This window comes from Pseudomonas sp. P4_B3 (genome assembly GCF_056402295.1).
Genome location: NZ_JBFUHR010000027.1, coordinates 1 through 55,162, shown reverse-complemented (window position 1 = coordinate 55,162; position 55,162 = coordinate 1). Strand labels below are relative to the sequence as shown.

At 58.6% G+C, this 55,162-nt stretch carries 55 protein-coding genes, 2 tRNA genes, 2 pseudogenes and 1 riboswitch (1 of these 60 cut by a window edge); of the genes and pseudogenes, 29 read left to right on the top strand and 30 right to left on the bottom strand.

Features of this window, described 5'->3' with window-relative positions; translation table 11 throughout:
* A protein-coding gene (locus AC1DWG_RS26455; RefSeq protein WP_150727562.1) for a CopG family ribbon-helix-helix protein crosses the window boundary here: on the bottom strand, window positions 1–196 show its 5' portion. Its footprint begins 44 nt before the window's first position; the window shows 196 of its 240 coding nt (coding positions 1–196); its start codon is at window positions 194–196; its stop codon lies beyond the left edge, outside the window.
* Window positions 197–349: 153 nt separating this feature from the next.
* On the opposite strand from AC1DWG_RS26455, the gene AC1DWG_RS26450 reads away from it, so the two are divergent.
* The 5 genes from AC1DWG_RS26450 to tam all read left to right on the top strand — a co-directional run bounded on the left by AC1DWG_RS26450 (window position 350) and on the right by tam (window position 4,257).
* Window positions 350–988 carry a LysE family translocator gene (locus AC1DWG_RS26450; RefSeq protein WP_477765098.1) on the top strand — a complete coding sequence of 213 codons (639 nt, stop codon included), beginning with the start codon at window positions 350–352 and terminating at the stop codon, window positions 986–988.
* A 79-nt stretch (window positions 989–1,067) separates the two neighbouring features.
* On the top strand, window positions 1,068–2,414 hold the full coding sequence (locus AC1DWG_RS26445) for a sensor domain-containing protein (RefSeq protein WP_477755357.1): 1,347 nt from the start codon (window positions 1,068–1,070) through the stop codon (window positions 2,412–2,414).
* A gap of 117 nt (window positions 2,415–2,531) precedes the next feature.
* Entirely contained in the window at window positions 2,532–2,690 is a 159-nt protein-coding gene (locus AC1DWG_RS26440) for a KGG domain-containing protein (RefSeq protein ID WP_477755358.1), read from the top strand.
* A gap of 72 nt (window positions 2,691–2,762) precedes the next feature.
* Window positions 2,763–3,266 carry a DUF4142 domain-containing protein gene (locus AC1DWG_RS26435; RefSeq protein WP_477755359.1) on the top strand — a complete coding sequence of 168 codons (504 nt, stop codon included), beginning with the start codon at window positions 2,763–2,765 and terminating at the stop codon, window positions 3,264–3,266.
* A 220-nt stretch (window positions 3,267–3,486) separates the two neighbouring features.
* The gene (tam, locus tag AC1DWG_RS26430; protein ID WP_477765099.1) at window positions 3,487–4,257 is read left to right on the top strand and encodes a trans-aconitate 2-methyltransferase; all 771 of its coding nucleotides are present in this window, start codon (window positions 3,487–3,489) and stop codon (window positions 4,255–4,257) included.
* A gap of 40 nt (window positions 4,258–4,297) precedes the next feature.
* Here the strand turns inward: tam and AC1DWG_RS26425 are convergent, their stop codons facing one another.
* The 4 genes from AC1DWG_RS26425 to AC1DWG_RS26410 all read right to left on the bottom strand — a co-directional run bounded on the left by AC1DWG_RS26425 (window position 4,298) and on the right by AC1DWG_RS26410 (window position 6,541).
* Window positions 4,298–5,026 carry a class I SAM-dependent methyltransferase gene (locus AC1DWG_RS26425; protein WP_477765100.1) on the bottom strand — a complete coding sequence of 243 codons (729 nt, stop codon included), beginning with the start codon at window positions 5,024–5,026 and terminating at the stop codon, window positions 4,298–4,300.
* 208 nt (window positions 5,027–5,234) lie between these two features.
* Window positions 5,235–5,504, bottom strand: a complete 270-nt coding sequence (locus tag AC1DWG_RS26420; RefSeq protein WP_477788555.1) for a short-chain dehydrogenase — start codon at window positions 5,502–5,504, stop codon at window positions 5,235–5,237.
* Between the two features lie 412 nt (window positions 5,505–5,916).
* Entirely contained in the window at window positions 5,917–6,324 is a 408-nt protein-coding gene (locus AC1DWG_RS26415) for a type II toxin-antitoxin system HicB family antitoxin (RefSeq protein WP_392886121.1), read from the bottom strand.
* 37 nt (window positions 6,325–6,361) lie between these two features.
* On the bottom strand, window positions 6,362–6,541 hold the full coding sequence (locus tag AC1DWG_RS26410) for a type II toxin-antitoxin system HicA family toxin (protein ID WP_034150107.1): 180 nt from the start codon (window positions 6,539–6,541) through the stop codon (window positions 6,362–6,364).
* An 875-nt stretch (window positions 6,542–7,416) separates the two neighbouring features.
* Between AC1DWG_RS26410 and AC1DWG_RS26405 the strand changes: the two genes are divergently transcribed.
* Window positions 7,417–9,063: a phosphoethanolamine transferase gene (locus AC1DWG_RS26405; RefSeq protein WP_477788554.1), complete on the top strand. Its 1,647-nt coding sequence runs from the start codon at window positions 7,417–7,419 to the stop codon at window positions 9,061–9,063.
* Between the two features lie 161 nt (window positions 9,064–9,224).
* Here the strand turns inward: AC1DWG_RS26405 and AC1DWG_RS26400 are convergent.
* From AC1DWG_RS26400 to AC1DWG_RS26345, 12 genes and pseudogenes are all read right to left on the bottom strand, one after another.
* Window positions 9,225–9,298: transfer RNA gene (locus tag AC1DWG_RS26400), tRNA-Gly, on the bottom strand.
* A 180-nt stretch (window positions 9,299–9,478) separates the two neighbouring features.
* Complete coding sequence (locus tag AC1DWG_RS26395) at window positions 9,479–10,363, bottom strand: alpha/beta fold hydrolase (protein ID WP_477755880.1); 885 nt, start codon at window positions 10,361–10,363, stop codon at window positions 9,479–9,481.
* 313 nt (window positions 10,364–10,676) lie between these two features.
* Window positions 10,677–11,369, bottom strand: a complete 693-nt coding sequence (locus AC1DWG_RS26390) for a pseudouridine synthase (protein WP_477765103.1) — start codon at window positions 11,367–11,369, stop codon at window positions 10,677–10,679.
* A gap of 36 nt (window positions 11,370–11,405) precedes the next feature.
* The gene (locus AC1DWG_RS26385) at window positions 11,406–11,621 is read right to left on the bottom strand and encodes a cysteine-rich CWC family protein (RefSeq protein WP_477755882.1); all 216 of its coding nucleotides are present in this window, start codon (window positions 11,619–11,621) and stop codon (window positions 11,406–11,408) included.
* Window positions 11,608–11,730: pseudogene (locus AC1DWG_RS26380) on the bottom strand (hypothetical protein); the annotation flags it as partial. The gene AC1DWG_RS26385 and the pseudogene AC1DWG_RS26380, both read right to left, overlap by 14 nt.
* Window positions 11,731–11,873: 143 nt before the next feature.
* Window positions 11,874–13,652, bottom strand: coding sequence for an allophanate hydrolase (atzF, locus tag AC1DWG_RS26375; protein WP_477765104.1), 1,779 nt, complete (start codon window positions 13,650–13,652; stop codon window positions 11,874–11,876).
* A gap of 25 nt (window positions 13,653–13,677) precedes the next feature.
* Complete coding sequence (gene uca, locus AC1DWG_RS26370; RefSeq protein WP_477765105.1) at window positions 13,678–17,322, bottom strand: urea carboxylase; 3,645 nt, start codon at window positions 17,320–17,322, stop codon at window positions 13,678–13,680.
* 304 nt (window positions 17,323–17,626) lie between these two features.
* Window positions 17,627–18,268 carry an urea amidolyase associated protein UAAP2 gene (locus AC1DWG_RS26365; protein ID WP_477765106.1) on the bottom strand — a complete coding sequence of 214 codons (642 nt, stop codon included), beginning with the start codon at window positions 18,266–18,268 and terminating at the stop codon, window positions 17,627–17,629.
* Between the two features lie 11 nt (window positions 18,269–18,279).
* Window positions 18,280–19,005: an urea amidolyase associated protein UAAP1 gene (locus tag AC1DWG_RS26360; protein ID WP_477765107.1), complete on the bottom strand. Its 726-nt coding sequence runs from the start codon at window positions 19,003–19,005 to the stop codon at window positions 18,280–18,282.
* Window positions 19,006–19,018: 13 nt separating this feature from the next.
* Window positions 19,019–19,807, bottom strand: a complete 789-nt coding sequence (locus tag AC1DWG_RS26355; RefSeq protein ID WP_477756186.1) for an ABC transporter ATP-binding protein — start codon at window positions 19,805–19,807, stop codon at window positions 19,019–19,021.
* Window positions 19,804–20,619 carry an ABC transporter permease gene (locus AC1DWG_RS26350; RefSeq protein WP_477765108.1) on the bottom strand — a complete coding sequence of 272 codons (816 nt, stop codon included), beginning with the start codon at window positions 20,617–20,619 and terminating at the stop codon, window positions 19,804–19,806. Before AC1DWG_RS26350 ends, AC1DWG_RS26355 begins: the two co-directional genes overlap by 4 nt.
* Window positions 20,620–20,634: 15 nt before the next feature.
* Window positions 20,635–21,702, bottom strand: a complete 1,068-nt coding sequence (locus tag AC1DWG_RS26345; protein WP_477765109.1) for a putative urea ABC transporter substrate-binding protein — start codon at window positions 21,700–21,702, stop codon at window positions 20,635–20,637.
* Window positions 21,703–21,762: 60 nt separating this feature from the next.
* A riboswitch (guanidine-I (ykkC/yxkD leader) is annotated at window positions 21,763–21,863 on the bottom strand.
* A gap of 295 nt (window positions 21,864–22,158) precedes the next feature.
* Between AC1DWG_RS26345 and AC1DWG_RS26340 the strand changes: the two genes are divergently transcribed.
* A complete protein-coding gene (locus AC1DWG_RS26340; RefSeq protein ID WP_223458309.1) occupies window positions 22,159–22,431 on the top strand; it encodes a hypothetical protein in 273 nt (90 codons plus the stop codon).
* Between the two features lie 167 nt (window positions 22,432–22,598).
* Window positions 22,599–23,012, top strand: coding sequence for a hypothetical protein (locus AC1DWG_RS26335; RefSeq protein WP_477765110.1), 414 nt, complete (start codon window positions 22,599–22,601; stop codon window positions 23,010–23,012).
* 99 nt (window positions 23,013–23,111) lie between these two features.
* On the opposite strand, the gene AC1DWG_RS26330 is transcribed toward AC1DWG_RS26335, so the two are convergent.
* Window positions 23,112–24,224, bottom strand: coding sequence for an enoyl-CoA hydratase/isomerase family protein (locus AC1DWG_RS26330; RefSeq protein WP_477765111.1), 1,113 nt, complete (start codon window positions 24,222–24,224; stop codon window positions 23,112–23,114).
* A 132-nt stretch (window positions 24,225–24,356) separates the two neighbouring features.
* Between AC1DWG_RS26330 and ung the strand changes: the two genes are divergently transcribed.
* Window positions 24,357–25,049 (top strand): uracil-DNA glycosylase, encoded by a 693-nt coding sequence (gene ung, locus AC1DWG_RS26325; RefSeq protein WP_477765112.1) that lies wholly within the window; start codon window positions 24,357–24,359, stop codon window positions 25,047–25,049.
* A gap of 99 nt (window positions 25,050–25,148) precedes the next feature.
* Here the strand turns inward: ung and AC1DWG_RS26320 are convergent, their stop codons facing one another.
* From AC1DWG_RS26320 to AC1DWG_RS26300, 5 genes are read right to left on the bottom strand one after another with little or no spacing between them, the layout of a single operon-like run.
* Window positions 25,149–26,183, bottom strand: a complete 1,035-nt coding sequence (locus AC1DWG_RS26320) for an AbrB family transcriptional regulator (RefSeq protein WP_477765113.1) — start codon at window positions 26,181–26,183, stop codon at window positions 25,149–25,151.
* Window positions 26,176–27,690, bottom strand: a complete 1,515-nt coding sequence (locus AC1DWG_RS26315) for a tripartite tricarboxylate transporter permease (protein WP_477765114.1) — start codon at window positions 27,688–27,690, stop codon at window positions 26,176–26,178. Before AC1DWG_RS26315 ends, AC1DWG_RS26320 begins: the two co-directional genes overlap by 8 nt.
* 1 nt (window position 27,691) lies before the next feature.
* Window positions 27,692–28,150, bottom strand: a complete 459-nt coding sequence (locus tag AC1DWG_RS26310; RefSeq protein WP_046041541.1) for a tripartite tricarboxylate transporter TctB family protein — start codon at window positions 28,148–28,150, stop codon at window positions 27,692–27,694.
* Window positions 28,151–28,208: 58 nt separating this feature from the next.
* Window positions 28,209–29,186, bottom strand: coding sequence for a Bug family tripartite tricarboxylate transporter substrate binding protein (locus AC1DWG_RS26305; protein ID WP_477788553.1), 978 nt, complete (start codon window positions 29,184–29,186; stop codon window positions 28,209–28,211).
* A 39-nt stretch (window positions 29,187–29,225) separates the two neighbouring features.
* Entirely contained in the window at window positions 29,226–30,515 is a 1,290-nt protein-coding gene (locus AC1DWG_RS26300; RefSeq protein ID WP_477765116.1) for an OprD family porin, read from the bottom strand.
* 237 nt (window positions 30,516–30,752) lie between these two features.
* Between AC1DWG_RS26300 and AC1DWG_RS26295 the strand changes: the two genes are divergently transcribed.
* Complete coding sequence (locus AC1DWG_RS26295; protein WP_007979804.1) at window positions 30,753–31,424, top strand: response regulator; 672 nt, start codon at window positions 30,753–30,755, stop codon at window positions 31,422–31,424.
* A complete protein-coding gene (locus AC1DWG_RS26290) occupies window positions 31,417–32,805 on the top strand; it encodes a sensor histidine kinase N-terminal domain-containing protein (protein ID WP_477755588.1) in 1,389 nt (462 codons plus the stop codon). Before AC1DWG_RS26295 ends, AC1DWG_RS26290 begins: the two co-directional genes overlap by 8 nt.
* A 128-nt stretch (window positions 32,806–32,933) precedes the next feature.
* On the opposite strand, the gene AC1DWG_RS26285 is transcribed toward AC1DWG_RS26290, so the two are convergent.
* Both AC1DWG_RS26285 and ygfZ read right to left on the bottom strand, forming a co-directional pair.
* On the bottom strand, window positions 32,934–33,755 hold the full coding sequence (locus tag AC1DWG_RS26285) for an HDOD domain-containing protein (protein ID WP_477755589.1): 822 nt from the start codon (window positions 33,753–33,755) through the stop codon (window positions 32,934–32,936).
* A 34-nt stretch (window positions 33,756–33,789) separates the two neighbouring features.
* Entirely contained in the window at window positions 33,790–34,731 is a 942-nt protein-coding gene (ygfZ, locus tag AC1DWG_RS26280; protein WP_477755590.1) for a CAF17-like 4Fe-4S cluster assembly/insertion protein YgfZ, read from the bottom strand.
* A 149-nt stretch (window positions 34,732–34,880) separates the two neighbouring features.
* On the opposite strand from ygfZ, the gene AC1DWG_RS26275 reads away from it, so the two are divergent.
* Both AC1DWG_RS26275 and AC1DWG_RS26270 read left to right on the top strand, forming a co-directional pair.
* Window positions 34,881–35,135: an FAD assembly factor SdhE gene (locus AC1DWG_RS26275; protein WP_477755591.1), complete on the top strand. Its 255-nt coding sequence runs from the start codon at window positions 34,881–34,883 to the stop codon at window positions 35,133–35,135.
* Entirely contained in the window at window positions 35,119–35,571 is a 453-nt protein-coding gene (locus AC1DWG_RS26270) for a protein YgfX (RefSeq protein ID WP_477765117.1), read from the top strand. The genes AC1DWG_RS26275 and AC1DWG_RS26270 overlap by 17 nt, the downstream gene beginning before the upstream one ends.
* Here AC1DWG_RS26270 and nadB read toward each other — a convergent pair.
* A complete protein-coding gene (gene nadB / locus AC1DWG_RS26265) occupies window positions 35,540–37,156 on the bottom strand; it encodes an L-aspartate oxidase (RefSeq protein WP_477765118.1) in 1,617 nt (538 codons plus the stop codon). The genes AC1DWG_RS26270 and nadB overlap by 32 nt on opposite strands.
* A 552-nt stretch (window positions 37,157–37,708) precedes the next feature.
* Between nadB and rpoE the strand changes: the two genes are divergently transcribed.
* From rpoE to AC1DWG_RS26245, 4 genes are all read left to right on the top strand, one after another.
* On the top strand, window positions 37,709–38,290 hold the full coding sequence (rpoE, locus tag AC1DWG_RS26260) for an RNA polymerase sigma factor RpoE/AlgU (protein ID WP_003172477.1): 582 nt from the start codon (window positions 37,709–37,711) through the stop codon (window positions 38,288–38,290).
* A gap of 31 nt (window positions 38,291–38,321) precedes the next feature.
* Complete coding sequence (locus AC1DWG_RS26255) at window positions 38,322–38,909, top strand: sigma-E factor negative regulatory protein (protein ID WP_477765119.1); 588 nt, start codon at window positions 38,322–38,324, stop codon at window positions 38,907–38,909.
* A gap of 8 nt (window positions 38,910–38,917) precedes the next feature.
* A complete protein-coding gene (locus AC1DWG_RS26250; RefSeq protein WP_477765120.1) occupies window positions 38,918–39,877 on the top strand; it encodes a MucB/RseB C-terminal domain-containing protein in 960 nt (319 codons plus the stop codon).
* Window positions 39,878–40,055: 178 nt separating this feature from the next.
* The gene (locus AC1DWG_RS26245; RefSeq protein WP_477760580.1) at window positions 40,056–41,480 is read left to right on the top strand and encodes a DegQ family serine endoprotease; all 1,425 of its coding nucleotides are present in this window, start codon (window positions 40,056–40,058) and stop codon (window positions 41,478–41,480) included.
* Window positions 41,481–41,556: 76 nt separating this feature from the next.
* On the opposite strand, the gene AC1DWG_RS26240 is transcribed toward AC1DWG_RS26245, so the two are convergent.
* A complete protein-coding gene (locus AC1DWG_RS26240) occupies window positions 41,557–42,990 on the bottom strand; it encodes a M48 family metalloprotease (protein ID WP_477765121.1) in 1,434 nt (477 codons plus the stop codon).
* Between the two features lie 98 nt (window positions 42,991–43,088).
* Here AC1DWG_RS26240 and AC1DWG_RS26235 point away from each other — a divergent pair, with 98 nt between their 5' ends.
* Entirely contained in the window at window positions 43,089–43,328 is a 240-nt protein-coding gene (locus AC1DWG_RS26235; protein WP_007996208.1) for a sulfurtransferase TusA family protein, read from the top strand.
* 31 nt (window positions 43,329–43,359) lie between these two features.
* Window positions 43,360–44,430: an AI-2E family transporter gene (locus AC1DWG_RS26230; protein WP_150756240.1), complete on the top strand. Its 1,071-nt coding sequence runs from the start codon at window positions 43,360–43,362 to the stop codon at window positions 44,428–44,430.
* 87 nt (window positions 44,431–44,517) lie between these two features.
* Here the strand turns inward: AC1DWG_RS26230 and AC1DWG_RS26225 are convergent, their stop codons facing one another.
* Window positions 44,518–44,991 (bottom strand): peroxiredoxin, encoded by a 474-nt coding sequence (locus tag AC1DWG_RS26225; protein ID WP_477765122.1) that lies wholly within the window; start codon window positions 44,989–44,991, stop codon window positions 44,518–44,520.
* Between the two features lie 10 nt (window positions 44,992–45,001).
* On the bottom strand, window positions 45,002–45,562 hold the full coding sequence (locus AC1DWG_RS26220) for a glycine cleavage system transcriptional repressor (protein ID WP_007979776.1): 561 nt from the start codon (window positions 45,560–45,562) through the stop codon (window positions 45,002–45,004).
* A 328-nt stretch (window positions 45,563–45,890) separates the two neighbouring features.
* On the opposite strand from AC1DWG_RS26220, the gene dapA reads away from it, so the two are divergent.
* From dapA to AC1DWG_RS26190, 6 genes are all read left to right on the top strand, one after another.
* Window positions 45,891–46,769, top strand: coding sequence for a 4-hydroxy-tetrahydrodipicolinate synthase (gene dapA, locus AC1DWG_RS26215; RefSeq protein WP_477765123.1), 879 nt, complete (start codon window positions 45,891–45,893; stop codon window positions 46,767–46,769).
* 17 nt (window positions 46,770–46,786) lie between these two features.
* The gene (gene bamC / locus AC1DWG_RS26210) at window positions 46,787–47,902 is read left to right on the top strand and encodes an outer membrane protein assembly factor BamC (RefSeq protein ID WP_477765124.1); all 1,116 of its coding nucleotides are present in this window, start codon (window positions 46,787–46,789) and stop codon (window positions 47,900–47,902) included.
* 4 nt (window positions 47,903–47,906) lie between these two features.
* Window positions 47,907–48,665 carry an MBL fold metallo-hydrolase gene (locus AC1DWG_RS26205; protein ID WP_477765125.1) on the top strand — a complete coding sequence of 253 codons (759 nt, stop codon included), beginning with the start codon at window positions 47,907–47,909 and terminating at the stop codon, window positions 48,663–48,665.
* A gap of 28 nt (window positions 48,666–48,693) precedes the next feature.
* Entirely contained in the window at window positions 48,694–49,407 is a 714-nt protein-coding gene (gene purC / locus AC1DWG_RS26200) for a phosphoribosylaminoimidazolesuccinocarboxamide synthase (RefSeq protein WP_477788552.1), read from the top strand.
* 83 nt (window positions 49,408–49,490) lie between these two features.
* Window positions 49,491–49,580: transfer RNA gene (locus AC1DWG_RS26195), tRNA-Ser, on the top strand.
* A 247-nt stretch (window positions 49,581–49,827) separates the two neighbouring features.
* Window positions 49,828–50,376 (top strand): YfbU family protein, encoded by a 549-nt coding sequence (locus AC1DWG_RS26190; protein ID WP_477788551.1) that lies wholly within the window; start codon window positions 49,828–49,830, stop codon window positions 50,374–50,376.
* A gap of 40 nt (window positions 50,377–50,416) precedes the next feature.
* Here AC1DWG_RS26190 and AC1DWG_RS26185 read toward each other — a convergent pair whose 3' ends face one another.
* On the bottom strand, window positions 50,417–51,634 hold the full coding sequence (locus tag AC1DWG_RS26185; protein WP_477788550.1) for an Arm DNA-binding domain-containing protein: 1,218 nt from the start codon (window positions 51,632–51,634) through the stop codon (window positions 50,417–50,419).
* Between the two features lie 98 nt (window positions 51,635–51,732).
* On the opposite strand from AC1DWG_RS26185, the gene AC1DWG_RS26180 reads away from it, so the two are divergent.
* The 4 genes and pseudogenes from AC1DWG_RS26180 to AC1DWG_RS26165 all read left to right on the top strand — a co-directional run bounded on the left by AC1DWG_RS26180 (window position 51,733) and on the right by AC1DWG_RS26165 (window position 54,444).
* Complete coding sequence (locus tag AC1DWG_RS26180) at window positions 51,733–51,936, top strand: DUF7940 domain-containing protein (RefSeq protein ID WP_477788549.1); 204 nt, start codon at window positions 51,733–51,735, stop codon at window positions 51,934–51,936.
* A gap of 10 nt (window positions 51,937–51,946) precedes the next feature.
* Window positions 51,947–52,051: pseudogene (locus AC1DWG_RS26175) on the top strand (lysis protein); the annotation flags it as partial.
* A 170-nt stretch (window positions 52,052–52,221) separates the two neighbouring features.
* Window positions 52,222–53,247, top strand: a complete 1,026-nt coding sequence (locus AC1DWG_RS26170) for a hypothetical protein (protein ID WP_477788548.1) — start codon at window positions 52,222–52,224, stop codon at window positions 53,245–53,247.
* A 240-nt stretch (window positions 53,248–53,487) separates the two neighbouring features.
* Complete coding sequence (locus AC1DWG_RS26165) at window positions 53,488–54,444, top strand: DUF2971 domain-containing protein (protein ID WP_477788547.1); 957 nt, start codon at window positions 53,488–53,490, stop codon at window positions 54,442–54,444.
* Window positions 54,445–55,162: the final 718 nt, after the last annotated feature.

Here is a 55,162-nt window from a genome sequence, read left to right as displayed (position 1 = left end):
CTTCTTGTGTCGCGAAGTCACCTTCATCGGCTTCTTTCAAGGCTTTCTGAATTTCCTCGATTTGCCACGCTTCACGGGCCAGGTATTCACGCAGCGCATCCACGGCCAGAAATGATTTGCTGCGGCCCGTTGCCTTGGAAAGACTCGCGAGGGTATCGGCGATTTCGTCTGGTATGCGCAGGGACATAACTGACATGGTGGTCTCGATGTAGTGGTTTGTAATACAACATACTACACCGTCATCAGTGAGGCGGGGCCAGCCCGTTCGTCTGTCGAGATGTTTCAATCGACAGGCAATGACCTGATATAGACTGGCGACCATTCACCAAGCCGTTCAAAAGGACTCCCCATGACCCCATCGTTGCTAATGGCCGTGCTTGCCTCGGGTTTTATCTACGGCATCACCCCCGGGCCGGGTGTGCTGGCGGTGTTCGGCATTGGCGCGGCCCATGGGCGACGGGCCGGGGCGGGGTTTCTGTGCGGGCATTTGCTCGGCGATGTGATCTGGTGCAGTACGGCGCTGATCGCGATTGTCGGTGCGCGGGAGATCGGCAGTACCGCGTTCGACGTGCTCGGTGTGCTCAGCGGCCTGTATCTGTTCTGGCTCGGCTGGCGTGCGGTGCGCGCCCGGCGCAGCAGCGCTGATGCGCCACGGGGGCCGGCACGGCAACCGTTCTGGCACGGCATTCTGTTCGGTTTGACCAATCCGAAGGCCTATCCGGTGGCCGTGGCGACGTTCACGGCACTGTTGTCGAGCCGCGCGGAACTGCTCAACTGGTCAATGCTGCCGGCGCTGATCGCCCTGAGTTTCGTCGGCGGGTTGCTCGCCTACGCTATTCTCATTGGCGTTGTCGGTGCGCGGCGAGTGCGCAGCTTGTACCAGCGTCATGAACTGGCAATCACCCGGTTGTGCGGGGTGATGTTCATCGGTTTCGCCATTAACGCGCTGGTCCATGCGTTGCCGGGGCTGATGCCGAACAAGGCTTGAATATGATCACAAGGATGCAAGGCCGACAGGGCAGGGATGATTGATAAGCGCTGCATTATCGGGACACCCACGCTGAACCATGGAAAACCGAAATTCCGCGCCGCTGGCGAGCTACATCGATCTGTTGCTGGACGCCGTCTGTGCGGTGGATAAACAGGGCCGCTTCGTCTTTGTCAGTGCGGCGTGCGAGCGCATATTCGGCTACAGCGCGGATGAGATGATCGGCCAGCCGATGATCGACATGGTGCACCCGGCCGATCGCCAGCGAACCCTCGATGCCGCCCGGGAAATCATGGGTGGCGAGCCCAAGCTCAACTTCGAAAACCGCTACCTGCGCAAGGATGGCCGCGTGGTGCACATCCTCTGGTCGGCGCGCTGGTCCGAGGACGATCAATTGCGCATCGCGGTGGCCCGCGACATAACCGAGCGCAAGCAGGCCGAATCCCGGCAGGCCGCGCTGTATGCGATTTCCGAGGCGGCCCATGCGGCAGAGGATCTGCTGGCGTTGTTCAAACGCATCCACATGATCATCGGCGAATGGTTGCCGGCACTGAATTTTTCCGTGGCACTGTACGACGAGCGCTGCGCACAGTTGAATTTCCCTTATCACGTCGATGACCACGAGCCACAGCCCGAACAGCCCGGAACAATGACCGGGCGCCTGTGCGCCGAAGTGATCCGCACGGGGCAGCCGATCCTGTTGACCCCGGACCAGTGCACACCGCCTGCCGGCTTCGAAGCGCTGGTAACCGAGCAGAACGCACCGTGTTGGCTGGGTGTGCCGCTGAACTCGCAAAACGGCACCATCGGTGCGTTGATCGTCAAAAGCATTCCGGGCGGCGAGCGCTACACCGAGCAAGACAAGGAACTGCTGCAATACGTCTGCGCCCAGGTCGCAACCGCCATCGAGCGCAAGCAACTGCATGCCCGCCTGCAATACATGGCCCAGTACGACCAACTGACCCAGTTACCCAACCGCGAACTGCTGCGCGACCGGCTCAAGGCATCACTGCAAGTGGCCCGGGAAGACCGCGGGCGCATGGCGCTGTTGTACGTCGACCTCGACCGCTTCAAGCACGTCAACGACACCCATGGCCACGCGGTCGGCGACATGCTGCTGCAAGCGGTGGCCAACCGGCTCAAGGGCTGCGTGCGGGAAACCGACACCGTGGCACGCATCGGCGGCGATGAGTTCGTGGTGTTGCTGCACAGCATTCGCGCTGCCGACGATACCGACATCGTGGTCGAGAAAATCCGTCAGGTCCTGGTCCAGCCCCTGCGTCTGGACGGGCACAGCCTGAACATCCAGCCAAGTATCGGCGTCGCCCGATACCCCGATCACGGCACCGAAGAGAAGCAATTGTTCAGGCATGCCGACGAAGCGATGTATTGCGCCAAACGCGAGCATCACCTGCGACTGGTCTGAAAACCAGGCACCGTTCGTCGTGGTATCCACATAATTTTCTAAACCTTTTGGGACGCGCAACTTCAGATTCTATGGGGGCTACAGCTCGCCGCGACTATCACCAAGAGGAAGAGAATCATGCCTAGCTCAAGAAACTCGAACTCGGGGAATTTCGCCAACGATCGAACGAAGGCTTCTGAAGCCGGTCGCAAGGGTGGGAAAACCACCACCACGACCGTCGAAAAAGACCCGGCGAAACCCGACATGGGCCGCAAGGGCGGTCAGAAATCCCGCTAAAGGATGCGGGTGGTTTTGATTGAGAAGCGGGGGCGAAAGCTCCCGTTTGAACTTTTCAAGGAGGGCGCGACCATGAACCGGATGGCCACCCGATTATGTAATGCCAGTTTTGCCACGTTATTGGGGCTGTTTGCCAGTAGCGTCTTTGCCCAGTCATCCGCCGAATTCATCGACGAAGCCTCGGCCAAAGGCATGGCCGACATCGAAGCCAGTCGTTTGGCGCACCAGAAATCCGAGTCCAAAGAGGTCAAGGACTACACCATCGTCGTCATCAACGACCGCACCACTGCGAACCAGCACCTGGCGAAAATCGCCAGGCAACTGGATTTGCCCGTCGCCCCGCGCGAAGAAATTGTCGAAAAGGCCAAAGCCCTGATGCCACAAGCCATGGATGGGACGACCTTTGATGAGGCCTATGCAGCCAGTCAGGTGAAGACCACCCAGGAAGCCATCGATCAGTTGCAGCAGGAAGCACAGACCACCGACGTGCCGGAAATCAAGGCGTTCGCCGAAGAAACCCTGCCCAAATTGCAAAATCATCTGCAAATGGCCAAGGCATTGCAGGCCAAAAGTTGAGCACAAGGATTGAACATAAACGGCGCGGGATTTCGGTCACGCGCCGTTTTTCTGTTCGGCACTGATCCAGATGCGGCTTGGGGTTTTGTGTTGGATTTTTCAGACAGTGGCGGTCGAATGAAAATTCGACGTGACCGAAAAGGTGATTTTCTGAAACCTTTAGCGGTGCTTGCCGCGGTATCGTAGCGGCCCGAGGACAACGCACCGACAGGAGAACGCAATGAGTTGGTCCGCCAAACAGTACGTCGCTTTTGAAGATGAACGCACCCGTCCCGCCCGTGACCTGCTGGCGGCCATTCCTGCCGGGGACGTGCGTACGGCCGTCGACATCGGTTGCGGGCCTGGTAACTCCACCGAGTTGCTGGTGGAGCGCTTTGCCGGCGCCTCGGTGCAGGGGCTGGACAGTTCGACCGACATGATCGAAGCCGCCCGCAAGCGTCTGCCGCAAGTACGTTTCGACATCGCGGACATTGATAGCTGGAGCGGCACTGGCCCGTTCGATGTGATATTTGCCAACGCGGTATTGCAGTGGCTGCCTGATCACGCGACATTGTTGCCTTCGCTGGTGAACAAGCTTGCACCGGGTGGCACCTTGGGCATTCAGATGCCGGACAACCTCAATGAGCCTTCACACCGTTTAATGCGCGAAGTAGCAGCTCATGGCCCTTGGGCCACCAAACTGGCCGGTGCTGCCGGGCAACGCACGGAAATGGCTGATGCCGGTGGCTATTACTCGATGTTGAAGCCCCACTGCGCCCGCGTCGATGTGTGGCGCACCACCTATCATCATCCGCTCGCGGACGGTGCGTCGGGTGTCGTCGAGTGGTTCAAGGGCAGCGGGTTGCGGCCGTTCCTCGACCCGCTGGACGAAGCGGAACGGGCGCAGTATCTGAAGCAGTATCAAGCGGCTATCGAACAGGCGTATCCGGCCTTGGCCGATGGTTCGGTACTGTTGCCGTTCCCACGACTGTTTATCGTCGCAACCCGCTGATGCGAAAAAGCGACAGACTTATCTGTCCCTTTTTTATCCATCAACGCTGAGCGCCGACCAACATCATCATGGGCCGCTCACGCTCCTCGGCAAGGGCCGGTTGCGCCGCCACCTCGGCATCGCTCGGCCCCCATTCGTCGACGTGCTGAATGCTGAATCCAGCGCCAATCAGCGTGTTGAGCAACGTGCCAATGGTGCGGTGCTGTTTGATCACACCGTCCGCCAGCCAATTGGTCACGCGCTCGCCTTCACTCTGATAACCGTCCACGGGCCAGCTCTTGTTGCCCTGGGCATCGATGATCCAGCCAGGATTGCGCGGTGCCATGAAGATCGGATGTTCGATGGAAAACACGAAATGCGAACCGGGTTTGAGGGCTGCGTGGACACTGGCGAACAGCCCCGGCAAGTCCTTGATGTAATGCAGCGCCAGGGAGCTGTAGGCCAGATCGAAACTGGCGGTGGGCAGATTGAGCTGCCCCAGATCGGCGCGCTCATAACGGATGTTCGAAGCGGATCTGGTTTTGCGCGCCTGCTCCAGCATCTTCTGCGAAACATCCAGGCCGAGCACGCTTTCGGCGCCTTGCTCACTGGCCCAGCGACAAAACCAACCGTAGCCGCAACCGAGATCCACTACCTTCAGACCCTGCATTGGCGGCAGTATGGCCTTCAGTGCAGGCCATTCCGGCGCGGCATCGAGACCGCCGATGGAGCGGGCCATCTGGCTGTAGCCCTGGAAGAATTTAGGGTCGTCGTAGATGTTTTGGGTCATGTTTGGGACCTCTCATGGGATTGTTCACATGACAGCACAATTTTCCCGCGAGTGATGGCAACCCGTGGCGAGGGAGCTTGCTCCCGTTGGACTGCGTAGCAGTCCCTTTCGGGGTCGCTTCGCCCGAACGCGGACCGACCCAGCGGGAGCAAGCTCCCTCGCCACAATGACTGTTCGTCCGTGCTATCTCTTAACTGGCCGCGATTGCTCAGGACGGCTCTGCATCCATGCGTCGAGCGATAACGTCCAGCACATCGCAACCGTCGCGCAATGGCACGGAGCACAGTAATGCGAAGTCACTGAGAACTACTGAGTCAGAGGTCAGGTCGCCGCGCATTGCGAGGTTTTCAAGAAGCTGCGTCACGGCGCGAATTCTGTAACTGACCGTGCTGAGCAGGGAGTGCAGGGGTTGGGTGGTGTTGACGTAGAGGGAGGGTAGATCGTCGACGTTGCTGGTTAAAGCCATATATTCGTTCATGAGTAACTACCGTTTGCAGGTGAAAGACCTACCACTCAATCGTCGCCAAACAATAGGGTGGTAGCTGTACGCGGGTTGGCGAACCGGGCAACGGCAAAACCGGCAGACCCGAAGGTCTCCCACGCACAGCTACCGAAAAAAGGCAGCCAAGTGCGATTAAAAACGCTCCGAGTTAAGCTCGGAGGTTCCTATGCCGCTGACATCGAGTCGCCAAACCCGATACGCCATTTGGGCGCGCTCGGACTATAGGGCTCATGACAAAGGCACAGCAATGCGCAAGTGTACGGACAATTCCTAGTGTCGTGTAGGACGCGGCTTTTTCTTGAAAGTTGCCTGCAGCGCTTCACTAAATTCCCGCTCATAAAAAAACCGGCCACTTGGGGCCGGTTGATATATCAATGTAATAGGGTCATCAGCCTTGCTGCAGCACCTTGAGAGCAGCCGACGCCAAAAAACCCGAACGGCTTTTCTCTTCCGGGTGGTGCAGCACGTACTCATCGATTCGGTTGAGCAGGTAGCCGGGTAGTGTGATGTTCAGCTTCTGGGCCTTGCCCAGGTATTTAGTGACGTCGATGTCCACCAGTGCCCACGCACAGCCCGCGTACTTCGGATTAGCTGCATGCAGGGTCACTTTGTTGGCAGACGGAATGGGTGAACCATCTTCGGCCAGAATCTCGAAATGGCCCTCAATGGCTTCTCGGGCCATGGCCATCGCGTCGTCCAGATCTTCCCCCGCGGAAAAGCAGCCCGGAATGTCGGGGACTTCCACGCCCCAGGCGTGCTCGTCGTCGCCCATTGAAATTGCAATTGGGTACAGCATGTTCATTGTCCTCCGAGGACTCAGCGCATCGGGCTCGTTAGAGCAGCGCCTGTTGCAAAATACTGATGGCCGTTTTCTTCAGCAGATCTTTTTTGGGATGAGGGACCGTCACCAAGCCCGGCTTGGTCGGATGCTTGAAGTGATGATGGCTGCCTCTGATACGTACCAGATACCAACCGTCCGCAATGATTTGGCTTATCAAAAATCGGCTATTCACATCACCTCCTTGTGGTGTGCTTGTGGTTACTATACCTACTGAAATATTTGAATCAATACTATAACCACCGAAATCGTCCTGGGGTCGATGGCATAGGGCGATAGGGATCGAGTCTAGGAGGGCTCTGCGGCCATGGCTTCAGGCATGGCCGAATTGAAGTGATATGTGTATTGCAAGGATTTGCCGCGCAGGCGTATGCGCGGGCAACAGGTGCGCCAATCGTCTGCCAGGAGACGAAATCCTTTACGGAGGCGAGAAAAACGCTAACAGGACAGCGACTTTATGGCGAAGCGCTAATTTTTTGGTGAAAAAGCCAAATTCAAGATAGCCGGTGTCGGACCGAAGCATTGCTCACCAGTAATCTGTGGCGAGGGAGCTTGCTCCCGCTGGGCCGGGCTGGCGCCCCAGCGTGAAGCGGTCCCCAAAAAATGGGACGGCTGCGCCGTCCAACGGGAGCAAGCTCCCTCGTCACAGGTTCAGAGTCGCGCTTAACGGATTGGCGTTGGCCATCGCGAGATGGTGAAAATCACTGCGGCTTACTTTTCTTTGAGCGCCTGGCACTCAAGTATTCAAAAATAAACGAAGCAAAGCCGAACAACCCGATCATTGAAACGATCATGATTCCCAACTCTGAACTGTCCATGGTGATATCGGGGCAAAGGGTAAGCCGGGAGGATAAGGTATCTCCCGTCCGGCTCAACGCAGCGCTATTGCTTCTTTACGAGCAGGGGCGGATCTATACGAAAACTATACGAGCGCTTGGCCCGGCGGGTCGATTCTGCGCTGTTGCGAATGCAGGGTGAGCCTCGTGGCGCTACACGCCAACTGAGCTAACCTTTGGGCAGCAGGTTGGATCCGACGAGAACAGCTCGACTATGAAAATATCAGCAAAGGCCATCGATTACCCAACAAGAGTATTTAAAGCGGAATGGCCAAATTTAGTATTGTGGGCTTTTTTGTTGTCGCCGCTGATAATTAGATTAATCATAAACTATCGATACTCGAAAATTGATTTATTGGCCATGTATACCATCTCTATTTCAGTGTTGTGGCTTCTGGCGATTCGATTTTCTTCGTTCAATCAATTCAAAACTCACGTCGTTCTGCTTCCGTTCTATTTGTTGGCGGTCGTCGATCTATTCCTTGTTCTGAATTTCAATTCGAGATTCACGGCGGCCTATGTGTTTATCGGTTTGAACAACTACAAGGAGGCAAGCGATTTTTTGCCGACTTATTGGCGGCCGCTTACCATCGTTTTGATAATATTCGTCGCTTGCTATGGGGCAGGGCTCATAGGCTTGCATAAGCGTGAATTACATAAAAACAAGGGTATTTTCGTTTTGGCAATTAGTGCCTTGCTTTTGGGGTATGGCGCGTATTTTTATAAAACGGTCAAAGTCAATTCTTTCGGGAAGCATGCGGTCCTGGATCTCGTTGCAAAAGATCAAAGCACGCCCGTCGGGTACTTATCGCAACTCGGCCTCACTGCTCACTTGTATTTGCAATCGGAGCAATTTATCAAGCGGCGCCAGAAATCGGAGGTGAAAATAATCAGTGTTTCGAATGAGTCAAATATAGAAACTGTTGTTTTTGTAATCGGTGAGTCATCGCGGCCGCAAAATTGGTCTCTCTACGGATATGACAAGCAGACCACTCCGAATCTCGACAAGCTGGCAGGGATTTACAAGTTCAATCGCATGTGTACGACAGCCCCATATACTTCGGTCGCCGTTCCCTCAATGCTCAGCCTTGAGCCCATATCGGATTGGAATGCCATTGCGTCAAAAAAATCCTTGGTGGGTATATTTCGCGCAGCCGGTTACATGACCTATTGGTTGTCAGTGCAGGAAGTCGATAGTTTCGGCGGAATAATTCCGCAAATAGCAGCAGAGGCACAAAATTGGCAATATTTTGAAAGGAGCTATGACGGAGCATTGATGCCGGAATATGAAAAAATTTTAAACAACGGCGGTACGCAAAAACAAGCCATATTTATCCACATCAAGGGCAGTCATTTCGATTACTCGCGCCGGTATCCAGATGATTTCAAAAAATTCAAGCCGTCAACCAATAGCGTAAAAGATAAAATCACCGCAGAATATGATAATTCCATCTTGTATACGGACTGGCTGTTAATCTCAATTATTGAGCAATTGAAATTGAGCAAAAAACCATCGATCTTGTTTTATTCATCGGATCATGGCGAAAATCTCATGGATGATAGTCGAGGGCTGTTGGGTCATGGAATTGGCAATAAGTATGATCTGCCGGTTTCGGCGTTTGTCTGGGCATCCGATAATATTTCAAGCCAGCAAGCGCTCAAGCTTTCAAAGTTGAAGGAAAGAGAGAATCAAAGAGCTAGCATATCGTCCTTGCCGCACACGCTTTTAAATATCACTGGCGTTCTCACGAGTGAATATAAGAGCTCGGATGATTTGTTAAGCAATGATTTTGTGACGTCGAAATGTCCATACCAGCTCGGTTCAGGATATGTTCCGACATTTGATTTTGATGCGCTTTAAACCGGCCAGATCGTTTTCCGACGGGGCAACATGAAGTGGCGTGGCGGGTATGGCGAGGTGAGGATTTGGTCTGAAGCGCGATGGTGAGACTAAACGTCCCCCAATGCGACCTCCAGCTCGTTGTCGATGCGTACAGACGCTGCTGGAAGCTTTGAAATTAGTGGAGCGGGTGAAGGGAATCGAACCCTCGTTATCAGCTTGGGAAGCTGGAGTAATGCCATTATACGACACCCGCTCAGAGCGGCTGACTTTGTACCAGATACGCGCGGGGATTTGAAGTTTTTCTTTGCACCAAATGGCTTTAGCGCAGGTGAAACGATGCATAGACCGCATGGCGGTCGTTCGCGGGCAAGCCTCGCTCCTACAGAAATGCGATTAACGCTGCGGGGCGAAGCTTGCTCGCGATGACTCTATTTCAGATTGCCAATGCATGGTGGTCCTGGACGTAGTGGTAACGCGGTCGGCTTTCGTGTTGTGAAGGTTTCAGGAAGCCCATCAGTGCGTTGCGGCTGTCTCGGCAGGCGGCTTTGTGCTCCATGTCGAGAAAGTGGCCGGTGGCCTGGAGGGTGCTGAATGTGCTGTGTTGCACGTGGCTGGCGAACAACCGGGCGTCGGCGGCGGCGGTGTATTCATCCCATTCGCCGTTGAGGAACAGCACTGGCACGTCGATTTTTTTCGCCGCGTGCAGGTAGCACTGGCGGTCGCTGTGCAGCACGTCGTTGATGTGGAAGTGCATCTGCCCGTACTCATGTTCGGCCAGGGAGCTGACGTGGCGATAGTTGAAGCGCTTGAACAACGACGGCAGGTGTTTGCCGATGGTGTCGTTCACCAGGTGTCCGACCCGGTCGCGGTCCAGGTTGCCGAGGTGTTCGACGCCGCGCTCGAGGTAGTCGAGCATGTGTGCGTTGATCACCGGGGAGAACGAGCTGATCACGGCTTTTTCGATGCGCCGTGGCCGTTGCGACAACGCCATCATGGTCGCGGCGCCACCCCAGGAAAACGACAGCACGTGCTCGGCGGCGAAGTGGTCGATCAGCTCAAGCAGGATCTGCCCTTCGATTTCCTTGGTGAGCATTTTCTCATGCAGGTTGTGGGCTTTTGACCGGCCCGCGTAGGGCTGGTCGTAGCAGACGACGTTGAACTGCGGATGGAGGTTTTTCACGGTCTGTGCAAACGACGCAGTCGTGGCCATCGAGCCGTTGACCAAGATAATGGTCTTCTCTGCGGCGTCTGCGCGATAGAACTCCGTGTAAACCCGATACTGACCCTGTATATCCAGCACAGCGATTTCTGGCCTCATGTCATAAGACTCCTGGCAAGCGGGTATGCGCGCAAATAGAGATTGCACGAGCTTTGTGACAGGTAGGCATACGCCTGGAATTTGAGAGGCCCATGTCGATCCATTGCAGTCCGGTCGACGGGTATTGTTATTGGCGGGCAGTCTGCCGGATGAGGCCGGAACCGAAGGGTTCCTACCGGCAAAAAGTTTCTTAGAAGTATGGGGTGACTCATCGGTCACATTTCGGCCGACGTCCTGATTCAAGCAGGGGTCACGTCATCGCGCAAGTGCCATTGGTAAATTGTTCGACAACTTCTGCTCGGCGGTCGCCTGCTTAGATCGATCCGATCTCTTCATCGGTCAGTGGGCGGTATTCGCCCGGTTTCAACGCGTCGTCGAGCACCAGCGGCCCCATGCGTTCGCGGTGCAGGCGCATCACCTTGTTATTGAAGTGGCCGAACATGCGCTTGACCTGGTGATAACGGCCCTCGACGATGCTCAGGCGTGCGCATTTTGCCCCGAGCAGCTCTAGCCCGGCCGGTTGCGTGGTGAGGTCTTCGAAGGCGAAGTACAGCCCTTCGCTGAACTTGATCGCGTATTCGGGGCCGATGTCCTGTTCGGTTTCGACGTAATAGACCTTGGGCAGTTTGGTCTGTGGTTGGGTCAAGCGTCGCGACCAGCTGCCGTCGTTGGTGATCAGCATCAGACCGGTAGTATTGAAATCCAGGCGTCCGGCGATGTGCAGTTCTTCCTTGTCCGGTTCATGAATCAGGTCGAGCACGGTCGGGTGCTGCGGGTCCTTGGTAGCGCTGACGCAACCGGCAGGTTTGTGCAGCATGAAGTGGCGCAGGGGTTTACCGACTTGCAGCACGTCGTTGTCGACTTCGACGCGGCTGAATTCGCGGACTTCGCTGTGCGGGTCGCTGACGACTTTTCCGTCAACCCTGACGCGTTTTTCCACCAGCAACAGGCGTACCTGCTTACGGTTGAAGCACGGCAGATTGCTGAGGAAACGGTCGACGCGCATGACTAAGGATCAGTGAGGAAAGGGGCGCGCATCTTACTAGAACGATTCGGGCGCTGCTTGCAACTGCGTCTCGACTTCGGCGCAACGCGGGCACAGGCACGAGGCGTTGCGTAGTTCCGTCGGCAGCGCCTGGAGCACCGCCGGGTCGATGCTGACGCCGTAGCACCAGCAGGCGCGGTCGGCGGTTCGCGGGTCAGCCAGAGTGCAGTCGTTGGGGGCGCCGCAGGCGGGGCAGAGATCAGGCTGGTTCATGGACGGAGTGAGACTTCTCTACGCAGGTTCGGTTGCGGCCACTTTGTTTGGCCCGATACATCGCATGATCCGCCCGTGACAGCAGGCTGTGCAAGGTGTCATCGGGCTGTGGGGAAATAACTGCTGGATTCATAGGGTAAATCGGCTGGGACCAGGTGCCGCGGTGCCTGGGCTGATGCCTTCGCTGGCAAGCCAGCTCCTACCAGTTCTGCGCTAACCCTGTAGGAGCTGGCTTGCCAGCGAATCGAAAGATCACAGCAGTGTTTTCAGATACATCCGCCAGCCGCCAAAGTGGCTGATGTTCACCGCACCCTCCAGCCCATACGCCTCACAGATAAATCCGCTCTCCCAGCGACCATCCGCCAGTTGCACCTTGCCCAGCCCCAGCGGTGCCGGAATCCCGGTCAGGAACGAGCCGAGTTCACGGCTTGGCAGCTCCCAGACCTCCACCGCAATCGCCACGCCGCCATCCTTCACGCGGACCATGCCCGGACGAAACGGCGGGCCGCCGGCCAGGGCATAGAGTTGATAGTCCGGCGAGCTGAATGTCGATTCCAGCAACCGGGCACCGCGCTGCTTGAGCTGCCAGTTCAACGCCAGCCCGTCCAGATGCGCGCCGCAGACCACCAGCCGCGCCCGATCATGGCGTGCAACCGGCGCCGGGGCAGGTGCGGCCAGGCCTTGCTGACGCTGCAGTGCATCCGCCACGCTCAATAGATACTGATCGGTAAAGGCGCGGCCAAACAGCGTCACGCCCCAGGGCATGCCGTTGTCCATGAAGGCGCTGGGCACGGCGACGGCGGCGTAGTCGAGCAGGTTCATGAAGTTGGTGTAGTAGCCCAGTTCCGAATTGCGCAGCACCGGTTCGGCCTCGAGTTCCGCCAGCGTCACCGGGCGGCCGATGGTCGGCGTGACGACACAATCGAGGCCCTCCAGCGCGTTGTCGCACAGGGCTTTGAGCGCTTGCAGGCGGTATTGGGCGCGGAAGGTTTGCACGCCGTCGACGGCGGGCGCCTTGGCCAATACGGCGCGAATCACTGGCAACACGGCCTCGGGGTTTTGCGCCATCAACTCACCGGCCACGCTGTAGCGCTCGGCCACCCACGGGCCTTCATAGAGCAAGCGGGCGGCCTCCAGAAATGGCGACAGGTCCAGTTCCACCGCTTCGCCACCCAAGGCCTTGAGGTGGTCGATGGCATCACCGAACAACAGCGGGCCTTCAGGGCAACCGAAAAATTGCAGGTCCTGCGCACGCGGCACACCGAAACGGAACGGCCGCGGTGTGCCGAACGCCGAGCCGTCGTTCCACAACGGGTTGCTGCGGCTGTATTCGTCCCGTGGATCGAGGCGCGCGGTGAGTGCTAGCAACTGACTGGCCTCCCGCGCGGTGGCAGTGAACGTGGTGACGCAATCCAGCGTACGACAAGCCGGTACGACGCCGGCCGTCGAGATCAGGCCCTTGGTGGCTTTCAGGCCGATCAGATTATTCAACGCCGCCGGCACACGCCCGGAGCCTGCTGTGTCGGTGCCCAGGGAAAAACTCGCGATCCCGAGCGCCACCACCAGCGACGAACCGGCGCTGGAACCGCCCGACGGGTATTCCGGCAACACGCTGTTGGGGCACGCGCCGTACGGTGAGCGGCTGCCGTTGAGCCCCGTGGCGAATTGGTCGAGGTTGGTCTTGCCCAACGGAATTGCACCGAGGGCCAGCAGTTGCTCGACGATGGTCGCCGAACGCTCCGGCACATAGGCAAATGCCGGGCACGCCGCCGTGGTCGGAATGCCCGCCAGGTCGATGTTGTCCTTGATCGCAAACGGCACGCCGTACAGCGGCAGGCTGTCGAGGTCGCGACCGTCGAGGGCGGCGAGGTAGGGCTCCAGTTCATCGACACTGAGCAAGTGGATGAACAGGTGATAGTCCGGGTTCAGCGCAGCGGCTTTGTCCCGCAGTTGCAGCAGTAATTGTCGTGGCGTGGTGCGGCCGTCGCGATAAGCGCCACGCACGGCGTCGAGTTGCAGATTGATGTTCATGGCATGAGTCCTTTTCAAAATGGGTTCAGTCGAGTTCCAGCACCACGACGCGCTGTCCGGCGCGCACCGCCGAACCCGGTTGCACGCGAATCTCGCGCACCACGCCGGCCATCGGCGCGAGCAGGGGGATTTCCATCTTCATCGACTCCAGGATCACCAGCACGTCACCGGCCTCGACGCGGCTGCCGACCTCGACCTGAACCTGCCAGAGGTTGCCGGCGATGTGGCTGTCGACGCTCTGTTGGCCGCCGGCCAGCGGCGTCTCTTCGGTCGTCTCCGGGGCCGGTTCTTCACTGTCGAAATGCGCCTGGCCGCTGGCGATCCAGCGTTCGCGCTCGGCATTGAATGCGCCTTTTTGCTGATCGCGAAACGCGTCGATGGTCTCGGCTTCCTGCGCCAGAAACGCCTGGTAATCCGCAAGGTTCAACTGACTGTGCTCGATGTTCAGGTCGAAGCGCCCGAGGGGGAAGTCCCGGCGAATGCGCAGCAGTTCATCGGCGCTGACCGGGTAGAAACGGATCTGGTCGAAAAACCGCAGCAACCACGGTTTGCCATCGAACGCGGCAACGTCGCGGTAGCGGTTCCACATCTGCAACGTACGCCCGACAAACTGATAACCGCCGGGGCCTTCCATACCGTAGACGCACATGTAGGCGCCACCGATGCCCACCGAGTTTTCCGCGGTCCAGGTGCGCGCCGGGTTGTACTTGGTGGTGACCAGGCGATGACGCGGGTCGAGCGGGGTGGCGACCGGTGCGCCGAGGTAGACGTCACCCAGACCCATCACCAGGTAGCTGGCGTCGAACACCGTGCGTTGCACTTCATCGAGGTTCGGCAGGTCGTTGATGCGGCGGATGAACTCCAGGTTGCTCGGGCACCAGGGGGCGTCCTTACGCACGGTGGTCATGTATTTCTCGATGGCCAGCTGGCACGCCGGGTCGTCCCAGGAAAGCGGCAGATGCACGATGCGCGACGGTACTTGCAGGTCTTTGGCGGCGCACACGGCGTCCCATTCGCCGGCAACGATGCCGAGCAGATCCGGTAGTGATAGTTGCTCGGGCTGATAATGGATTTGCAGTGAGCGGATGCCGGGGGTGAGGTCGATCACACCGTGCAGGTGTTTGCTTTCCAGCGCCTGCATGAGGGCGTGGGCGCGGAAGCGCAGGACGAGGTCCAGTTCGGGGGCGCCGATTTCCAGCAGCAGGTGGGTGTCGCCCGAGAGCCTCGCCACCAGACGCGTGTCGTCCCGCCCCAAATCCAATACCACAGGCGACACAACCCCTTGTAGGAGCTGGCTTGCCAGCGAAGGGGCCCTGTCAGTCAACATTGATGTCGCTGACACACCGTTTTCGCTGGCAAGCCAGCTCCTACAGTGATCCCATTTCAAGGCGAGGGCTCGGGCAGTTTTGATATCGACCGGCAGGAACTGCACCTTGTCCCCTGCCTTGAGCTGCCCCAACTGCCAAAGATCCGCCTCGATCACCGTCACCGGGCACACGAACCCGCCAAGGCTCGGGCCATCCGGTCCGAGGATCACCGGCATGTCACCGGTAAAATCCACCGCGCCGATCGCGTACGGATTGTCGTGGATGTTCGACGGATGCAAACCGGCTTCACCACCGTCGGCACGCACCCATTCCGGCTTCGGTCCGATCAGGCGAACGCCCGTGCGGCTGGAGTTGAAATGCACTTCCCACTGCGTGGCGAAGAAGGTGTCGATGTAGTTTTCGGTGAAGTATTCCGGAGCCCCGTGGGGGCCGTAAATCACTCGAATTCGCCGAACCGCAGGCAGTTCGGTGAGCTGATCTTCAGCCAGTTGCTGACCGGCGCTGTGGTCATTCAGGGCTGGCAGGTGCAATACATCACCGGCTCGCAAGGCGCGGCCACCGTGGCCGCCGAATTGGCCAAGGGTGAAGGTGCTTTTGCTGCCCAGATAATCCGGCACTTGCAGGCCGCCATGCAGGCACAGATAGCTGCGGGCACCGGCTCCGGCAATGGTGCCGAGGCTCATGGTAGCGCCTGCCGGAACCATCAACGCAGTGTTCATCGGTACGCTTTCGCCATTGAGCAGCAATGGAATCACCGCGCCGGTCACGGCTACTACCGTCTCGCAATTGAAGCGCAGCAACGGCCCGCTCATGGTGATTTCCAGTGCCGCCACGCCTTCGTCATTGCCCAGCAAGCGGTTGCCCAAACGCAGCGCGCGACTGTCCATCGGCCCCGACGGCGGTACACCCACCGCCCAGTAACCGAGGCGACCGGGATAGTCCTGCACGCTGGTCTGGGTGCCAGCGCTGAGCACTTCGAAAGTGTTGGCCTGGTACAGCAGACCCTCCAGGCAACGGGTCCATGGCTGGCCGCTGGCGAAAGGCGCGTCGAGCAGAATCTGCCGCAGGTAATCGCGGTTGGTTTCCACGCCATAGAGCAGGCTGTCGCCCAGCGCCTGATACAGGTCCGCAGTGGCTTCTTCGCGAGTCGGCGCCCAACTGATGAGCTTGGCGATCATCGGGTCGAAGTAGGGCGGGATCTCGCAGCCAGCCTCGACCCAGGTGTCGATGCGCAGTTGAATGCCATTGGCCGGCGGGAAATCCACGGCGGTGAGCAAGCCTGGGCTCGGTTGAAAATCACGACCCGGATCCTCCGCGTATAACCGTGCCTGAATCGCATGACCCTCCGGTTTCAAACCCTGTACCAGATCGCTCAGCGGCGGCAGGTCACCGGCCGCCAGTTGCACCATCCAGCGCACCAGATCGACACCCCATACCTGTTCGGTGACACCGTGTTCCACCTGCAAGCGGGTGTTCACTTCCAGGAAGTAGAAACGCTGGGCCTCGCTGTCGAACACAAACTCCACGGTGCCGGCGCTGCGGTAATTCACAGCCTTGGCCAGTTTGACCGCCGCTGCGCACAACTCATCGGCCATGCCGTCGGGCAGGTTCGGCGCCGGGGTTTCTTCGAGGACTTTCTGGTTGCGGCGCTGCACCGAGCAATCGCGCACACCGAGGGCGATCACCTCGCCGCGACCATCGCCGAACACCTGTACTTCCAGATGGCGGGCACGCTGGATGTACTTCTCGATGAACACCCCGGCGTCGCTGAAGTTGTTCTGGCCCAGGCGTTTGACCGCTTCGAAGGACTCGCTCAACTCGGCCGCGCTGCGGCACACGCGCATGCCGATGCCGCCACCGCCGGCGGTGCTTTTGAGCATCACCGGATAGCCGACCTGTTCGCCGGCGACCAATGCGGCGTCGAGGCTGTCGAGCAATTCGGTGCCGTCGAGCATGGGCACGCCGTGTTGTTTGGCCAGGGCGCGGGCGGTGTGCTTGAGGCCGAACGCGCGCAGTTGTTCGGGCGTCGGGCCGATGAAGGCGATGTTGGCGGCCTCGCAGGCTTCGGCGAACGCGGCGTTTTCCGAGAGAAAACCGTAGCCGGGATGGATCGCGGTGGCGCCGGTGGACTTGGCGATGGCGAGGATCTTGTCGACCGCAAGATAAGTTCCAGCCGCTGCACCCTCACCGAGGCTGTGGGCCTCGTCGGCTTGCAGGATGTGCAGGCTGGCGGCATCGGCTTCGGAATACACGGCGACACCCTGCACTTGCATCTCGCGCAAGGTCCGCAGGATGCGGCAGGCAATGGCGCCACGGTTGGCGATCAGGACTTTTTCGAACATGGCATAACCCCCGGAGGCGATAGCGCATCAGCCTCGACTGGGATGCGGGCCGTCCCGCAGTTTTTCTTGATGCACCAGGGCCGTCCCCGGTGAAAAATCAGTTCACTTCGCAACACCACCGATCCCCTGTAGGAGCGAGCCTGCTCGCGATAGCGGTGGGTCAGTCAACCTATGTGGTGAATGCGCTGACGCCATCGCGAGCAGGCTCGCTCCTACAGGGTTTATTGGTGTTCTGTAGATTTGATGCACTGCCCTGAACGGGCCTGGCACAAGGCAAACAACCAGCGGCGCAACCGCGAAAGTTTCAGTTCCATACCAGCAGCTCCGCAGGGGTGGGGTTGTAGGCGTTGCACGGGTTGTTCAGTTGCGGGCAGTTGGAGATCAGCACGATCACGTCCATCTCGGCCCGCAGGTCGACGTACTTGCCCGGTGCCGAGATGCCGTCTTCGAAGGTCAGGCCGCCGTCGGCGGTGACCGGCACGTTCATGAAGAAGTTGATGTTCGGCCCGATGTCGCCCTTGCCCAGGCGGCCATCGTGAGCACAGGCGCGCAGGTAGTTGTCGCGGCAGCTGTGCATGTAGCGTTTTTCCAGAGCGTAGCGCACGGTGTTGCTCTCTTGCGCACAGGCGCCACCCAGGGTGTCGTGACGCCCGCAAGTGTCGGCAACGATGGTCAGCATCGGCTTGCCGAGGTTGGAATACAGCACGCTGTCGGTGCTCAGGTACACGCTGTTCTGCCGGCGCAGGGTGCGCTGCACGTCGTAGCGTTCCTTCGGGTTGGCAACGCTGTAGAACAGGGTGTCGACAGCCTGGTTACCCTCCAGGTCGAGGATGCGCAAAGTCTGGCCGGCCTTGACCTCCATCAGCCAGGGCTCTCCGGCGGGGATGGTGGCGCGGTAGACGGCCGTTTCAGGCGACTGTGGAGCGGTGGCGATTGCGAGTGACATGGCAGCGATCCTCAGGCGAACAAACGGTCGGTGTTGATGAATCCACGCTCGTTTTCCGGGCGCGAGGTGCGGCAGTGTTCGGCGACGCTGGCGTCGGCGTTCATCCAGCTGAGCTTCAAGGGCTTCGGTGCGTATTGCGGCGACGGATCCATCGGGTGCTGCAGGGCGGTGAGTACCACCAGGGTGTCCATCGGCGCGTACAACTCGATGTAGTCGCCAGCCTTGGAATTGCCTTCGACGAAGTGGAAACGCCCGGCGTCATCGACGTTCACGCGGCTGAACAGGTTGAGGGTCATCAGCAGCTCGGACAGGCCCAGCCCCCACTTGCCCAGTTCCACCAACAGGTTGTCGGTGCCATTGCGGAAGAAGCCGTTGCGCAATTCCTGATAGCGGCCGGCGCCGTACTTTTCTGTCACTTCTTCAGCGCAGAGCACGCCGCCCAGGCTGTCGCTCCAGCCGCAGGTGTCGGCGGTGATGGCGGCCAGCACGCGGCCCATGTCCGAGTACAGGCAGTGGCCGGCGGTGAGCTTGGCGGTGTGTTGGCATTTGAGGCTGTCGGGCAGGTTCAAGCGCTCGGTTTTTTCATTGGCGTTAAGCAACGTCAGGCTGACGTTGGCGCCGCCGCGCAGGTCGGTCAGGCGCAGCAGTTGGCCGCGCTTGAGCACGAAGGAACGATGGCTGCCGCCGGGGAGCATTTCCTCGGCGAAGGGCGGGAACAGTCGGGTCGAATCAGTCATGGGCAAAACCCTCTCAAGCGGTTCGAAGTGAGCCCGCCAGTTGCACTGGCAGGGCGTCGACGGCGGCACGGTGGGTGCGGCGGTCGCTGTTCAAAGGGATGTCGTAGGTGATGCGTGCGCCATAGCGGCCGGGTGCATGCGGGTCGAGACGGACCTTGTCGAACACCAGCAAGCGGGTGCCGAGGCTGAAGCCTTCGGACAGGTCATGGGTGACCATGAACACTGTCAGTCGGGTCTCGCGCCACAACTCCAGGAGCAAGGCGTGCATGTCTTTGCGGATGCCCGGGTCGAGGGCGCCGAACGGTTCGTCGAGCAGCAACACCCGCGGCTTCATGATCAGCGCCTGGGCGATGGCCAGCCGTTGTTGCATGCCGCCGGAGAGCTGCGCCGGGTACTTGTCCAGCGAGTGGCCCAGGCCGACTTTGTGCAGCAGCACCGAAGCCTGTTCGCGGGCCTCTTTTTTCGCGCTGCCAAACAGGCGTCCAAGCAAACGCGAACGAGGCAGTTCAAGGCCGAGAGCGACGTTGTCCAGTACGCTCAGATGCGGGAACACCGAGTAGCGCTGGAATACCACGCCACGGCTGGCGTCCGGCTCTGCGGCCAAGGGCTGGCCGTCGAGCAGGATCTCGCCGCGACTGGCGCGTTCCTGGCCGAGCAGCAGGCGCAGGAAGGTCGATTTGCCGCAACCGGAGGCACCCACGAGGGTGCAGAACTCACCTTCGTTGACGTTCAGGTTCAGGCCTTCAAGCACCACTTGATCGGCGTATTGCTGCCAGACGTTTTTAACGGTGATGAAACTCATTTTGCGGCCCCTTCATACCAGGGAAAGGCACGGCGGGTGAGGTACTTGAGGCCCCAATCCATCAGCCAGGCGAGCAGGGTGATCCACACCACGTAGGGCAAAATCACGTCCATCGCCAGGTAGCGGCGCACCAGGAAAATCCGGTAGCCGAGGCCGTCGGTGGAGGCGATGGCTTCGGCGGCAATCAGGAACAGCCATGCCGAGCCGAGCATCAGTCGCAGCGAGATCAACAACCGTGGCAGCAGTTGCGGCAGCACCACCCGCAGCATCAGGGTCCAGGTAGACGCGCCGAGGGTCTGAGCCTTGATCAGCAGTTCCACGGGAATTTCCCGGGCGCGCTGTTCCAGGTCCCGGGCCAGCGCCGGAGTAATGCCGATCACGATCAGCATCACTTTCGACAACTCACCCAAACCGAAGACGATGAACAGGATTGGCAGGATCGCCAGCGGTGGCACCATCGACAGCACGGTCAGCAAGGGTGACAACGGCGCACCGAACAACGGCAGGGTACCGGCGGCGATGCCCAGGCACAGCCCGGCCAGGGCGCTGATGCCCAGGCCAATGGCCAGACGCTGCAGGCTGGACGCCGTGTCCTGCCAGAGCAGGTATTCGCCGGTGCGGCTGTCGGCCACGAACGCCAGGCGTTTCACCGCATCGGTCATCTGCACGGCACTGGGCAGCAGCTTGTCGTTGGGGTTGTCCGCCAGTCGCTCGGCCGAGCCCGTGAAGTAGGCGAACAGCACCAGGGCGAACGGCAGGATCACCAACAGCAGGCGACTCGGGCGGTCCGGGTGATGGTTGATCAGACGCATGGCCGGTTCTCCTGATTACAGCTTGGCGTCGGCGGCCATCTGCACGTAACTCGGGTCGAAGCGCAGCTTGAGGTTGCCCTTGTCGCCGCTGGTCACGCCGTTGGCGAAGGCCATGCCGACCGCGCTGGTGTCTTTGGCGCCTTCACCGAGCAAGCCGTGCTGGAACGAGAACTCGGCGACCTTGCGCATGGTTTCCGGCAGTTGCTTGCTGGTGCTGAACGCCAGGGCTTCCTTGGGCGTGGCGAACAGCCTGGTGGTGTCCAGTTGTGCCTGGAAACCCGCCAGGTCAGTGCCCGAGGCTTTGGCCATGTGTTCCAGCGCGGCTTTGCTGGCGGCGTTTTTCGCGCTCATCAACTCGACCACTTCGAACCAGGCGCCAGTCAATGCCTTGCCCAGGGCCGGGTTGTCTTTGAGGGTGGCGCTGTTGACCACCATCATGTCCATGATTTCGCCGGGGATCTGGCTGGAGTTGAACACCTCGGTCACGGCAGGCTTGGCCTTGATGTCCGAGAGCATCGGGTTCCAGGTGGTAACGGCGTTGACCTGATCGGTGTTGAAGGCGGCCGAGATATCGGCGTCGGAGGTGTTGACCACTTTCAGGTCTTTCTCGGTGAGGTCCACCGAATCCAGAGCCCGGGCCAGCAGGTAATGGGACACCGACAGCTCCACCAGGTTGACGTCCATGCCCTTGAGGTCGGCGACTTTTTTGCCTTCGCCCTTGAGCACGATGCCGTCGTTGCCGTTGGAGAAATCGCTGACGATCAGCGCAGTGCTGTCGACGCCGCCGGCGGCCGGAATGGTCAGCGCGTCCATGTTGGTCATGGTGCAGCCGTCGAATTGGCCGGCGGTGTACTGGTTGATGGATTCGACGTAGTCATTGAGTTGCACCACGTCGATCTTGATGCCGTACTTTTTCGCCCATTTATCGACGATGCCCTGGCTGCCGGCATATTCCCACGGCATCCAGCCGGCGTAGATCGTCCAGCACACGCTGAAGTGATCTTTCTGGGCGGCCTGGGACGAGACGCTCACGAGGGCTGCGAACGCAGCGGCGAGCAGGGCGGGTAAACGAAGTTGGGACATGGTGGTTCTCCAGTTGATCAGGGACGGACAGGAAGGCAGCGGCACCGCGAACGGTGGCTTGTCTCCCGGGCTTTTGTCCCGCCGTGTAACCTCAACTGGAGGTCGCCAACTCTCGGACCAGTCACTCGCGATTGCGAGCCGGAACCCTAGTCAGCCATTGCAAATTGTGGTGCCGCGAACCTGTAGTGACGCCTGCACATTTTTTTGGAACAAGTGCGCTAAAGCGAGAGACGTGCCAAGTTGGCCCGAGCGCTCTAGCGTGGGGGACAGGGAGGTCGACGGTGTTGATTGGAAAGACGCACCGCCTTGTGATGGTGCGCTGGTGCACCGCATTGGAACCTGTCCGCCGCTGATCCGAAGGTGGGTGCGACGTTGCACTTGGCAGAGATTTACCAGTCAAAACAGATGTCAGCCGGTCTGTGCCGACTGCTGTCACAGGTCTTTACGGAGGCCGCCATGTTGCGTCGATTGTTGCTCGGTGCAGTGCTCGGTTTTGGATTGTCTGGCTGCTACTACTACGACTATCCAGCGGACGTCTATGGGGCACCTTATTACTACCCCGGTTACTACTCGCCCTATTACTACGGTTACTACGGCCCACGTTATTACGGTGGTTATCGCTCCTATTACTACGGTGGGCATGGTTACTACGGTGGTCACGGCTATCGCGGCGGTGGGCATTACGGAGGTGGATATCATGGCGGTGGATTTCACGGTGGCCACCGTTAATCAGGGCGTGAATGGATGAAAAACCTTTCATCGGCCAGATGTTTCTACTTGTTTCGGGGGCGCACCAGATTCCGAATTCGATGTCTGATATTTCGACAGTCACTGAACATTTGACTGTCGCCTGCCAGCGTCGCTGGTGTGGCTTACCCGCGGTCCAGGAGGCCGCCATGTATCGCCGAATTCTTCTGCTAGCTGTGTTGGGATTGTCCCTTGGTGGGTGCGTGCCTTACTACGACGAAGGAGGCAGTTACTACAGTTCCGAAGTCTATACCTCGCCTGCACCAACCTATTACGCCGGGGGGAGTTCCTACTATTCCAATGGTTACTACACGCCGCAGCCTCGGTATTACATGCCGCCAGCGCGGTATTACCAGCCGACACCGCGTTATTACTCTCAGCCGCGGATGTATCAACCGTCCCCACGCTATTACCAGCCATATCGGGGCGATTACCGGATGCATCAGAACCATGGCTGGGACGGCCGTAACCGCGGGGGCTGGAACAATGACTATCGCGGTCACGACGGGCGCAACCATCGTGGCGGACGTGGCGATCACAACTGGCGGGGTAACCACCGCTAATCATTCAGTCAAATACAAAACCTGTGGGAGCGAGCCTGCTCGCGATGGCGGTGTGTCAGACACTCCGTCTTCGCGAGCAGGCTCGCTCCCACAATTTGTTTAGTATTCGGATAAATCCGCCAACGGATGCCGACCTTCCCACGCCTTGTGAAAATGCGCCTCTACTACCGCGTCCGGCACGTTGTTGATATCTGGCCAGTGCCAGTGCGGCTTCTGATCCTTGTCGATCAACCGGGCACGTACGCCTTCGCTGAATTCCGGATGACGACAGCAGTTGAGGCTCAGGGTGTATTCCATCTGAAAGACTTCGGCCAGCGACAGGTGCCGGGCACGGATGATCTGCTCCCACACCAGATGAGCGGTCAGCGGCGAGCCTTCGCTCAAGGTCCTGGCCGCGCGGCTCAGCAACAGGTCGGAGTGATCGCGCAAGGCGCTGATGGCCTTCCAGGCGCAACGCACGTCGCTGACGTCCAGCAGCTCGTCGATCTGCTGTCGGCGCGGCAGCCACTGGGCCTCGGGCATCTGCGCCACGGCTTCCTGCTGCAAGGCCTTGAGCAGGCTGTTGAGCTGCATCGGTGTCTGTTCCTGCCAGTTCAATTGCAACAGGCCTTCGATCAATTCCGGCTTCTGCTCATCGAGCAGGAAACGATCGGCCAGGTCCAGGTCGATGGCATCGCGGCCGTTCATGTGCGCACCGGTCAGGCCCAGGAACAACCCGAGCTTGCCGGGCAGGCGCGACAGAAACCAACTGGCGCCAACATCCGGGTACAGGCCGATGCCGATCTCCGGCATGGCCAACCGGCTGCTCGGCGTGACGATGCGGATGCTTGCCCCTTGCAACAATCCCATGCCACCACCGAGCACATAGCCGTGGCCCCAACAGATCAACGGTTTCGGGTAGGTATGAAGTTTGAAGTCCAGGCGATATTCCGCCGCAAAAAAGTGCGCGGCCAGTAGTGGCACTTCCCCGGGCTGCTCGCGGCAGGCTTCCACCAGGCTGCGCACTTCACCCCCGGCGCAAAAAGCCTTGGCGCCATTACCGCGCAAGAGGACGCAGACGATCTGCGGGTCCTTGGCCCAGGCCTCCAGGCGGTCGCGCAGGGCGTTGATCATTGGCAGGGACAGGGCGTTCAGGGATTTTTCGGCATCCAGGCTGGCGATGCCGATGCGTGCGCCGTCGGTGCCGGTGAGTTCTTCGAAGTGCAGATTCATCGTGACCTCGATCGGGAATTTGAGGGTTAAGTATGATCGCTGTGTGGGAAAGTGCCGGATCTGCGTCAGATCAATTGACAAGCGTGATGCGCTTTCCTAGGGTTCGCCCCATTGTTTTTGCCGGATGTAACCATGACTGCTGAAGACCGTATCAAACTCGAACCGAGCTGGAAGGAGGCACTGCGTGCCGAATTCGACCAGCCCTACATGGCAGAGTTGCGAAACTTCCTGCAACAGGAGCGGGCGGCCGGCAAGGAGATCTATCCGCCGGGGCCGATGATCTTCAACGCGCTCAATTCCACGCCGCTGGACAAGGTCAAAGTGGTGATCCTCGGTCAGGATCCTTATCACGGTCCGGGACAGGCCCATGGTTTGTGCTTCTCTGTACAACCTGGAGTACCGGCGCCGCCGTCGCTGGTGAACATTTACAAAGAACTCAAACGCGACCTGAACATCGACATCCCCAACCATGGCTACCTGCAGAGCTGGGCCGATCAGGGCGTGCTGATGCTCAACACCACCATGACCGTCGAGCGGGCCAACGCCAATGCGCACAAGGACAAGGGCTGGCAATTTTTCACCGATCGAATCATTGAAGTGGTCAGCCAACAACAACCGCACCTGGTGTTCATGCTGTGGGGCGCCCATGCCCAGAGCAAACAGAAGCTGATCGATGCCACCAAGCACCTGGTGTTGACCTCGGTGCACCCGTCTCCGCTGTCGGCCTATCGCGGCTTCCTCGGATGCGGGCACTTCGGCCGGACCAACAAGTTTCTCGAACAGAACGGCGAGACGCCTATCGAGTGGCGTCTTCCATCTGTTTGAAAAAAGCATCGTCGGAACGCCGCCCGGAGCCGGCTCACTCCTACATTGAAATGCGTTCCCTGTAGGAGTGAGCCTGCTCGCGATGAAATTGACTCGGTCTTACTCCGGATTCCGGTTCCAGTACTTGAACAACGGCTCCGCCAGAAACAGCACAAACAACAACCGCATCACCTGCATCGCCGTCACCAGCGGCACCGACAGTTGCAGGGTTTCCGCCGTCAGGCTCATCTCGGCAATACCGCCGGGCATCATGCCCAAAGTCAGTGAACGCAGATCCAGATGGGTCATCGCACTCAAACCCAATGCCGCCACCGTGGCGATCAGCATGGTCAACACCGTGCCGATCAAGGTGCGCCCCATGAACGATGGCGCACGCCGGAAAAACTGCCGGTTGAAGTGACAGCCCAGACCGCTACCGATCAACCATTGACCGATCTGGCTAGCGCCATTGGGCAAACCGATGTGCAGATCCCAGCCGATGCTGACTGCCGCGCTGACCAGCAACGGTCCGAACAGCCAGGGGTTGGGTTGACGCAGGCGTTCCCAGATCCAGGCCGCCAACGCTCCAGCGGGAAACAACACTGCCAGCCAGCGCCAATCGATGCTGCCGACATGGGAAATCGGCGCACCGTCGCCCAACAGATACTTGAAGGCTGCCGGTACGCACAGCACGACCACCAACACCCGCAAACTCTGCCCCGCCGCCACACGGCTGAGCACCGCACCATTGCGGGCGCCGAGGTTGACCATCTCCCCGGAACCGCCGGGCATGCTGGAAAAGAACGCCGTGGCGCGATCTTCACCGGTGCGGCGCATCAGCCACACGCCGACGACCGCCGACAGGCTGGTGACCAACGCACCGAAGAAGATCAGACCGAAATGACTGAGTACCTGCTCCATCACCAGCGGGGTGAAATGCAGGCCGATACCGATACCGACGATCCACTGGCCGCACTTGCGGCCGCCAGGGATTTCCGCCAATTGCCAGGGTGTCAGGCAGCGCACGAGGATGATCGCCAGCAACGAGCCGACCATCCACGGCAAAGGCCAGCCGACCTGGCTGGCGAGGTAACCGCCCAGCAGGCCGACCAGCGGGGTTCCCCACCAGAGTTTGAAGGGGAACCGATCAGACATCGGCGATAACGCGTTGCGCGGCCGAACGTTTGCGCCAGATGCGGATGAGCGGCATCAGCAGCATGATCGCCGTCAGCACCCAGCAACCGAAGGTGATCGGGCTCGACCAGAGGATTTCCAGCGCACCGTTGGAAATCGACAGGGCGCGGCGCAGGTTCTGTTCCATCAGGCCGCCGAGGATGAAACCCAGCAATACCGGCGACAGCGGGAAGTCCAGCTTGCGCAGGATATAACCGAAGATGCCGATGCCGATCATCAGGAACAGGTCGAACGTTGTCGCGTGCACCGCGTAGACACCAATCCCGGTAATGATCGCGATCACCGGCACCAGTGCCCAGTTCGGCACGGCGAGGATGCGGGTAAAGATGCGGATCATCGGGATGTTGAGGATCACCAGCATCACGTTGGCGATGAACAACGAAGCGATCAGGCCCCAGACGATGTCCGGTTGCTGTTGGAACAGCAGCGGGCCCGGAGTGATGTTGTACAGCGACAGGGCGCCGATCATCACCGCCGTGGTGCCCGAACCTGGAACGCCGAGGGTCAGCATCGGCACCAGCGCACCGCAGGCCGCGCCGCCGATGGCGGTTTCCGGGGCGGCGAGGCCGCGCATGTCACCTTGACCGAATTTGCCGCCAGTACCGGCGATGCGTTTTTCGGTCATGTAGGCCACGGCACTGGCCAGGGTCGCACCGGCACCCGGCAACACGCCCATGATAAAACCCAGTACGCCGCAACGGATGTTCACCACGAACACCGACGCCGCTTCCTTGAAGTTGAACATCATGCGGCCGGTGGCTTTCACCGCTTCCTGGCCGTGGTGGGTTTTTTCCAGCAGCAGGAGGATTTCGCTGATGGAGAACAGACCGAGCACCAGCACGACGAACTGGATGCCGTCAGTCAGGTGGATGTTGTCTCCGGTGAAGCGATACACACCGCTGTTGGCGTCGATGCCGACGGTCGACAGGAACAGACCGATCAGCGCCGCGATGAACGTCTTCAGCGGACGGTCACCGGCCATGCCGCCGAGGCAGACAATCGCGAACACCATCAACACGAAATATTCCGCGGGGCCGAAGGCAATCGCCCATTTCGCCAACAGCGGGGCGAACAGCACCATGCCGCAGGTCGCGATAAAGGCACCGATGAACGAGCTCCATGCCGACAGCGACAGTGCTACACCGGCCAGGCCTTTGCGGGCCATCGGGTAACCGTCGAGGGTGGTCATCACGGTGGACGCTTCGCCCGGGATGTTCAGCAGGATCGAGCTGATCCGGCCGCCGTATTCGCAACCCAGGTACACCGCTGCCAGCAGAATCAGCGCCGACTCCGGTGGCAGGCCGAGGGCGAATGCGATCGGGATCAACAGTGCCACGCCGTTGATCGGCCCCAGGCCCGGCAACAGGCCGACCACGGTGCCGATCAGGGTGCCGCACAGCGCGGTCACCAAGTTGTACGGGCTCAGCGCGACGCCGAAACCCTGACCCAAATAGCCAAGAGTATCCATATCAGTTCTCCAGAACGTCGAGCACGCCAAGCGGCAGCGGCACGTCCATCAACTTGTCGAACAGCAGGTAGAGGCCGACGGCCATCAGACTGATGATCACGATGCTTGGCACCCAGCGACCGCCATACAGACGGGCCATGGGCACGCCGATCAGGATGCTGGCGACGATGAAACCCAGGGGTTCGAAGGTGCCGGCGAACACCAGCAACAGCACCACGCAGATGCCGATCTTGGTCAGGGTTTCGCGGTCCAGCGGCGGCTCGTCAGCACTGTGCTTGATCGGTGCCGGACGGAACACCATGTACAACAGTGCCGAGCCCATCAGGCCGAGCATCAGCAATGGAAAGGCCCGAGGCCCCACCGGTTCGTAGGAAAAAGCCGCTTGATACGGCCATGCCATCAGCGCCAGGCCGAGACAGACCAGCAACAGCACTGAAGCAAAAATGCGTTGTAAGAGCATGGGGAACTCCTGTGCCGCGACTCCGCCAAACGGAGCCGCGGCCGCTAGACAGAGGCGATCACTGGATCAGGCCGAACTCTTTGGCCAGCACTTTGTAGTCCGCGACCTGCTTCTTCACGTAAGTGTCCAGCTCCGGGCCGGTCAGGGCGAACGGGAAGAGCTCGCGCTGATCGCGCAACTTGGCGAAGTCTTCGGAAGCCAGCAGTTTGTCGAAGGCCGCTTTCCACCAGGCGTAGTCTTCGTCGCTGACTTTTGGCCCGAGGTAGAAGCCGCGCACCACCGGCCAGACGATGTCGTAGCCTTGCTCGCGGGCTGTCGGAATGTCCTTCATTTCCGGCTCGTCCAGGCGTTTGTCGGAGAACACCGCCAGCAGGCGCATGTCGCCGCTCAGGATGTGCGGCATGGAGTCGGAGATGTCGGTGCTGCCGACCTGGATGTGGCCACCGAGCAGGGCGGTGGCAATCTCGCCGCCACCTTCGAGGGCGACGTAACGCAGGTCACGCGGGTTGATTCCGGCGGCCTTGGCGATCAGCGCGGTTTGCATCCAGTCCTGACTGCCGACGGTGCCGCCGGAACCGATCACTACTTTGCTCGGATCTTTCTTCAGTGCCTGAACGAGGTCGTCGAGGGTCTTGTAAGGCGAATCGCTTTTCACCGCGATGGCGCCATAGCTGGTGCCAACGGCAGCGAGCCAGCGAACGTTGGTTTCATCGAAACGACCGAATTTGCCTTGGGCCAGGTTCAGCAGCGAACCGCTAGACCAGGCCACCAGGGTGCCAGCATCGGCCGGACGCTGGGCGACCACCGCGTTGTACGCCACCGCGCCGACACCGCCGGGCATGTAGGTCACGCGCATCGGTTTGGTCAGCAGCTTTTCGTTGACCAGTGCGCTTTGCGCCAGTTTGCAGGTCAGGTCGAAACCACCGCCGGGCGAGGCCGGGGCGATGCATTCCGGACGTTTGGGTTCGGCGAGCGCTTGGCCGGTGAGCAGCAGGACGCTGGCGGCGAGGGCTAGTTTACGCATTGACAGGTTCATTCAAGTCTCCTTGGGAGTTGTTGTTATTGACGTACTGAATTACCAAAGGGCAACGCTATAGCTCACCAGCAGACGCACTTCATCGGCATCGCGAGCGGAGTAGTTGGAACGGTAGGTGGCATTGCGCAGACGCACGGCGACATCCTTGAGCGCGCCGCTTTGTACAACATATTTAATCTCGCTGTTACGTTCCCACTCTTTGCCTTCGTCACCGTTCTTGAGCTTGATGTTGTCACCGCTCACGTAACGGCTCATGAAGGTGAGGCCGGGGACGCCGAGAGTGACGAAGTCGAAGTCATAACGCGCTTGCCAGGAGCGTTCTTCGGCCCCGGCAAAGTCGTTGATCTGCACGAAGTTCACCAGGTACGGGTCGGCGCCATCCACATACGGGAACGCGCTGTCGCCGGACATGTGCTGGTAGCCCGCGCTGAACTTGTGCCCGCTCAAGGCGTAACTCACCAGGCCGTTGAGGGATTTGTTGTCGATCTTGCCGCCACGGGCCTCGCCCTGGTCGTCACTGATGGCAAACCGCAGGTCGGAGCCAAAGGTGCCGGGACCGAATGGCTGCGAGGCGACCAAGCCGAGGAAATGCTGGTTGTAGACTTCATCGAGTTGCGCGAAGTGGTAGCTGCCGGTGATCTTGTCGGTGAGCTTGTAGTCCAGGCCGCCAAAGTCAAAGTGCTTGCCGGCCACGGTGCCAGCGAAACGGCCGTTCTTGTTGTTGAGGGCAATGTCCTCGAAGTCGGTGCTGTCGCGGTCCTTGGCTTTATCCAGACGCCCGCCGGTGAAGGTCAGGTTCTTGATCTCTTTGGAGGTCAGCATGCCGCCTTCAAAGGTCTGCGGCAGGATGCGCCCGTCGTTGGGCTTGAGGATCGGCAGTTCCGGAATCAGGGTGCCGATCTTCAGCTCGCTGGCGGAGATTTTCACTTTGCCGGTCAGGCCGAGCTTGGAGTATTCATCGACGGCTCGCCCATCGTCAGTCGGCAGCAGGCCGGTACCGGTGCGGTCAGGGCTTGAATCGAGCTTGACCCCCAACATGCCCAGCGCATCGACACCGAACCCCACGGTGCCGTCGGTGTAGCCTGATTTCAGATTGAGCATGAAGCCCTGGGCCCACTCGTCACGCTTGGACTGTTGGGCACTGGTACCGTCGCGATAATCGCGATTGAAGTACATGTTGCGGGTTTCGAAAGTGGCCGAGCTGTCGTCGAAGAATGCGGCCTGGCTCAACGGTGAAAAGCCGGCAAGGGCGGCAGCGCTGGCAAGCGCAGTGTGGCTGAAACGGGAGAGGCGGGCAGGCGCGATAGCCTGGGTCTGCAGGGACTGCATGGATGAGTTACTCCGTTTATTGTTCTTATTTGTCGAAAACGCTTCGAGGCGTTTTTCGTATCGCTGTGTGGCTGCAGCGACGGCAGTCGAAACTGTCCGTGGCTGGACTGTAACGGGCTAACCTTTCGCTAAGCTTTCAGCTGACTTTCACGGTTTTCGGGCTTCACAGCGGCGGTTGCGGCTGTAAACTTCGCGCCAGAGAATGGCGTCGACCATCCCGGAATGAGGTAAAGATCCATGCGTGTCCTGCTCGTCGAAGACCATTTGCAGCTCGCCGAAAGTGTCGCCCAGGCGCTCAAGAGCACCGGGCTGACCGTGGACGTTCTGCACGATGGCGTGGCAGCCGACCTGGCGCTGGGCAGCGAGGAATACGCCATGGCGATCCTCGACGTCGGCTTGCCGCGCATGGATGGTTTCGAAGTGCTGGCGCGTTTGCGGGCGCGGGGCAAGAACCTGCCGGTGTTGATGCTGACCGCCCGCAGCGACGTCAAGGATCGGGTCCACGGCCTGAACCTCGGCGCCGACGACTACCTGGCCAAACCGTTCGAACTGACCGAGCTCGAAGCCCGGGTCAAAGCCTTGTTGCGCCGCAGTGTGCTGGGCGGTGAACGCATTCAGCGTTGCGGTGTGCTGGCCTATGACCTGGAAACCCGGCGTTTCACCCTCGGTGAAGAATTGCTGACCCTGACCTCCCGCGAACAGGCCGTACTCGAAGCCCTGATCGCGCGCCCCGGTCGGGTGATGAGCAAGGAGCAACTGGCTTCTCAAGTATTCGGCCTCGATGAAGAGGCCAGCCCCGATGCGATCGAAATCTACGTGCACCGTCTGCGCAAGAAGCTCGACGGCCAGCCGGTCGCTATCGTGACCTTCCGCGGCCTCGGTTACTTGCTGGAAAGCCGCGATGCATAAGCCCAGCAGCCTGCGCTGGCGGTTGCTGTGGAACCTGGCGCTGTTGCTGGTTGTATTGATGCTGGCCAGTGGTTTGAGCGCCTACTGGAACGGGCGCGAAGCCGCCGACACGGCCTATGACCGGACCCTGCTGGCCTCGGCGCGGACGATCGCCGCCGGCGTCTCCCAGCGCGACGGCACCTTGAGTGCCGACGTGCCCTACGTGGCCCTCGATACCTTTGCCTACGACAGTGCCGGGCGAATTTTCTACCTGGTCAACGACATCAATCAGAAGCTGATTTCCGGTTATGAAAACCTGCCCGCGCCACCGCCGGGAACGCCGCGCACCGATGACTATCCGGCGCTGGCACGCTTCTACAACGCCCAGTATCGCGGGCAGAACGTGCGTGTGGTGAGCCTGCTCAAACCCGTGAGCGAGCCGAACATGAACGGCATGGCGGAAATTCGCGTAGCGGAAACCGATGAAGCGCGGGTGAGCATGGCCCGCAGTCTGGCGACAGATACTTTGCTGCGCCTGGGCATGCTGGCGGGTGGGGCCTTGATGTTGGTGTGGTTCGCGGTGAGTGCCGCGTTGCGCCCGCTGGAGCGCTTGCGCACAGCGGTGGAAGAGCGCCAGCCGGACGATCTGCGCCCCTTGCCGTTGGTGGAAGTGCAGCGCGAATTATGGCCACTGGTGCGCGCGCTCAATCACTTTACCGAGCGCTTGCGCGGGCAGTTCGAGAAACAGGCGCAGTTCATTGCCGATGCCGCCCACGAACTGCGTACGCCATTGGCAGCACTCAAGGCGCGACTGGAACTGGGCATGCGCTCGGCCGAGCCCGATACCTGGCGCAGTACTTTGGAGACCGCCGCCCAGGGCACTGATCGCTTGACCCATCTGGCCAATCAGTTGCTGTCCCTGGCACGGGTTGAAAATGGCGCCCGGGCGATTGCCGAGGGTGGCGCGCAGTTACTCGACCTCAGTCAGTTGGCTCGGGACCTGGGCATGGCCATGGCGCCGCTGGCCCACAAGCGCGGCATCGCGCTGGCGCTGGAAGCGGATGAACCCGTCTGGTTGCGGGGCGAGCCGACATTATTGAACGAACTGCTGAGCAATCTGGTGGATAACGCACTGGCTCACACGCCACCGGGTGGCAACGTGATTTTGCGCGTCTCGGCGCCCGCAGTGCTGGAAGTCGAAGATGATGGCCCCGGCATTCCTCTTGAGGAGCGCGATCGGGTATTCGAGCGCTTTTACCGACGCAATCAGCAAGTGGCCGGTTCAGGGTTGGGGTTGGCGATTGTCGGTGAGATCTGCCGCGCGCATCTGGCGCAGATCAGCCTGCATGACGGTGAGCACGCAGGGTTGAAGGTGCGGGTGAGTTTTGTCGCCGGAGAGTGATGGGGCTTGTTCTGGCCCCATCGTCGGAACGCCGCCCGGAGCAGGCTCGCTCCCACATTGGATCTATGCAGCACCACAAATCCCTGTGGGAGCGAGCCTGCTCGCGAAGGGGGCGGCGCGGTTTTGGGTCAGTAAAACATCGTGCGTGTTTCTTCCAGGTCGGCGCACATCGTCTCGTCGTCAAAGTCGATTCCGAGTGCCTTGTAGGCCGGTACATTCAACGCATCGGCACGGGCGAGCGGGTGGTCGGTGTCCTGCAGGCAATACAGGCTGGCCACCTGCACCAGATCCACATAGTCGACCTGCGCAGACTGGCGCTTGAAGTTCAGGTATAGCTGCGGCACTTGCACCAGCATGTCGGGAAATTCCCAGACCCTGAGCAGTTTTTCGCCGATCAGCGGATGAATCTGGTCGATCACATGGTTGAGGCTAACCGGGTCGGACAGCAGCTCATAGTGATCTTCGGCGTAGGTCAGGATCGGCAGCACGCCGATCTGATGCACCAGCCCGCCAAGGGCCGCCTGATCGGGCTTGAGTCGGGTATGGCTGCGGCACAGGGCGTAGCTGACACCGGCGATTTCCAGGCTTCTACGCCAGACATCGCGCATCTTCTGTTCCACCACGTCGGAGCGGGCATGGAAAATCTGCTCCATGACCAGGCCGATCGCCAGGTTACAGCTGTAGTTGATGCCCAGGCGGGTGATCGCGGTATGCAGATCGGTCACTTCCTGGGTCGCGCGCAACAGTGGGCTGTTGACCACTTTGATCAGGCGTGCCGACAGCGCGGTATCACGGCCGATCACTTTGCTCAGGGTACTGACGCTGACTTCCGGGTTTTCCGCGGCCTTGCGAATCTGCAGAGCCACTTCCGGTAACGTTGGCAGAACCAGGTCATCGTTATTGATGGCCTCAACCAAATCCTTTTGGACCTTTTCCGCCAGTTCGCTCATTTAGTCTCTCTAGGTGTCGCGCCAAGTGCTGCCGTTATTGCTGGATTTCGCGATCGCGGTCCAGTTCATAAGGCAGGTCGAGCAGCTGCAGGGACGGCCCTTCGAGCGCGCCCAGGTGGATGTCCCCACTGTCTGCTGCTTCGGCTTGCAACACCGCCAGGAGTTCAATGTTTTGCTCGGCGCGGGCAGCCAGCACCACTTCGCCGATGGAGCTGCCGTGGGTTGGGGAAAACAGCGCGGTACCCGGTTCAGGCAACTCGCTGGCAGCCAGTTGCAGGCGATACAAGCGGCGCTTGAGTTTGCCCAGGTACTGCATGCGCGCGACGATTTCCTGCCCGGTGTAGCAACCTTTCTTGAAACTCACGCCACCGACCGCTTGCAGGTTGAGCATCTGCGGGATGAACAATTCGCGGGTACCCGGCATGACCTGGCCGATYCCTGCGCGGACCTGGCCCAGCAGCCATTGATTCAGATCGCCTTCGCTCAGCACCGCCGACAGCTTGCCTTTGACCGCATCGGCTTGACTGGCGGCAACCCACAGCTCGGCGCGGTCAGGCGAGACACGGATGGCGATCAGCCCATCGTTGCGCACGACGCTGTCGGTTTCTGCCAGCAGGTCCAGACCGAGGCTGACCAGCGCGGCGTCGCCAAGGTCAACGCCGAAGCGGACCCAGGCGGCACTTTCGTCGGTCAGTTTCGACTTGGAAAACACCGCGTATTTTTTCAGGTCCGCCAGTTGCGGCTCGAGCAATTCGGTGGCCATGGCCAAGACCACGCCGTCACCGTCGAGCAGGATACGGAAACTCGATTGCATCCGGCCTTTTTGCGTGCAGCGGGCACCGAGGCTGGCCCGGGAATCGCTCAGGTAGTTGAGGTTGCAGGTCAATTGGCCTTGCAGGAATTTGCTGGCGTCCGCGCCGCGGACCGCGAGAACACCTTCATGAGAAAGCGTGCAGAAAAAAGCAGAATCGGCCATGGGTCATCGCAGGGTAAAGAGTCTGGCGGACATCATAAGGGGGCGCCTTCGAAATGGGTAGTTCACAAAGGCTCATCGGTGCCCGACCAAAGCCGACTGTTCGACGCGGCGCGGGCCTGTATACTTGCGGCCTATTTGAGGAGCGCTCCATGGTCGAAGATGTTGAACTGAACCGCCTCTACTGGCACAGCCGCCGCGGCATGCTTGAGCTTGACGTGTTGCTGGTGCCGTTTGTGAAAGAGGTTTACCCGCACCTCAGCGAGGTTGATCGCGCCTGCTACGTCAGGTTGCTCGAATGCGAAGATCAGGACATGTTCGGCTGGTTCATGGAACGCAGCGAATCCGAGGATCCTGAACTGCAACGCATGGTTCGCATGATCCTGGACCGTGTCCAGCCCAAGTAATTCGTTCGAATGCCGCTGGCATGCCTCACGGCAGTTGCTGGCGGCGTATCTTCTGGCCCAGCTGTTCGCGTTGGGTTCGTTGTTTTTACTGTCAATTCCGCTCTGGGCCAGCACGCTCGGCGTCGTGTTGTGCGTGGCTCACGGAGTCTGGCTGTTGCCCCGGCAGATCTTGCTGACGCACCCACAGGCGTTTTGCGGCTTGCGGCGCGATGCCGATGGCTGGCAGTTGTGGAGTCGGGCCAAGGGTTGGCAGCCCGTGCAGCTAAGGCCGGACAGCCTGGCGCTGCCGTTGGTGGTGGTATTGCGTTTCCGTTTGCGTGGAGAGCGCCGGGTCAGGGCTATTTGCGTGCCCCGGGATGCGCAGGCGGCGGATGTGCACCGACGCCTGCGGGTCCGGCTCAAGTTCAGCCGACGTAGGTGGGCGGCACCAGAATAGTGTCCAGCGCGACCGGCAGCAGGTTCGGGTAGTCGAGGGTGTAATGCAGGCCACGGCTTTCCTTGCGCTCCATGGCTGACAGAATCATCAGCTCGGCCACTTGAGCCAGGTTGCGCAGCTCGATCAAATCCCGGCTGACCTTGTAGTTACTGTAGAACTCGTCGATTTCATCCAGCAACAGTCGCACGCGGTGTTGCGCCCGTTGCAGACGCTTGTTGGTGCGCACGATGCCAACGTAGTCCCACATGAAGCGCCGCAATTCATCCCAGTTGTGCGCAATGATCACGTCTTCATCGGAATCGGTGACCTGGCTCGCATCCCAGGCGGGAAGGGGGACTGGCATCGGAATCCGGGGCAGCTGTTCAAGAATGTCCGCGGCCGCCGAGCGAGCATAAACGAAACATTCCAGCAGCGAGTTGCTGGCCATGCGGTTGGCGCCGTGCAGGCCGGTGAAACTGGTTTCGCCAATGGCATACAGACCCGGCACGTCGGTGCGACCCTGTTGATCGACCATCACACCACCACAGGTGTAGTGCGCTGCCGGGACCACCGGAATCGGTTGCTTGGTGATGTCGATGGAAAATTCCAGGCAGCGTTCGTACACCGTCGGGAAGTGCGTCTTGATGAAGGCTTCGGGTTTGTGGCTGATGTCCAGATACACGCAATCGACACCCAGGCGCTTCATTTCATGATCGATGGCCCGGGCGACGATATCCCGTGGCGCCAACTCGGCCCGAGGATCGAAGCGCTGCATGAAGCGCTCGCCGTTGGGCAGCTTGAGGTGGGCACCTTCGCCTCGCAGGGCTTCGGTGACCAGGAAACTCTTGGCTTGCGGGTGATACAGGCAAGTAGGGTGGAACTGGTTGAATTCCAGGTTCGCCACCCGGCAGCCCGAGCGCCAGGCCATGGCGATGCCATCGCCGCAGGCGCCGTCAGGGTTACTGGTGTACAGGTAAACCTTGGCCGCACCACCGGAGGCGAGGATCACAAAGCGGGCGCCGTAGGTGTCGACTTCGCCGGTGCCGCGATTGAGCACATAAGCGCCGAGGCAGCGATCACCTTCCAGGCCCAGGCGTTTCTCCGTGATCAGGTCAACCGCCACCCGCTGTTCCAGCAGTTCGATGTTCGGCCGTTTCCTGGCCTGGTCGAGCAGGGTTGTGAAAATGGCTGCACCGGTGGCATCGGCGGCGTGGATGATGCGCCGATGGCTGTGACCGCCCTCGCGGGTCAGGTGGAACTCGAACCCGCCATCTTCGTTACCCGACTGTTCATCGCGGGTAAAGGGTACGCCCTGGTCGATCAGCCACTGAATGGCTTCCCTGCTGTGCTCGACAGTAAAGCGCACGGCGTCCTCATGGCACAGGCCGCCGCCGGCATTGAGCGTGTCATCGACATGGGATTCAACGGTATCGGTGTCATCCAGCACGGCCGCAACGCCGCCCTGGGCCCAGAAAGTCGAGCCATTGGCGAGGTTGCCCTTGCTCAGTACGGCAATGCGCAAATGACCGGGCAAGGTCAGCGCAAGGCTCAAGCCGGCAGCACCGCTGCCAATTACCAGAACATCGTGTTGAAACTGTTGGCTCATTTCAGGATTCCGCTCAAAGCGACCCGGGTCGGGGGTGGCGCAACTGGACTGTCGAGTCAAGGCAGCCGCACAGCCCACTAGTATATAGAGGGGGGGAGCGGCACAATACCCGAGCTGGCATGGCATTGTGAAACTACCGTGACGCAAAACATCGGTCGCTTCGTCGGATGTTTTTCTGCCCGTTGGGCGCGAGAATGACTGTATCGCCGATTTAACAGTCTTTTTCCCTTCACGGTTGCACAATGTCAGGTCGGCGCGGCTATAAATATTTGGAACTTTTGCCAAAGGGCCAAGATCAATAGACGGTTGCCTGAAACAAGGGACAGTGTCGGCTTCAGTGGAGGATTGCAGTGCGATCCTTGCCGAAGAATCCGATGACAAGATTATCCGCGCAGCCGGGTCAACTCGTGCTGCGCTTTTCGTGCGTGCCAAATCAGAGCCCGCAGGAAACTTGCCTGGAGGGGGAGAACTTTTGCGAAAAGCCCGAGTCTATGTTTGCAAGTCTGGTGGTTTACTTCTGCAAGCCTCCTCCGAGCTCATCGAGGAGTGTTCATGCTAACCCAGGAAGAGGATCAGCAACTGGTCGAGCGCGTTCAGCGCGGCGACAAGCGTGCTTTCGATCTGCTAGTGCTGAAATACCAGCACAAAATTCTCGGGTTGATCGTGCGTTTCGTGCACGACACCCATGAAGCCCAGGATGTGGCACAAGAAGCCTTTATCAAGGCGTACCGTGCACTTGGAAATTTTCGCGGAGACAGCGCGTTTTATACGTGGCTTTACCGCATCGCCATCAACACGGCGAAAAACTATCTGGTTTCACGCGGCCGTCGGCCGCCGGATAGCGATGTCAGTTCCGAGGATGCAGAGTTCTACGATGGCGATCATGGCCTCAAGGATCTCGAGTCGCCAGAACGGGCTTTGCTGCGGGATGAGATCGAGGGCACCGTCCATCGAACCATTCAGCAACTGCCGGAAGATTTGCGTACGGCTTTAACTTTACGTGAGTTTGATGGTCTGAGTTACGAGGACATTGCGAGCGTCATGCAATGTCCGGTAGGCACCGTGCGCTCCCGGATCTTCCGCGCCCGGGAGGCCATCGACAAAGCCCTGCAGCCGTTGTTGCAGGAAAACTAAAGACAGCGGCGACAGCCAAGAGAGGAACGCCATGAGTCGTGAAGCCCTGCAGGAATCGCTGTCCGCAGTGATGGATAACGAAGCGGACGAATTGGAATTGCGTCGGGTATTGAATGCCTGTGACGATGTTGAAACCCGTGAAACCTGGGCTCGTTATCAGATCGCTCGGGCAGTGATGCACAAGGATCTGCTGCTTCCACGTCTGGACATCGCTGCGGCTGTTTCTGCTGCCCTGGCTGACGAAGCCGTACCGGCAAAACCTTCCCGTGGTCCATGGCGCAGCCTGGGTCGTCTGGCGGTCGCAGCTTCCGTGACCCTGGCGGTGCTGGCCGGTGTGCGTCTGTACAACCAGGATGAGATCGCCGGCGTCGAACTGGCCCAGCAATCCAATCAACCCGAACTGGCCGTTCCTCAAGTAAAAGGCCCTGCTGTTCTGGCAGGCTACAAGGAGAGTTCGCAAGCTACCGGCCCAATGGCCAATGGCGTTTTGCAAGGTCAGCCAGGCTGGCACGACCAGCGTCTGCCAGGTTACTTGCGCCAACATGCACAACAGGCTGCACTGAAAGGCACTGAGAGCGCTCTGCCTTACGCTCGTGCCGCAAGTCTGGAAAACCGTTAAGGAGGATCATGCGCGCCATACCTCTACTTTCGCTTCTGCTCAGCGGCTGGTTCATTGTTCCAGCCCAAGCCGATGATGCCCAGGACTGGTTGAGCCGCCTGGGTCAGGCAGAGCAACAGCAAAGCTTTCAGGGTACTTTCGTCTACGAGCGTAACGGTAGTTTTTCTACCCATAACATCTGGCACCGCGTCCAGGATGGAAAGGTCCGCGAGCGATTGATCCAGCTCGACGGTTCCGCTCAGGAAGTCGTTCGCATTGATGGGCAAACTCAATGCGTCAGCGGCACACTGATAGCAGGGCTTGGGGACTCACCCAACTCCGCTGCCCGTGCACTCGATCCTCAGAAGCTCAAGAATTGGTATGACCTCGCCGTCATTGGCAAGTCGCGTGTCGCCGGGCGTTCGGCGGTGATCGTATCGCTGACACCCCGTGATCAACACCGCTACGGTTTTGAACTGCATCTGGATAAAGAAACCGGCCTGCCTCTGAAGTCTTTGCTATTGGACGACAAGGGGCGGTTGTTGGAGCGCTTCCAGTTCACACAACTGGATACCGCTGACGTTCCTTCCGAAAAAGACCTGCAGGCCAGTAATGATTGCAAGCCAGTCAATCTCGAAAGTGACAAGGCTTCTGCCGTCAAGTCTGCCCAGGTCTGGCGTTCCGACTGGTTGCCGCCCGGCTTCGAGTTGACCAGCAGCACCGCTCGCAAGGATCCGGAGACCAAAACCCAGGTCAATAGCCTGATGTATGACGATGGTCTGACGCGCTTTTCGGTATTCCTCGAACCGTTGAATGGCGCAACCGTCACCGACACCCGCACTCAGTTGGGGCCGACCGTTGCGGTTTCCCGGCGCTTGAGCACGGCACAGGGTGAGATGATGGTGACCGTCGTCGGTGAGATACCGGTCGGTACCGCTGAGCGGATAGCGCTTTCGATGCGTACCGACGCCGCTGCAACCAAGCAGTGAGCTGAATTCGAAATGTTTCGTGAGCATTTCAATTTGCAAAAAAACCGTAAATTTCTTATAGGTCAGAGCCCCTCGGCTCTGGCCTTGTTTGTTGTTCCCGGAACAAAAATACCGGCGTATTGTTCCCGGTGTTCCTTGCTCCATATCGCTTAACCCTGCTCGTCGTAACGGGAGCCGTATGTCGATACCACGCTTGAAGTCTTACCTTTCCATTATTGCCACTGTGCTGGTGCTCGGTCAGGCGGTCACCGCCCAAGCGGTCGAGTTGCCTGACTTTACGCAATTGGTCGAACAGGCCTCGCCTGCAGTCGTGAACATCAGTACCACGCAAAAGCTGCCGGATCGCAAAGTCAGCCAACAAATGCCCGACCTCGAAGGCTTGCCGCCAATGTTGCGCGAATTCTTCGAACGGGGCATGCCGCCACAATCGCGCTCACCTCGCGACCGACAGCGCGAGGCAACGTCCCTGGGCTCGGGTTTCATCATCTCTACTGATGGTTATATCCTGACCAACAACCACGTGATCGCCGATGCTGACGAAATCCTCGTCCGCCTGGCTGATCGCAGCGAAATGAAAGCCAAGCTGATCGGTACTGATCCACGTTCCGACGTGGCGCTGCTGAAAATCGAAGGCAAGGATCTGCCAGTGCTCAAGCTCGGTAAATCCCAGGACCTGAAGGCTGGCCAATGGGTTGTCGCGATTGGTTCGCCATTCGGCTTTGACCACACGGTGACCCAGGGCATCGTCAGTGCCGTCGGTCGCAGTCTGCCGAACGAAAACTATGTACCGTTCATCCAGACCGACGTACCGATCAACCCGGGTAACTCGGGCGGCCCGCTGTTCAACCTGAACGGTGAGGTGGTCGGGATCAACTCGCAGATCTACACCCGCTCCGGTGGCTTCATGGGTGTGTCGTTTGCAATCCCGATCGACGTGGCCATGGATGTTTCCAATCAGCTGAAATCCGGTGGCAAGGTCAGCCGTGGCTGGCTGGGTGTCGTGATTCAGGAAGTGAGCAAGGACCTGGCCGAGTCGTTCGGTCTGGAGAAGCCGGCGGGTGCGTTGGTTGCTCAGATCCAGGATGATGGCCCGGCTGCCAAGGGTGGTCTGCAAGTCGGCGACGTGATCCTGAGCATGAACGGTCAGCCAATCGTTATGTCGGCCGACCTGCCGCACCTCGTTGGCGCATTGAAGGCTGGTGCAAAAGCCAATCTGGAAGTGATTCGTGACGGCAAGCGCAAGAATGTCGAACTGACCGTCGGTGCAATTCCGGAAGAAGGCAAGGAGATGGGCGCCGAGCCAAAATCCAGCATCGAGCGCAGCAGCAATCGCCTCGGTGTTTCCGTGGTCGAGCTGACTGACGACCAGAAGAAAACATACGACCTCAAAGGTGGTGTGGTGATCAAGGAAGTGCAGGACGGTCCTGCCGCTCTGATCGGCTTGCAGCCGGGTGATGTGATCACCCACCTGAACAACCAGGCCATCGGTTCCACCAAGGAGTTCGCGGACATCGCCAAGGCGCTGCCAAAGAACCGCTCGGTGTCGATGCGGGTACTGCGTCAGGGGCGAGCGAGCTTCATCACCTTCAAACTGGCTGAATAACCCGGTTGTTGGTTGAATGAGAAACCGCCTCGAAAGAGGCGGTTTTTTTTGTCCGGACTTTTTTTCTCCGGGGGCGTCAGCCCATCATGTCCTTGATCATGCGCTCTTGTTCCATCAGCTCACGTTGCCGTGCGTCGATCCGCGAAGACAGCGGGAAGTTCGTGCCGGCCTTGCGTTTGGCGAAGTCCAGTTGCTGAATGGCCTGTTTGTAGTCCCCGACCAGCGCAAAATACTCGGCACGAGCCTGATGCAGACCGATGATATTGCCCGACAGGCCGCGCGTCTCGGCAACCTGATACCACACGTCCGGATCATCCGGACGGGACTTGAGCAGGCCTTCGAGGGCTTTCTCCGCATCGGCAGTACGGTTCTGCTTGAGCAGCAGGTCGACTCGCACTTGGTTCAGCGGGTAGTTGCCAGAGTATTGGCCCATCAACCGGTCAACCCGGGACTGGGCATCCGTCAGGCGATTGTTGGTGATATCCAGATCGACCTGAGCCAGGTTGTAGATGATTTCGTTGGGTGACTTGGCCAGCAACTGCTTGAGGTTTTCCCGTGCTTCGTTCAGTTGGCCGCCCTTGATCTGGGCGATCGCCAAGCCGTAGCGTGCTACGTCGTTTTTCGGGTTCTCGTCGAGCTGGGCGCGGAAGCGCTTGGCACCGAGCCCCGGGGTTTCTTCATAGATCAGTTGGACGCGTGCGCGGATCAGTTGATAGCGCATGCTGTCTTCGATACCTCCCTTTGGAAACTGTTCGGCGCGGTTGCGGGTGTCGGCGATACGCGATTCGGTGACCGGGTGAGTCAGCAGAAATTCCGGTGGCTTGGCATCGTAGCGGTACTGACGCCCCAGGCGCTCGAACATACTGGGCATCGAGCGGGGATCGTAACCGGCCTTTTCCAGATTGAGGATGCCGATACGGTCGGCTTCCTGCTCGTTCTGCCGGGAGAATCGCCGCTGTTCCTGGATGGCTGCGGCCTGTGTGCCGGCAATGGCTGCAATCCCGGCGTTACCGCCACCTGCGGCTGCCACCACGATACCCGCCAGCAATGCAGCCATCATGGGTACTTGCATGCGTTGCTGCGCTTCGACGCCCCGGGCAAAGTGGCGTTGCGACAAGTGAGCCAGTTCGTGCGCCAGTACCGAAGCGTATTCGCCTTCGGTCTGGGCGTAGAGGAACAAGCCACCGTTCACCCCGACGATCCCGCCCGGCGCGGCAAAGGCGTTGAGCTGCGGGCTGTTGATCAGGATGAACTCCAGGCGCCGGTCAGTGACCTGGCTGGTCTCCAACAGTTGGTAGACGCTGGATTCCACGTAATTCTTGAGTTGCGGATCGTTGAGCTGTGAAACCTGACTGCGCAACATGGCCAGCCAGGCGCGGCCGAGCTGGTATTCCTGTTGCGGTGAGACAATGGCAGAACTGGCGTCGCCGAGTGACGGCAGGTCGTCGGCGAAGCCCGGTGAGGCGAGCAGGCAAGCGAGCGTCAGCAGGGTAGGGCGCAAAAATGTCATGCACAAAGCCTTAGTCGACAAAGATCTTACTGTAGCCGGACACCGGCGTTGCGACCAGATATTCTAGGCAACTCAACCACCTGACCCGGAGTGATGCAATGACCGACGCTGTAGAGCATGACGTTGAACTGGACGCCAGTGGCCTGAATTGCCCGTTGCCGTTGCTCAAGGCCAAGATGGAGCTCAACCGGCTGGCCAGTGGTGCGGTGCTCAAGGTCATCGCCACCGATGCAGGTTCGCAGCGCGACTTTCGCACCTTTGCGCGATTGGCCGGTCATACCCTGCTTCGTGAAGAAGATGACGCGGGTGTTTACCGCTACTGGTTGAAAAAAGCCTGAAATCGGCTGCGTTTGCTCCTAAGGATTATTGATGTTCAAAGTGTTACGCGACTGGATTCAGCGCTATTTTTCCGATGAAGAAGCGGTGGTGCTGGCTGTCCTGCTGTTTCTGGCGTTCACCGTCGTGCTGACCCTGGGCGGTATGCTGGCGCCGGTGCTCGCGGGCATGGTGCTGGCGTATCTGATGCAGGGGCTGGTGGTGACCCTCGAGCGCCTGCGGGTGCCGGGTTGGGTCGCGGTGGGGCTGGTCTTTGCGTTATTCATGGGGTTGTTGCTGGTATTCATCGTGGTGGTCGTGCCGTTGCTCTGGCACCAACTGATCACGTTGTTCAACGAGTTGCCCGGCATGCTTGCCAAGTGGCAGTCGCTGTTGTTGCTGCTGCCCGAACGCTATCCGCATCTGGTATCCGATGAGCAAGTGCTGCGGGCTATCGAAGTGGCGCGGGGCGAAATCGGCAAGTTTGGTCAGTGGGCGCTTACGTTCTCGCTATCGAGCCTGCCATTGCTGGTGAACATCATGATCTATCTGGTGCTGGTGCCGATCCTGGTGTTTTTCTTCCTCAAGGATCGGGCCATGATCGGCCAATGGGTTCGCGGTTACCTGCCCCGTGAACGGGCGTTGATCACCCGGGTCGCCCATGAAATGAACCGGCAGATCGCCAATTACATTCGCGGCAAGGTCATCGAAATCTTCATTTGCGGTGGCGTGACCTACATCGCCTTCGTTGTTCTTGAGCTCAACTACGCGGCGCTGCTGGCACTGCTGGTGGGGATTTCGGTGGTGGTGCCTTACGTCGGCGCCGTGGTGGTGACCGTGCCCGTGTTTCTGATTGCGCTGTTCCAGTGGGGCTGGAGCGATCAGTTCATATACTTGATGGCGGTCTACGGGATCATTCAGACGCTGGACGGCAACGTGCTGGTGCCATTGCTGTTCTCGGAGGCGGTCAACCTGCACCCGGTGGCGATCATCTGCGCAGTGCTGCTGTTTGGCGGGTTGTGGGGCTTCTGGGGGGTATTCTTTGCAATTCCCCTGGCGACGCTGTTCAAGGCAGTGCTGGATGCCTGGCCGCGCAAGGAGCCGGAGGTGGCGCCATTGCTTTAGATTGTAAAAAGATCGCAGCCTGCGGCAGCTCCTACAGAGAAATGCGTAATCCTGTAGGAGCTGCCGCAGGCTGCGATCTTTTAAAGGTCAGGCTTTATTCAGGTCTTGAGCGGCAGCCAGCACCGCATCAACATGCCCCGGCACCTTCACGCCGCGCCATTCCTGACGCAACACGCCTTTGGCGTCGATCAGGAAGGTGCTGCGATCCACGCCCATGTATTCCTTGCCGTAGAGCTTTTTCAGCTTGATCACGTCGAACAGCTGGCAGATGGCTTCCTCCTTGTCGCTGATCAGCTCAAAGGGGAATTCCTGCTTGCATTTGAAGTTCTCGTGGGATTTCAGGCTGTCGCGAGACACACCGAACACTTCGGTATTGGCGGCCTTGAACGCTGCATACTGATCACGAAAGCCTTGCCCCTCGGTCGTGCAACCCGGCGTGCTGTCCTTGGGGTAGAAGTAGATCACCACCTGCTTGCCTTTCAGGCCAGCGAGGCTGACGGTGTGCCCGCTGGTGGCGGGGGCTTGGAAATCGGCAACCGGTTGGTCGATGGCAACGGCCATGAAAGCTTCCTTACATTGGGTTCTGTGGGCGCCAGGGTTCGATCAGGGCATCGAGGTTCAGCGCGTCGGCAAAATCCAGGAACTGATCGCGCAGCCAGCTGATTTGCACGCCGGCCGGCAAGGTCACGGTAAACGTGGCGTTGAGCATGGTGCCGCCGGTCTGCGGAGCCTGGTAGGTGTCGCAGGTCAGGTTTTCCAGCTCGACATTGTGGTCCATGAAGAACTGGCACAGCTCGTTGATGATGTCCGAGCGGTAGGCCGAGCTGACATAGGCGACGTACGGCAGGGCCTGGGGGCGATTTTCCAGGGCCGCGCTACGCACCACGTTGACCGTGAACGCATGCCGCTTGGCCAACACTGGCAGGCTGCCTTCCAGGCGTGCCAGGGCATCCCAGCTACCGGAGATTTCCAGTACCAGCGCACTGCATTCGCCATGGCGGGTCAGGCGAGAGGTGACAACGGCGCAGCGGTTTTCATGGCTGGCGCGGCACAGGACGTTGGTCAGCTCCATGGGGTTGGCGCCGAGGGCACTGATAACAAGGAATTGTTCGCGAACTGTGGGGGTGGACATGCAGCATTCCTAAAGCGATGAGCGGTCGATACGTCAAAGGGCTGATTTATCGGGAGCGAGCCTGCGGATGCGAACTCAGAAAGCCCCAAGTGACAGGTTGCGACATGCTCCGGCAGGGCGGGAGCGAGGCGTGGCAACGCTGGATCAGGGCTTGTGATGCCGAAAATGGAGGCTGAAACCCGACGGACGAGCTTGTCTGTACCGATCAAAGTCTGAAGGGTAGCGAAAACCGGCGCCAAGGGGAATGGCGGCAGCACAGTACTTCGCTTGTGCAAGCATCTTGGCGCCAGTACCATTACGGCTCTCTTTTTCCGGCAGGAGCGGTTTCATGATTGCGGGCAGTATGGTGGCACTGGTCACACCCATGGATGCACAGGGGCGTCTTGACTGGGACAGCCTCAGCAAACTCGTGGACTTCCACCTTGAAAACGGCACCCATGCCATTGTCGCCGTCGGCACCACCGGCGAATCGGCAACCCTCGACGTCAACGAGCACATTGCAGTCATCCGCGCTGTGGTCAAGCAGGTCAATGGCCGCATTCCGGTGATCGCCGGCACCGGCGCCAATTCGACCCGCGAAGCTGTCGAATTGACCCGTAACGCCAAGGAAGCCGGCGCCGATGCCTGCCTGCTGGTAGTGCCGTACTACAACAAGCCGACCCAGGAAGGCCTGTACCTGCACTTCAAGCACATCGCCGAATCGGTCGACATCCCGCAGATTCTCTATAACGTTCCCGGCCGCACCTCCTGCGACATGCAGGCCGAAACCGTGATCCGTCTGTCCACCGTGCCGAACATCATCGGTATCAAGGAAGCGACCGGCGACCTCAAGCGCGCCAAGGCCATCCTCGACGGCGTGAACAAGGACTTCATCGTCCTTTCCGGCGATGATCCTACCGCGGTCGAGCTGATCCTGATGGGCGGCAAGGGCAACATCTCCGTCACCGCCAACGTCGCGCCGCGTGAAATGGCCGATCTTTGCGAGGCCGCCCTCAAGGGGGATGCCGAGACTGCACGGGCAATCAACGAAAAACTGATGCCGCTGCACAAGGACCTGTTCATCGAAGCCAACCCGATTCCGGTGAAGTGGGCTTTGGTTGAAATGGGCCTGATGCACGAAGGCATTCGCCTGCCGTTGACCTGGCTGAGCGCACCTTGTCACGAAACGCTGCGCAAGGCCCTGCGCCAGTGCGGCGTCCTGGTTTAATTGAGGAAGTACAACGCATGAAGCGAATGGCCGGACTTTCCGCACTTGCCTTGATTATCTCCAGCACCAGTGGCTGTGGATGGATCTGGGGCCCGGAAGGTTATTTCCGTGACCGTGGTAGCGATTACCTGGAAGCGCAACAGACTGCACCGATGCAAATACCGCAGGATGTCCGTACCGCCAAGCGTCTGGATCCGCTGTTGCCGATCCCGCGCAACGTGGCCGATGACACCGCCAAGGGCGAATACGTTGTTCCTCGTCCTCAGCCGCTGACGGCGGGTGCCGACGCCAGTGCCTACTCCCTGCAGAAGAGCGGCGGCTCCAGCTCCATCCTGGCTCAGAACCCGCCGGCCGAAGTCTGGCCTGTGGCCGTTCAGTTCTTCCAGGACAATGGCTTCCGTCTGGATGAACAGCGTCCGCAAACCGGCGAATTCTCCACGACCTGGCAGCATTCCGACGAACTGTCCGCCGCCATGGGCAAACGCCTGAGCGCGGCCGGCGTCAGCACGGACAGCGAAACCCGCGTGCGGGTGCGCATCGAGCCGGGTGTGCAGCGCAACACCAGTGAAGTCTATGTGGTCAGCGCCGAGCGTCCTGCCGGCAGCACCGCTGATGTGGCCTTCACCAACCGTTCGGTCAACACTGGTCTGGACGCGGCACTGGTCGACGATATGCTCTCGAGCATGAGCCGTATCTCGGAGAAGGGCGGTTCGGTTTCCATGTTGGCTTCACGTGATTTCGACGCGCCTAGCCGTGTCAGCCTGAGCGAAGACGGCAGCGGCAACCCTGTGCTCAACGTCGGTACCGACCTGGATCGTGCCTGGTCGAGCGTCGGTCGTGCGCTGGAACAAGGCGAATGGCGTGTTGAAGACATCAACCGCAGCCTGGGCCTGTACTACATCAACCTGGCCGAAAAAGCCGAGAAGAAAGACGACAAGCCAGGCTTCTTCAGTAGCCTGTTCGGCAGCGCGCCGAGCAAGGAAGAGCTGGATGCCCGCGCCGAGCGTTATCAGGTTCGCCTGAGCAAGGTTGGCGAGAACGTCCAGGTCACCGTCGAGAAAAACATCAACACCGTGGCGCCGCCAGATGTAGCGCGTAAAGTGTTGAGCAAGATTCAGGACAACCTGGGCTGATCCTATGCGTTTTGCCGTTCTCGGCAGCGGTAGTCAAGGGAACGGCACGCTGATAGCCAGCGCTGATACGTATGTATTGGTGGATTGTGGTTTTTCCCTGCGGGAAACCGAAAAACGCCTGCTGCGCCTGGGTGTGAACCCTGCGCAGCTGAGCGCGATACTCGTGACCCACGAACATGCCGACCACGTGCATGGCGTGGGTTTGCTGTCTCGGCGCTACAATCTGCCTGTCTACCTCAGTCGCGGGACGTTGCGCGGGATGCGCAAACCGATTGAACCCGCAGGCTTTCTGGCTGGCGGCGAACAGCTGCAAATCGGCGACTTGAGCATCGGTGTCATTGCCGTGGCCCACGATGCACAAGAACCGACGCAATATGTCTTCAGTGACGGTGAGCGGCGCTTCGGCCTGTTGACCGACCTGGGGTCGTATTGCGACAAGGTGCTGGACGGCTATCGGAACCTCGATGCGTTGATGATCGAGTCCAATCACTGCCGTGACATGCTGGCTCGTGGTCATTACCCGTACTTTCTCAAGCAACGGGTAGGCGGTGAATTGGGACATTTGAATAACCACCAGGCGGCATTCCTGGTGGCCGAGCTGGGCTGGAAAGACCTGCAACACCTGGTCCTGGCCCATCTGAGCAGCAAGAACAACCTGCCGCAGCTGGCCCGGCAATGTTTTGTCGACACCCTCGGGTGCGACCCGGACTGGCTGCAACTGGCCGATCAAGATTCAGGGCTCGACTGGCGACACATCGCCTAGCCCATCTACTTAGCAAGCGGAGCCCATCATGGAAAAACGTGAAGAACTCTACCGCGGCAAAGCCAAATCGGTTTACAAGACCGACGACGCTAACCGTCTGATCCTGCTGTTTCGCAACGACACCTCGGCGTTCGACGGCAAGCGCATCGAACAGCTCGACCGCAAAGGCATGGTGAACAACAAGTTCAACGCCTTCATCATGCAGAAGCTTGAAGCTGCTGGCGTGCCGACCCAATTCGACAAGCTGCTGGGCGACAACGAATGCCTGGTGAAGAAGCTCGACATGATCCCGGTCGAGTGCGTCGTGCGTAACTACGCCGCTGGCAGCCTAGTCAAGCGTCYGGGTGTCGAAGAGGGCATGAAGCTCAACCCTTACACCTTCGAGCTGTTCCTGAAGGACGATGCCAAGGGCGACCCGTTCATCAACGAATCCCACGTCGTGGCTTTCGGTTGGGGGACCGCCGAGCAGCTGGTTCGCATGAAAGAGCTGTCGCTCAAGGTCAACGAAGTCCTGAGCAAACTGTTCGACGACGCCGGCCTGCTGCTGGTCGACTTCAAACTGGAATTCGGCGTGTTCCACGATGGCTCCATCGTGCTGGGCGACGAATTCAGCCCGGACGGCTGCCGTCTGTGGGACAAGGCGACCGGCAAGAAAATGGACAAGGACCGCTTCCGTCAGGGCCTCGGTGACGTCATCGAAGCCTACGAAGAAGTCGCCAATCGTCTGGGCGTACCGCTTTAACCGACGCAAGCATCTGAAAGCACAGAAATATTTCGCTTAGGGGGTTCGCTTCCGGCGAAAGTGTTGTTATGATGCGCGCCGTTGGAGAGATGCCAGAGTGGCCGAATGGGACGGATTCGAAATCCGTTGTACCTTCACCGGTACCTAGGGTTCGAATCCCTATCTCTCCGCCATTATTGAATAAGACTAAGCCCCTGAAATGGTTAAACATTTCAGGGGCTTTTTCGTTTCTGTTGGTTTGGTTAGGGCATTTTTAGGGCATTTAACTAGCCTTGAGGGCCGGCGTATGCCGTTGTGTGCCGTCCGATTTTCTTCGTGTTGCAGATTTTTCTATCTCGGTTTGGTCTAGCATGATCGCAGGCTGGCACCACTGTGCCGGATCTGGGCGTTGATCACTGGACTGAAATCTGGAGAAGGGAAATGCCAACAGTTATAGAAAAGTTGACCATCGCATTGCTTTGTGACCTTCATAAAAAGCTGGAAGTGGAAAGCCGGTTCGATCTGAGTCTGGTAACCCAGGCAGTTGACGATGACGACATGTGGGTCTTGGGGTGGGCCTATTCGAATACGTTCCCTGAAATCGAAACACCGCCAGAGGTCGTTTTCGTAGGAAACGTTTTTGATATGTTTTCTTTCATTGGGCGAGGATATGAAGCGTTGTCTCCCGATGATAGGGCGAAGGTCGACGGATCAAGTGAGCATGTGGCCGCCTGGTTAACCTTCTCCGGATACGACGGCAATAACGAGGGCAGGTACCGTAGTCTCGCTGAGACTATGGTTAATCGCTTGGATCGATACGTAAATTTCAAAGATGTCGCGAACCAAAACTCTCACTGCCCAATGGTCGGTGTTTACTCCCGTATGTTCGCTGCGTTCGAGCCGATTCGCGAGACAGTAATAAGGCGGGAGATGACTGCCGATGAAATCATTCGGGTTGTGAGCGAGGCTATTCATCCCAACAATCGTTAGTACCTGCTTATTTAACTTGGGGAGACATACTCCCCAAGTATCAGTTTTGGCGAAACCCCAACATTTTCGACACGATACCCGCCATGCTCTTGGTGTCCCTCGGTATCCATCTTCCGTAATGCTTTCTCACCATCGTTGTATCGGCATGACCGAGTTGCCGGGCCACCCATTCGACCGGGACATAGCTCGACAGCATCTGGCTGGCGAAGGTATGACGACATTGATTCGCCCCGCGGTGGCTAACCTCTGCCTTTTTCAGATGGGCGGTAAACCAGTTGCTCAAAGTCTTGCCGCTCCAGAGCAGTCCGCTGGTGGAGCTGCGGAAAAGGAACCTGACTTTCATTTTTTTTGACGTGATGTTGTCGCGCTGGATAACGGTGATCTCAGCGGTAGGCGCTTCCTTGGTGGCGGCGACAATCTCCCGCATCAGTTCGAGGGCGGGGTCTATCAGCTCGACGACTCGTACCCTGGAGCGTTCTTTGGGGACTTTGAATTCTCCGACGACCAATGCCCGACGGACGTGTACCAGGCCGGCCTCAAGATCGATGTCTTCGACGGCGAGCCCAATTAGTTCGGATAGCGACAGTCCGGCCCAGCAGTTGAACTCGATCATTCTGGCGTCAGCCCGTCGGTCCGGGTCCGCTTTGCCAATCAACTCGATCTCGGTGCGGCTGAATGGATCGGCATGCTCCAGGTCGACGTCCGATCCGACGTTGCTGATCCTGTCGAGCGGGTTGGCTTTCAGGATGCCGTCGCCGAAGGCATCAGCCCAGACCCCACGGACGACAGTGAAAATGTCGTTCACTGTCTTCGGAGCTAGGCCTTGCTTGAGTAACTGTGCTTGAAACAACTCGATGTCGCTCTTATTGGTATCGACGATCCGGCGTTTGCCGAATTTGTTCTCGACGTGCACGGCCTTGCTTACGTAGTTGACGACCGTGCTCGAAGCTTTGAGCGCGCGTTGAACCTCCAGCCATCGATCGATGCCTTCCTTTACAGTGCGCTTGAGCGATGGGCCGCCAGTTCCGGTGAACATGGCGGCCCTGGGCGAGTTGGGGAAGTGGGCTGCATAGTCGAAGCGGCCCTCCTTGATTTCAGCAAGGATGGTGCGGCGCTTGTTGTCAGCGTAGGCGATCGCGGCCTTGTTTACTTTCGAGATCCCTTCCAATGGTTCCCGGCACCGTTGGCCGTTGAAGATGAACCATATGCGCAACTGCTTACCGTTCATCTCCACGCCGGTCGGCATCTTGTCGATCAAGGATGTGCCGTGAACCCCGCGGCACTGAAGTTTGCATTTTACCAGGTCGCGCTGAAGGCGCTGGCCTGAACCTTTCCCAGCACCCGAGGCAACAAAATATGCAACTGATTAGTAATTGGAAAGATGCTTTGAAGATGTCCAGCGTTCAGGCTGGCGGTGCGATTGCAGCGCTGGGTATTGCTGAGCAGCTGCTGCCTCAGCTGCAGGCGGTACTGCCTCCTGCAGCCTACGGCGTTCTGGGCATACTGGTGATGCTGGTGATGCTGGCACGGGTGATCCTGCAGCCCAAGCTGAGTAACTAGGGAGGGACTGGCGCGAGCTCAAAAAATTGTCGCCATCACCGATGCCGGTGACCAAGAATTGATCGCCCTGGCTGCGTGTCAGGGATACGTCAAGCAAGTCTCTAAAGCGAAGTGAATGCGTGCGCAGCCGGTTGAGCGGCGAGTGGTGGGGGCTGCGTTTCGAACAAATTACATCTACACCTGTAGCATCGAAGTATTAGCTTTGTGCGGATAGAGTTTTTTTCGCAAAGAGACTAAATTAATCTTAGAGAGAATAAATATTAGGTTTTTTTTGGGGGGGGGGAGATGGCATTTCCGATTTTAGAAGCATTGCCAGCAATACATGCAACACTTATTGGTATCGTAGGTGCGTTGTATTCGGTGTTTGTGATGTATGGTTATCAAAAAATTCAAGAGGCCAACGATGTATTTCGCGAATTGATTGCTTGGGTTGAGAAATACACCTCGCCTTCTCATTATATTGGTTTTGATAATCCTGGTTTGATTGATAAAAATGGTGGGCTGAGTTGGGAGGGTATCCGTAAAACGCTCAAAAAGGCAAAGTTGATATTTCCAATGTATGAAGGAAGGTCTATTGGAGAAACAATTGAGTCGCAGGATGATGAGGTAATTGTTGAGGCGTGTCACGAGTTTATTAATATGCTTTATGTGGTTTCGGTTTCTTATCCGTTTTCCGGAAGGCCTATAGTTCAGTCAGCGGAGAACCTATCAATTGATGTCCGAAATAAAAAAGAAGATGCTTTCACGGAAGAGCGGCTGCTTTCTGTAAGATGCATAGTAGTTGGGTTAATGATTTTTTGGGGGAGGTATAGCGATTCTGTTTTGGAGTTGGCTTCACGCTGTGAAGAGGTGGAAGGTCGTAAAGAACTGGACGCTCTTTCTCGTATGCATGAGCCTATGTTGCAAAAAATAGCAGCTATGGGGTATGCAGATAAGGCAGCTGAATTGCGGGTGCAACATGTAAGTCCTAGAGAAAAATTTGGTTACTCTAGAATAATCGTGGACTTCTTTGAGCGTATTAAAGGGTTTGAGACGGAGGTTGTTCCAAAACTTGATGCGTCGTTGAGGGTTTTACGGCTTTACAATGGAAGATTTAAAATACGGGAGCGCTCTAAAGTTATGTTGTTTGTCGGGGGCGCTATTTTGTTTTTTGGCGTGATTGTTCCCTTGCTTTTACTTCATGCCAACTCTGCATGGCAACAGCCATGGAATCGAAATTTAGATGTAGCGCTTCTTGTCATCACCATGGCTCCATATTTTATTGCTATGAAATGGCTTTGGGGTTTGCTCGACTCTAGCGATTTTTCATAGTAATGATGCCTGACACTCATCCGCAGTGAGATAGGTACTTCTTCCCTGGGTGGTTTTGGGTAATTCCAACCAACGCCATATGATGCCAAGGGTTACCGTCAATCGCTTTGCCAACACCGCCCTATGGTCCTGCAATTCGGGACTGTAGGGCTTTTTGCGTTAGTACTCCAACACAATCGGGGTATGATCAGCTGATGAACCAGTATCAAAAATAATCTGTGGCTCAATCGGGGATAGGGGATGTCAAAGGACTGGGTCGAAGAGCTAATGCAACTCATATGCGTACGTGATCTTCCGTTGGGAAGCATCCGTTCTGCTCAGCGGATGAAGCATTGTCACTTTCCATCCTCACTGTACAAGTACCGAGAGGTCAATGAGTACTCGTTACGCAATCTAAGAGATTCGACGCTTTATCTGACTTTTGCGAGCACATTTAACGATCCTTATGACTCCGCTGTGGATTTTGATCCTCACTTCGGAATGACGCATGCCGAGTTGTTTTTGGATCGAATGGAAGGGGTTTCTGCGGCGCGTCGCATAGCGATTCTGAGCGCAGAAGATCCGATGTTGGAAGTGATGAGATATTTCCACAATCAAACGAAGGAGGTGGAGGGCGAGCTTAGTGAAGAAGAGTTAGGTCGACTTGCTGCGGTGATGAAGAATAACCACGCGGGCTTCATCGCCAAGGTCGTCAATGAGATGAACAGTAGGCTTCAGAACTCTTACAAAATCTGCTCGCTCACCGAGCGACTGGACTCGTTGCCTCTTTGGGCTCACTACGCCAAGAATCACAAGGGGTTCGCGATGAGGTATGACTTTCGACGCTTGCCGCTCGAAAATGTGCTCGGCCTATCGTTGTGGCCTGTCAAATACAGCGGCGTTTTCAATGCCTCGGATTTACTTCGAGGGATAGAACCAGGGCAGCCGTTCAACAATTTGTTTGGATTGATCGCCGCACTTCACAAGTCGTCTGATTGGTCATACGAGCAAGAGTGGCGACTGGTCGTAGTAGATGGCTCGAGCGAACCCCCAAGAAATTTTTCCGCGCCGTTACAGGCTGTTTATCTCGGTTCTCAAATAAGTGAGGAGGATGAGAGCTCGGTTGTTCGAGAAGCTCTCGTAGCTGGGGTTCCAGTTTTCAAAATGCGCTTGGTTCCGCACGAGTTTCGCATGGAGGCCGTGCCTCACGACCGGTAGCGTGTGGCAAGGTGCTGGGGCTGGGAGTGGTTAGCAATCGTGAGGCTTGCCGAAAGCACCAGAGATCTCTGAGCCGTGTGCGGCTCAGCGCTGCGAATGCGGGAACGGTTTAGGGCATATCTAGGGCAAACTCAGGGCCGCCACAGGCCGCACCATGCTTCAGCGAGATTGATAAAGCGCCATCTTTTCCGGCCTAGAGCGGACCAGAGGGAAGCCTGAAGGGGTTCGAATCCCTATCTCTCCGCCATTATTGAACAAGACTAAGCCCCTGAAATGGTTAAATATTTCAGGGGCTTTTTCGTTTCTGTCATATTGATCAGGGTATTTCGTGCCCGGCATGCCGGGCTAGTCCGTTCCGGCCCCTGCATTCTCGACGCGATACCTGCCATTCTCTCGGGATCCTTGAGTATTCATTTGCCGGAGTGTTTTCTCATCGTTGTTGTGCCTGCATGTCCAGGCGACGTGGTTTGGGCTCTCTGCTGCCCCGATGCCTTATATAGACGCTGGAGGTTTTCATGGTGGCAACCCCGGGCGCTTTGGTAAGGAAGAAGAATTTTCAGGTGGAGGGGTTGACCACGTATTTTAATACTGTACTATTCGCCTCCCGCTAACGAGCAGCTTGATGTTGTTCTTGGCTTAAGTAGTTGATTTTGTTGAAAAATCAGAAACTTTTAAGGTTGCAAATTGAAAAGATGCGCTGTAAGATGCGCACCTCGGT

Coding starts and splice junctions, on each gene's coding strand:
- AC1DWG_RS26250 (WP_477765120.1), top strand. CDS start 38,918: ATGCGCGCCATACCTCTACTTTCGCTTCTGCTCAGCGGCTGGTTCATT.
- AC1DWG_RS26385 (WP_477755882.1), bottom strand. CDS start 11,621: ATGAACCAGCCTGATCTCTGCCCCGCCTGCGGCGCCCCCAACGACTGC.
- AC1DWG_RS26305 (WP_477788553.1), bottom strand. CDS start 29,186: ATGAACCTGTCAATGCGTAAACTAGCCCTCGCCGCCAGCGTCCTGCTG.
- AC1DWG_RS26230 (WP_150756240.1), top strand. CDS start 43,360: ATGTTCAAAGTGTTACGCGACTGGATTCAGCGCTATTTTTCCGATGAA.
- AC1DWG_RS26245 (WP_477760580.1), top strand. CDS start 40,056: ATGTCGATACCACGCTTGAAGTCTTACCTTTCCATTATTGCCACTGTG.
- AC1DWG_RS26320 (WP_477765113.1), bottom strand. CDS start 26,183: ATGTCTGATCGGTTCCCCTTCAAACTCTGGTGGGGAACCCCGCTGGTC.
- AC1DWG_RS26190 (WP_477788551.1), top strand. CDS start 49,828: ATGCCAACAGTTATAGAAAAGTTGACCATCGCATTGCTTTGTGACCTT.
- AC1DWG_RS26340 (WP_223458309.1), top strand. CDS start 22,159: ATGTTGCGTCGATTGTTGCTCGGTGCAGTGCTCGGTTTTGGATTGTCT.
- bamC (WP_477765124.1), top strand. CDS start 46,787: ATGAAGCGAATGGCCGGACTTTCCGCACTTGCCTTGATTATCTCCAGC.
- tam (WP_477765099.1), top strand. CDS start 3,487: ATGAGTTGGTCCGCCAAACAGTACGTCGCTTTTGAAGATGAACGCACC.
- AC1DWG_RS26350 (WP_477765108.1), bottom strand. CDS start 20,619: ATGCGTCTGATCAACCATCACCCGGACCGCCCGAGTCGCCTGCTGTTG.
- AC1DWG_RS26275 (WP_477755591.1), top strand. CDS start 34,881: ATGGTCGAAGATGTTGAACTGAACCGCCTCTACTGGCACAGCCGCCGC.
- AC1DWG_RS26220 (WP_007979776.1), bottom strand. CDS start 45,562: ATGTCCACCCCCACAGTTCGCGAACAATTCCTTGTTATCAGTGCCCTC.
- AC1DWG_RS26360 (WP_477765107.1), bottom strand. CDS start 19,005: ATGACTGATTCGACCCGACTGTTCCCGCCCTTCGCCGAGGAAATGCTC.
- AC1DWG_RS26450 (WP_477765098.1), top strand. CDS start 350: ATGACCCCATCGTTGCTAATGGCCGTGCTTGCCTCGGGTTTTATCTAC.
- AC1DWG_RS26300 (WP_477765116.1), bottom strand. CDS start 30,515: ATGCAGTCCCTGCAGACCCAGGCTATCGCGCCTGCCCGCCTCTCCCGT.
- AC1DWG_RS26170 (WP_477788548.1), top strand. CDS start 52,222: ATGGCATTTCCGATTTTAGAAGCATTGCCAGCAATACATGCAACACTT.
- AC1DWG_RS26345 (WP_477765109.1), bottom strand. CDS start 21,702: ATGTCCCAACTTCGTTTACCCGCCCTGCTCGCCGCTGCGTTCGCAGCC.
- AC1DWG_RS26285 (WP_477755589.1), bottom strand. CDS start 33,755: ATGAGCGAACTGGCGGAAAAGGTCCAAAAGGATTTGGTTGAGGCCATC.
- AC1DWG_RS26395 (WP_477755880.1), bottom strand. CDS start 10,363: ATGAGGCCAGAAATCGCTGTGCTGGATATACAGGGTCAGTATCGGGTT.
- AC1DWG_RS26290 (WP_477755588.1), top strand. CDS start 31,417: ATGCATAAGCCCAGCAGCCTGCGCTGGCGGTTGCTGTGGAACCTGGCG.
- AC1DWG_RS26445 (WP_477755357.1), top strand. CDS start 1,068: ATGGAAAACCGAAATTCCGCGCCGCTGGCGAGCTACATCGATCTGTTG.
- AC1DWG_RS26205 (WP_477765125.1), top strand. CDS start 47,907: ATGCGTTTTGCCGTTCTCGGCAGCGGTAGTCAAGGGAACGGCACGCTG.
- AC1DWG_RS26165 (WP_477788547.1), top strand. CDS start 53,488: ATGTCAAAGGACTGGGTCGAAGAGCTAATGCAACTCATATGCGTACGT.
- AC1DWG_RS26405 (WP_477788554.1), top strand. CDS start 7,417: ATGAAAATATCAGCAAAGGCCATCGATTACCCAACAAGAGTATTTAAA.
- AC1DWG_RS26390 (WP_477765103.1), bottom strand. CDS start 11,369: ATGCGCGTCGACCGTTTCCTCAGCAATCTGCCGTGCTTCAACCGTAAG.
- AC1DWG_RS26235 (WP_007996208.1), top strand. CDS start 43,089: ATGACCGACGCTGTAGAGCATGACGTTGAACTGGACGCCAGTGGCCTG.
- atzF (WP_477765104.1), bottom strand. CDS start 13,652: ATGAACATCAATCTGCAACTCGACGCCGTGCGTGGCGCTTATCGCGAC.
- AC1DWG_RS26435 (WP_477755359.1), top strand. CDS start 2,763: ATGAACCGGATGGCCACCCGATTATGTAATGCCAGTTTTGCCACGTTA.
- rpoE (WP_003172477.1), top strand. CDS start 37,709: ATGCTAACCCAGGAAGAGGATCAGCAACTGGTCGAGCGCGTTCAGCGC.
- AC1DWG_RS26335 (WP_477765110.1), top strand. CDS start 22,599: ATGTATCGCCGAATTCTTCTGCTAGCTGTGTTGGGATTGTCCCTTGGT.
- AC1DWG_RS26310 (WP_046041541.1), bottom strand. CDS start 28,150: ATGCTCTTACAACGCATTTTTGCTTCAGTGCTGTTGCTGGTCTGTCTC.
- AC1DWG_RS26225 (WP_477765122.1), bottom strand. CDS start 44,991: ATGGCCGTTGCCATCGACCAACCGGTTGCCGATTTCCAAGCCCCCGCC.
- AC1DWG_RS26330 (WP_477765111.1), bottom strand. CDS start 24,224: ATGAATCTGCACTTCGAAGAACTCACCGGCACCGACGGCGCACGCATC.
- AC1DWG_RS26365 (WP_477765106.1), bottom strand. CDS start 18,268: ATGTCACTCGCAATCGCCACCGCTCCACAGTCGCCTGAAACGGCCGTC.
- AC1DWG_RS26420 (WP_477788555.1), bottom strand. CDS start 5,504: ATGAACGAATATATGGCTTTAACCAGCAACGTCGACGATCTACCCTCC.
- AC1DWG_RS26440 (WP_477755358.1), top strand. CDS start 2,532: ATGCCTAGCTCAAGAAACTCGAACTCGGGGAATTTCGCCAACGATCGA.
- ung (WP_477765112.1), top strand. CDS start 24,357: ATGACTGCTGAAGACCGTATCAAACTCGAACCGAGCTGGAAGGAGGCA.
- AC1DWG_RS26315 (WP_477765114.1), bottom strand. CDS start 27,690: ATGGATACTCTTGGCTATTTGGGTCAGGGTTTCGGCGTCGCGCTGAGC.
- AC1DWG_RS26255 (WP_477765119.1), top strand. CDS start 38,322: ATGAGTCGTGAAGCCCTGCAGGAATCGCTGTCCGCAGTGATGGATAAC.
- dapA (WP_477765123.1), top strand. CDS start 45,891: ATGATTGCGGGCAGTATGGTGGCACTGGTCACACCCATGGATGCACAG.
- AC1DWG_RS26415 (WP_392886121.1), bottom strand. CDS start 6,324: ATGCTGTACCCAATTGCAATTTCAATGGGCGACGACGAGCACGCCTGG.
- AC1DWG_RS26180 (WP_477788549.1), top strand. CDS start 51,733: ATGCAACTGATTAGTAATTGGAAAGATGCTTTGAAGATGTCCAGCGTT.
- nadB (WP_477765118.1), bottom strand. CDS start 37,156: ATGAGCCAACAGTTTCAACACGATGTTCTGGTAATTGGCAGCGGTGCT.
- AC1DWG_RS26355 (WP_477756186.1), bottom strand. CDS start 19,807: ATGAGTTTCATCACCGTTAAAAACGTCTGGCAGCAATACGCCGATCAA.
- AC1DWG_RS26425 (WP_477765100.1), bottom strand. CDS start 5,026: ATGACCCAAAACATCTACGACGACCCTAAATTCTTCCAGGGCTACAGC.
- AC1DWG_RS26240 (WP_477765121.1), bottom strand. CDS start 42,990: ATGACATTTTTGCGCCCTACCCTGCTGACGCTCGCTTGCCTGCTCGCC.
- AC1DWG_RS26295 (WP_007979804.1), top strand. CDS start 30,753: ATGCGTGTCCTGCTCGTCGAAGACCATTTGCAGCTCGCCGAAAGTGTC.
- uca (WP_477765105.1), bottom strand. CDS start 17,322: ATGTTCGAAAAAGTCCTGATCGCCAACCGTGGCGCCATTGCCTGCCGC.